Origin of the sequence: Klebsiella sp. HN106 (assembly GCF_051209435.1) — a bacterium.
Classification (GTDB): Bacteria; Pseudomonadota; Gammaproteobacteria; order Enterobacterales; family Enterobacteriaceae; genus Klebsiella; species Klebsiella oxytoca.
Window position 1 is genome coordinate 1 of the sequence record NZ_JBLURD010000002.1, and the last position, 57,671, is coordinate 57,671.

Consider the following 57,671-nt stretch of genomic DNA (forward strand, 5'->3'; position numbering starts at 1 on the left):
CACGGCCAATAAAATCCCATCCGAGCGACCGGATATGCCGGAACCAGGCATTCTGGAAGCCCGCATCGGTAACGATGATGACTCTGGCCGTCGGGTTCACCGCCCCGGCAAGGGCATCAAGGAAGGCCTTTTGTATCTGTCCATTCTGCTGCTTTTCTGACGGGACTATCCAGCTTAACAGCGGAAGCGAACGCCCATCGCAAAGCAGACTGGCGCGGAGCACATGATATTCCTGAGACGGATAGCCACTCCAGTCAACCACAATAACACACAGCGATAATTTCCGTGTCAGCATGGTGATAATGCCATTGAAAATCAGAGGAATATCCTGATGGAGTGATTTATTGCCCAGTAGACGATCAACTCGTTTGATTTTGTTTTTGACCTGAGCAGCACCGGGTAAATAACGTCCGATACTGGTCAGCGTCAGTGACGCGCCGTTGATTAAGGCAAGCGTGGCGTCAAGAAGGGCATTTTGTCGGTATTTGTGAAACGGAGCTAAAGCATCCCGGAAGAAATTCTGACATACTCGGCAGGCAGGCATAGAGGTGATCTCATTGAATTGATAGCACAATCAGTAGATCACAAAACTCTATGCCTGTCTTTTTTCACCCGCCCATTACTGGGGATCCCTCAGCGTCAAGCGGGGTTTTAGGTTTAGCGGGCTAATCCTAATCGCGGAATTTCTATCGCCGGACAGCGATCCATCACCACGTTTAGACCGGCATCTCGGGCGAGCACTGCCGCTTGTTCATTGATGACCCCTAGCTGTAGCCACAAAGTTTTAGCACCGATAGCCACCGCTTCCTGGGCAACGCCCCAGGCTGCTTCTGAGTTGCGGAAGACATCAACCATGTCCACTTTTTCCGGCACCTCGGCCAGCGTGGCATATCCTTTTTGCCCCAGCAGCGTAGTACCCGCAACCTTAGGAGAAACCGGAATGACATGATATCCCTGCTCCAGAAGGTACTTCATCACCCGATAGCTTGGGCGATCGGGTTTGTCGCTTGCCCCCACCAGGGCGATAGTCCGGGTCGAGGTCAGAATACCTGCGATATCGTTCTCTTTCATCATCATCCTCCTGCTATTTAGCCCAAGTGTATGCTAATCCGAATGAACCAGCATTAGTGCTAACCCGCAGATGCGTCAAATTTTTTCATCCCGATGCTTGCAGCAGCAGACACTTCCAGTAATCTGTCTGCAGGTCAAAATGTGGAATGAAATGATGGAACTAACAACACGTACACTGCCAGCACGTAAACATATTGCGCTGGTTGCTCACGATCACTGTAAAGATATGCTGATGAAATGGGTAGAGCGCCACCAGCAACTTCTGGCACAACATACGCTATCGGCAACAGGAACAACCGGTAATCTGGTATCACGCGCAACCGGGCTGGAGGTGCACGCTATGCTGAGCGGCCCAATGGGCGGCGACCAGCAGGTAGGAGCCCTGATATCAGAAGGTAAAATTGATGTTTTGATTTTTTTCTGGGACCCGCTGAATGCGGTGCCGCATGACCCTGATGTTAAAGCGTTACTCCGTCTGGCAACCGTGTGGAATATTCCCGTTGCAACGAATGTCTCGACCGCCGACTTTATCATCCAGTCTCCCCACTTTAGCGATCCGGTCGATATTTTGATTCCTGATTACCAGCGTTATCTCGCTGAGCGTCTGAAATAAACCACGCTGGCGGCCTCGCCGCCAGTCATTACGGCTTTCTCGCAACCGGCACGTCCAGCGCCTTCAACATATCAACAAACGGTGACGGCTGCTCTTTATTAAACAACAACCAGACCCGCAGACGCGCGCGCGTAAGTGCGACATACAGCAAACGTCTCTCTTCTGCATCGGCAAAATCCTCCGGTTGTGGTAGCAGTGCCTGCTCCATAATCGACTCACGCGCCGAAGCCGGAAACGCATCATCACCTTCCTGAAGACCAAGGATAATGACGTAATCTGCTTGCTGCCCTTTGCTGGCATGAATAGTCATGAAATCGAGCTGAAGATGGGGCCAGCGTGTTGCAGCCTTTTCCAGCGCCGCTGGCTTCAAATGATGGTAACGCGCTAACAGCAAGATCCGTTGTTCTCGCTTGACGTAACCGCTCATTTTATCGAGCAGATCGTCGAGTTTATCCTCCGCTAACAACGTCACCGCTTTTTTGTCGCCTGCAATCAGACTGTTGAGTGGTTTCGTCAACTGATGCGGGTTCTGTTGGATAAATCCGTTTGCGACCTCGCCTATCCGGCTATTAAATCGGTAGGTCGTATCCAGCGCGCAACAATCCCCTTCGCCAAAATAGTGATTAAAAGCCGTCGTCAAAGAGAGTTGAGCACCGCTAAAACGATAGATAGCCTGCCAGTCATCGCCAACGGCAAACAGCGTAGTCTGCGTATTTTGTCGACGTAACGCGGCGAGTAGTGACGCCCGCTGCGGAGAGATATCCTGAAATTCATCCACCAGAATATGCTTCCACGGACTGACAAAGCGGCCTTTATCGAGAATATTTATCGCCTGATGAATCAGACCGGAGAAGTCGACGGCATTTTCATCTTTTAACGCCGTTTTCCAGGCTTTTAGTAAAGGGGCCATCAGCTTGACGCGCTTAGTAAAAAGATCGCGTACCTCCTCAGGCGCCCCGGCGATCATCTCAGCCTGCGAGCCGCCATGCATGCGCATCAGGCTAACCCAGCGATCGAGGCGGCTGGCGATGCGGCGCTGCAGCTTTTTATCCTGCCAGAAATCCCCTTCAGGGATCGGCCAGCCCATTTCTTCCTCCAGCCACAGTCGCCAGCCTTTCGCCTGCGCTTTTTTCTCCTGACACTGCTGCTGCCAGCTTTCGAGCAGAAGTTTTTGCCGCGCAGCGCTGTCGTTTTCCAGCTTGCTAATCATCGGCGCTTTTTTACTGCCCTGCTGAATAATATGCAAAGCCAGAGCATGAAAAGTGCGCGCGGAGATCTCGTCGGTTCCGAGGCGTTCGCGAATGCGCTCATCCATCTCCTGCGCGGCCTGTCGACCAAAAGCCAGCAGCAAAATTTGCTCAGCTGCCGCTTCGCCCCGGGTCAATAGCCAACCTGCTCGCGCCACTAAAACAGAGGTTTTACCGCTTCCGGCCCCTGCCAGTACCAGCAATGAACGCTCGCCGTTCACCACGGCGCGCGCCTGAGCCGGATTCAGCGGCGATGATTCAACTGCAGCAAAAAATCCCCGATATTGTTCCAGCATTGATTCAGTAAATTTTTGGTTATGCTCAAGCCTGGCCTTTTCCGTATCCCCCAACCAACTCTGGCACTGCCGCCATAATTCACGGCAGTTTTCAAATCCCTCAAGGCGGCTTGTCGGCACGGGGAGGCCGCTAAGGGCATGGCGAATTTTCTGCTGAATATCGGACACCTGCTGACGCGTCAACCATTTACCCTCGGCGCTTGAACGCGCCACATCAGCCAACTGCTGGCGCAGCAGATCGGCGGAAATCTCGCTCATTTCCGCGCTCCACTGCTGCCAGAGAGCATTCAGATGATGGTAAAAACGCTGAGTTTCGGTCCATTCGGTACCATGCAATCGCACAACTTTCTCGCCCGGTAGGATAAATTCCAGCTCTCCCCACACTAGCCCACGCTTGCAATGAATAGATAATAACTGATTGAAAGGTATAAGATATTCATGGCTATCACCGGAAACCTTTACTCCGGCATTAAGAAGTTGCACCCTGTCATAAGGGTGTTGAGCCATGCGTTTGCCCAATGTTGTCGCTCTGAGTTCCATATAATGTCGAATTTCAATCAGGTTGGATGTTTTTAAGTTTAACCGCCAGCGACCGGGTGCTCCAGCGTAAAAAACGCTACAATGGCCGGACCTTATTATCTACAGAATTAAACCGAGGGTTTATGCGTACCGTTCTGAATATTTTAAACTTTATCCTTGGCGGATTCGCCACCACGCTCGGCTGGCTTCTGGCGACGCTGGTCAGCATAGTACTGATTTTTACGCTGCCTCTCACCCGCTCCTGCTGGGAGATAACAAAACTCTCTCTCCTTCCCTATGGTAATGAAGCCATTCATGTTGATGAACTCGACCCTCAGGGAAAGAATAGCCTGCTTAACGCGGGCGGAACGTTGTTGAATATTTTATGGTTTATTTTCTTCGGCTGGTGGTTGTGCCTGATGCATATCTTTTGTGGGATCGCCCAGTGTCTGACCATCATCGGCATTCCGGTAGGCATCGCCAATTTTAAAATCGCCGCGATTGCTTTGTGGCCGGTAGGCCGGCGAGTCGTTTCCGTTGAGACCGCTCGTGCTGCGCGTGAAGCCAACGCGCGTCGCCGCTTTCAGTAATTGAATGGAACAGAGAAATGCTCAGCCCCCTGCTACGCCGCTATACCTGGAACAGTGCCTGGTTATATTACATCAGGATATTCATCGCACTCTGCGGTACGACCGCATTTCCCTGGTGGCTCGGCGAAGTAAAACTCACCATCCCTTTAACGCTTGGCGTCGTGGCCGCGGCGCTGACTGACCTGGACGATCGTCTGGCAGGACGTCTGCGTAATCTGGCCATTACCCTTGTATGCTTCTTTATCGCTTCGGCCTCGGTGGAGCTTCTCTTCCCCTGGCCCTGGTTATTCGCGGCAGGATTAACCGTTTCCACTATCGGCTTTATTTTGCTTGGTGGTCTGGGACAGCGCTACGCCACCATCGCCTTTGGCGCGCTATTAATTGCCATCTACACCATGTTGGGGGTAACGCTTTACAGCCAATGGTATCTCCAGCCGCTGTTTTTGCTGGCTGGCGCGGTGTGGTACAACCTGCTCACCCTCGCCGGGCATCTGATTTTCCCTATCCGTCCCCTTCAGGACAATCTGGCACGTAGCTATGAGCAGCTCGCCCGCTATCTAGAGCTTAAATCCCGGCTATTCGATCCGGATATAGAAGATGAAAGCCAGGCCCCGCTCTATGACCTGGCAATAGCCAACGGCCAGCTGGTGACTACGCTGAACCAGACCAAAGTTTCCCTGCTGACTCGTCTGCGCGGAGATCGCGGCCAGCGCGGTACTCGCCGCACGTTACAGTACTATTTCGTGGCGCAGGATATCCATGAACGTGCGAGTTCATCGCATATTCAGTACCAAACGCTACGCGAACATTTTCGTTATAGCGATGTGATGTTCCGCTTTCAGCGTATGCTATCAATGCAGGCGCAGGCCTGCCAGAAACTGTCGCGTGCCATTCTGCTGCGCGAGCCCTACCTGCACGACACTCATTTTGAGCGCGCTTTTATGCATCTTGACGCAGCGCTCGATCGCGTTAAGGCCAGCGGCGCGCCAGCGGAACAGATTAAAGCGCTGGGTTTTTTGCTGAATAACTTACGGGCTATTGACGCCCAGCTGGCGACAATTGAATCGGTCCAGACCACCGAACAGTCCATTCACAGTACGGAAAACCTGTTAGCCGACGACCAGCCTAACGGATTTAGCGATATCTGGCTGCGCTTGCGCAGTAATATGTCTCCTGAGTCAGCCCTGTTTCGTCATGCGGTTCGAATGTCGATAGTCCTGTGCGCAGGTTATGCCTTTATCCAATTGACCGGGCTGAACCATGGCTACTGGATATTACTGACCAGCCTGTTTGTTTGTCAGCCAAACTATAACGCCACTCGCCATCGGCTGGCGTTAAGGATAATCGGGACCTTGATCGGTGTGGCCATCGGCCTGCCGGTACTGCTCCTCGTCCCGTCCGTTGAAGGCCAGCTGCTTTTGATTGTCCTGACCGGCGTGCTGTTCTTCGCTTTCCGTAATGTGCAGTACGCCCACGCGACAATGTTCATTACGCTCCTTGTCTTGCTCTGTTTTAACCTCCTGGGAGAAGGTTTCGAAGTTGCCCTACCGCGCATATTCGACACTCTGATTGGCTGCGCTATCGCCTGGGCCGCAGTGAGTTTTATTTGGCCGGACTGGAAATTCCGCAATCTCCCTCGAGTGCTCGAGCAAGCAATCAATGCCAACTGCCGATATTTAGATGCCATTCTTGAGCAATATCACCAGGGGCGCGACAACCGCCTGGCCTATCGTGTTGCACGCAGAGCCGCGCATAACCGGGATAGCGAACTGGCCTCTGTCGTATCGAACTTATCAACAGAACCCAAAGCGAGCTCACAAATGCGGGAAACTGCTTTTCGTTTGCTCTGCCTGAACCATACCTTTACCAGCTATATCTCTGCTCTGGGAGCCCACAGGGAAAAGCTGACAACGCCAGATATTCTGGCGCTGCTGGACGATGCCGTGTGTTATGTGGATGACGCACTGCACCATTCGCCAGCCGATGAACTACGGGTACAGCAGGCTTTAGCAAGCCTGCAGACCCGGATCCACCATCTTGACCCTCGCGCCGACAGCAAAGAGCCTTTAGTTCTGCAGCAAATTGGACTGCTGCTGGCGCTACTGCCAGAAATTTGTCGGCTACAGCGACAGGTTGAGATTCAACCTGAGTAGGCCTCCATCTCCTGTACCTGTACCGCCGCCCACTCCTCAAGCTCCTGACGCTGTTGCGTCGGGAGCGTGGCCGCATGCACGCCCGCAATAGCTCCCTCTAATGAATAAAGGACGTTTACCGTTAGCGCTTTATTCATTTTTCGTAGTCTGAGCCAGGCTTCTTTAGCGCCAATTTTTCGCAGCGTTAATTCATCTTTGATACCTGAATTAATCAACTGGAGCTCCATGTGAAAACTAATATTTGGAAGATTCTTTAATCTTCCGGAATGTCGCTGCCGATGTTTTTCATTACGAGCGGTCTGTAATGATAGCGCTGATAAATGAAAAAGCATTTTGCTGTCACGCCAAAGCCCTTCATCTATATGATAGTACTTAAGCGCAACCAGACGACCATTCTTCTGCATCTTCAACAGCGGGTTTTTATGCGCCACGCGATACTGCGCACTCTGCTCACAAACCCGAAGATAGATCTCCCCCTCAGCCATCATGGCAAACACGGTATTATCTATCGCCAGGCTATAGCCACCAAATAAGGGCCGACAGCTTATTTTTCCTAATGGAGACAAACATGCCCGAAACTGATGGATCCTAAGACATACGAGTTTCTTCATGATTATTCCTTTGTTAATCATGTAAATAAGACATAAATTTGCTAACGGATCCGCTAATAAGAAAATAAGGGAGTTCCCTTTATGCAGCAACATGAATTATCTCTTTATTTTACTCAGCTTGTTTTTTTGCGAGCAGCTTTCCGAAAATAGCCTTTTGATGAAGTAAAAAGCAGGAAAGGTAAAATGCTTAATTAATATTAATCAACCCGGAGAACATAAAGCATGGCGTCACCCGCGATTTGTAAATGGTTAACGTCATAATTTGTGGGAGGAATTTTTTAAAGAAGAAATGACCACAACGATGAATTCACATTCTGTACACCCCATCACTCAACGCTGTCAGCTTGTCTTCATTGCCAAAGATGTACAAATTTCATCCAGAAAACGAGAAAATAGAGTTGATCTTTCATCCTGTCGCATATACTGTATATGCATACAGTAACCCACAGGCGGGATAGACTATGTTTACATCAGCTCACGCAAATCGTTCACCACTGACTTCTACTTCAGTACGTCGTCGCTCTCATGACGCTGCCGAACAGCCAGCTAACGGGCTGATCAGTGAAATAGTCTATCGAGAAGATCAGCCCATGATGACGCAACTGCTACTGCTTCCTTTATTACAACAGCTTGGTCAGCAGTCGCGCTGGCAGCTCTGGCTGACACCACAGCAGAAGCTGAGTCGCGAATGGGTGCAGTCATCCGGTTTACCGCTATCCAAGGTGATGCAAATCAGTCAGCTCTCCCCTGCTAATACGCTCGAATCAATGGTTCGCTCACTGCGCACGGGAAACTATAGCGTGGTCATTGGCTGGCTGTCGGAAGAACTCACCGTTGAGGAACATGAACGACTGGTTGCCGCTGCAGAAGAAGGTCACGCGATGGGCTTTATCATGCGTCCGGTAAGAAATACCGCTCAGCCTGGCAGACAACATTCCGGGCTAAAAATTCACTCAAACCTGTATCATTAACTGAGTTTAGGATTAATCCTGGAATTTTTTTTGCCCGCGACTGAGATTGGCTTTCATCGCGGGCGTTTTTGTTAAAATGCTTGTCTGATGCGGGTTCGCGACTTTTTTTGCCTCGATTGAAGCCAACCCTATTTGTTAAACATAGTGTACACAACCCTTTTTTTTCATATGCCTGACGGAGTTCACACTTGTAAGTTTCTAACTAAGTTGTAGACTTTACATCGCCAGGGGTGATCGGCTTACGCTGCATGTATCAGCACAGTTAACAACAAGTCACGCCCCGGGTGAAGGATTTAACCGTGAGGTCTTCTGAACCTTCATGGCGAATTTTGGATGATAATGAGGCGCAAAAAATGAAAAAGACAGCTATCGCGATTGCAGTGGCACTGGCTGGCTTCGCTACCGTAGCGCAGGCCGCTCCGAAAGATAACACCTGGTATGCAGGTGGTAAGCTGGGCTGGTCCCAGTATCACGATACCGGTTTCTACGGTAACGGTTTCAAAGGTAACAATGGTCCAGTTCGTAACGATCAGCTGGGTGCTGGTGCGTTCGGTGGTTACCAGGTTAACCCGTACCTCGGTTTCGAAATGGGTTACGACTGGCTGGGCCGCATGGCTTATAAAGGCAGCGTAGACAACGGCGCTTTCAAAGCTCAGGGCGTTCAGCTGACTGCTAAACTGGGTTACCCAATCACTGACGATCTGGACATCTATACCCGTCTGGGCGGCATGGTTTGGCGCGCTGACTCCAAAGGTAACTACGCTTCTACCGGTGTTTCCCGTAGCGAACACGACACTGGCGTATCCCCGGTATTCGCGGGTGGCTTAGAGTGGGCTGTTACTCGTGACATCGCAACCCGTCTGGAATACCAGTGGGTTAACAATATCGGCGACGCAGGCACCGTTGGTACCCGTCCTGATAACGGCATGCTGAGCCTGGGTGTTTCCTACCGTTTCGGTCAGGAAGATGTTGCTCCGGTTGTAGCTCCGGCTCCGGCTCCGGCTCCGGAAGTGACTACCAAGCACTTCACCCTGAAGTCTGACGTTCTGTTCAACTTCAACAAATCTACTCTGAAACCAGAAGGTCAGCAGGCTCTGGATCAGCTGTACACCCAGCTGAGCAACATGGATCCGAAAGACGGTTCCGCAGTTGTTCTGGGCTACACCGACCGTATCGGTTCCGATGCCTACAACCAGCAGCTGTCTGAGAAACGTGCTCAGTCCGTTGTTGATTACCTGGTATCTAAAGGTATCCCGGCCAGCAAAATCTCCGCTCGCGGTATGGGTGAATCCAACCCGGTTACTGGCAACACCTGTGACAACGTGAAAGCACGCGCAGCTCTGATCGACTGCCTGGCGCCGGACCGTCGTGTAGAAATCGAAGTTAAAGGCTACAAAGACGTTGTAACTCAGCCGCAGGCTTAAGTTATCTCGTTAATAAAAAACCCCGCGATGCGGGGTTTTTTTTGCTTCAACTGCTGTCATCAAAGTCAAAGCTGCAGAACGTTGAGGCGCTTATACCCTCGCCCCAATTGCTATTCTTTACCTAGCAGAACCTGCAAATCATGCTTCAGGCTCGACATCTTGCTGGCATACTTCTCTTTATGCTCAGCATCCTCAATCAACTGCACAATGGTTTCCGACAGCGTTTTACCCCGTCTTTGAGCCAGACCGGCGAGGCGTTGCCAGACCATAAACTCCAGATCGATAGACTTTTTACGCGTATGCTGATGCTCCGCGTTAAAATGACGTTTGCGTCGCGCGCGGATCGTCTGCTTCATGCGGTTAACCAGCTCTGGGTTGATATGATGCTCAATCCAGGTATTCACCAGCACGGGTTCATTTTCAAGCGTCAGTAATAGATCGACCGCCGCTTGCGCAGCGCTGGCTTCAATGTAGCGGGTAATAAGCTCACCTTCCCGATGCTTTTTTACCAGATATGTCCATTTCCAGCCGCTTTCGAGATTTTCCAGTTGTTGATATTTCATTGCGATCTCAATGTGACCGTGTAACTCATTTCAGGATATCAGTTTTTTCTCGATGTGCTGAGAATAAATCATCTTTCGTGATGTTGGTAGATGGCCGATCGCCGTGACAATCGCAATCCCCCGTGTGCTCAGACGCCGCATAATGTATAATCGCGCGTTTTACATCTGACTAAAAAACAGCGACTTTGACCATTACGAAACTTACCCGAAACGACCTCGCTCCTGATACGGAAAGTTATCAGGCGCTGTTTGCACAAGCCGACTTAGCTCACGCAGAGGCATCCCTCTCAGGCGAACTGCAACCCCGTTTATTCTATGCCCTGGAGCAGCTTCTGGTCACTCCAGCCATTTCGCCATTTATGCTGGTTAAAATTCCGGAAGAGCCGGAGTACCTGCAATGGCTCGCTAACGAAACTCGTACTTTACATCAACCGCCGGAATCCCTCTGCGGAGTACGCTATCAGATTGATGGCGGAAAAATCTCGCTCTCGCCGGCGCAAACCGCTGAAGATAATTTCGCAAGCGTCGTGCCGGTCGAAGCGGCAGATTGGGTCGAAGCGGAGCAGCTATTTGGCTGCGTGCGCCAGTTTAACGGCGAGATCGCTTTACAACCGGGTCTTGTCCATCGGGCTAATGGCGGCGTACTGATCCTCTCCTTGCGGGCCTTACTGGCTCAGCCTCTGCTATGGATGCGGCTAAAAAATATGGTGGCTCGCCAGCGTTTTGACTGGCTGTCATTTGATGAGTCTCGCCCTCTTCCGGTGAGCATTCCCTCTATGCCTTTGAGCCTGAAAGTGATCCTGGTCGGCGAGCGGGAATCTCTTGCTGATTTTCAGGAGATGGAGCCCGAGCTTTCTGCTCAGGCTATCTACAGCGAATATGAAGATAACCTGCAAATCGCTGATGCAGAGACGCTTAAGCAGTGGTGTCAATGGGTCTGGCAAAATGCCCAGCGGCTCGAACTTCCGGGGCTGTCCGCTACCGCCTGGCCGCTGTTGATTCAGGAAGGCGCTCGCTATACCGGTGACCAGGAAACCTTGCCCCTGTGCATACTGTGGATCGCCCGCCAGCTTCGCGAAGCCACCGCCTTCTGTGAAGGTGACGAGATTAGCGCCGAAGAGATGCAAACCATGCTTGAGCGTCGTCTGTGGCGCGAAGGCTATCTTGCCGAACGCATCCAGGATGAAATCCTGCAGGAGCAAATCCTGATCGAGACGGAAGGCGAATGCGTAGGGCAGATCAACGCCCTCTCAGTCATCGAGTTTCCGGGCCATCCGCGCGCGTTTGGCGAGCCTTCTCGTATCAGCTGCGTTGTGCATATTGGCGACGGTGAATTTATTGATGTTGAGCGCAAGGCGGAACTGGGTGGCAATATTCATGCGAAAGGCATGATGATTATGCAGGCATTCCTGATGTCCGAGCTGGAGCTTGAACAACAGCTCCCCTTCACCGCATCTTTGACCTTCGAGCAGTCATACAGTGAAGTGGATGGCGACAGTGCATCCATGGCCGAACTGTGCGCGCTGATCAGTTCTCTGGCCAATGTGCCGATTAATCAAAGTATCGCCATTACCGGCTCAGTCGATCAGTTTGGTCGCGTACAGCCGGTAGGCGGGCTCAATGAGAAAATTGAAGGCTTCTTTGCTATTTGTCAGCAGCGTGGGCTAACCGGTAAACAAGGCGTCATTATTCCTTCCGCCAACGTTCGTCATCTGAGCCTTGCGCAGGAGCTGCAACAGGCGGTTGCGGATGAACAGTTCTTTATCTGGGCGGTCGATGACGTAACCGAAGCGCTGCCCATTCTGACCCAGTTACTCTGGGACGGCGAAGGACAAACTTTACGGCAAACCATACAGGAGCGGATTGCGCAGGCGACACAGCAAGAGAGTCGTCATCGCTTTCCGTGGCCGCTACGCTGGTTAGGCGGTTCAGGTTCGAACTGATCGGACTTGTTCAGCTTACACGTGTTAGCTATCCTGCGTCCCGAACTCAAAATAAGGCTTACTGAAAACATGGTAGATAAACGCGAATCCTATACAAAAGAAGACCTTCTTGCCTCCGGTCGTGGTGAACTATTTGGCGCGAAAGGCCCTCAACTGCCGGCGCCAAATATGCTGATGATGGACCGCGTCATCAAAATGACCGAAACCGGTGGTAACTATGACAAAGGTTATGTCGAGGCAGAACTCGATATTAACCCGGATCTGTGGTTCTTCGGTTGCCACTTCATTGGTGACCCGGTAATGCCGGGCTGTCTGGGTCTGGATGCCATGTGGCAGCTGGTGGGCTTCTACCTGGGCTGGTTAGGTGGCGAGGGTAAAGGTCGTGCGTTAGGCGTAGGTGAAGTCAAGCTCACCGGCCAGGTACTGCCAACGGCGAAGAAAGTAACCTACCGCATTCATTTCAAACGCGTGATAAATCGTCGTTTGATTATGGGCCTGGCGGATGGTGAAGTGCTGGTTGACGATCGTCTGATCTACACCGCAACCGATCTGAAAGTGGGCCTGTTCCAGGACACTTCCTCATTCTGATATAAGCAGTCACGCTTATAGACGGCGAAGCCCCCGCGCAGCGGAGGCTTCTTTTTAAAGAGACAGTCAGGCAATTTGTACCCTGTCCTCCATGGCCTCTCGCCAGCCTCCCAGCCAATAAGACCTCTGGTTTAAGGTCTGGTAAGGACACATTTCCTTCGACCTTCCGGTAATACCGGCCTGGTACCCACGCTGATGTGCCCGTTCCAGGCGATCTCGTTTTTGTCTCTTCATGCCTCGTTTCCCTCATTCTTTGATCTGGTGGAAAAGAAAACAATGGTCACTAAATACGCAACCACGGTTAACGAATACCGCGAATCGGGGATAGCGTCAATGCGCAAAATTCACGCCATTGTCATATTTGTGAGCTACATGAAACTTCATTTGTACAAAAACTGTGAACCAGCACAAGTAACAATCTGATGAGACAAATAAAAAAGCCGCTGCGATTTTCATTTTCGCTGCGGCTTTTTTTCTTATTAATTTTACTTATGGCAAGCGGTTAATCTCGCTGGCAATCACCGCCGCTTCCTGAGTCCAGGCCTGAGCTAGCGTTTTCACCATCGCATCGTAGCCATCTTCTTGTTGCTTGAGCTCGATATGGAATGGCCGCTTAATCAGCTGTCCCTGATGCTTCAGTAACCACTCACCGCTAACGATAACCCGACCATCGTAACGACCGTGAAAACCGCTGACGGATACGTTTAGGGTATCCTGCTCGCTACCCAGCGGTTGAGAAGCCACGACCCAGCCGGGAAGCTGATTGCTAAGGTTCGCCACCAGCGTCGTTCTTAGCTGCTGATCGAGCGGGCTCGCCCACAGATTGTTATTTGCAATCACATACTGAACATCGGTGGTCTGATAGACCACCCCGTTACCGGCAAGATAATCCGGAATACTGACCTGCTCGACCCAAAGCAAATTTTTGCTCTGGTGTGCGGCGCTTTGCGCGCCGCCCTGAGCCACGGGAAGCTGGTAGTAAGTTTTACTCTCACCGCCGCTGCTGCATGCCGTCAACGCGCATACCGCCGCCGCTATTAGCCATTTCTTCATTATTTCGCTCCCTTCGGCTGCGGATCTTTTTTATCCTTCGCCTCAAATACCAGCGCATTGCTCTTATCATTAAGCGTTTTCAGTACCGGCTGCAGTTCGCGCAGCACCTGGTCGAGACGCTGCATATCCGCAACCATCTTATTGTAAGCCGCGGAGCCAGGCTGGAAGCCCTGCATACTACGATTAAGTTCACGTAGCGTACTCTGCATATCACCCGGCAGCTGCTGCATAGACTGACTTGAGGTGATCTTATTCAGACTGTCGAGCGTCGCCTGTACGTGCTGCATGGTTTTTTCACTTTGCGCCAGCGTACTGGTTGCCTGCTCCAGCAGTGGATTAATTGGCAGATTATTAATCTTATCCAGCGCATCCATCAGGCGCTGCTGGATCTGCGCCAGACCACCGCTTACGGTCGGAATAATCGGATAACCGCCAAATTCCTGCATCTTGCCGCGCGCAGGGGCTTTCGGATAGAAGTCGAGATCGATATACAGCGCGCCGGTCACCAGATTGCCGGTTTTAAGCGAACCGCGCAGCCCGCGATTCATTAGATCATCGATATGCTTACGAATATCAGGATCGGCGCCTAACTGATTGATCAGGCGTTCCGGCTCAATTCGCACTTCTACCGGGATACGGTAATCGTCGTTTATGTTCTGCTTCAGGCCTGGGATAAAGAATGGTACCTTGCCTACGGTCCCAAGACGGATACCGCGGAATTCAACCGGCGCGCCGGGCTGCAGACCGCGAATAGAATCTTTAAAGAACATCACGTAGTCAATGTGTTGAGTGAACACAGAGTCCTGAATGCTGCGTTGATCGTCAAACAGATGATATTCGGTTTTATTCGCCACCGGTTCCCCTAGCGGGAGTCCTTCAGGGATATCAAAGCTGACGCCGCCGCCAAACAGCGTCGACAGCGATCCCATCTCAACGCGCATGCCGGCCGCGGTCAGATCCACCGCAATACCGCTATCCTTCCAGAAACGCACGTTATTAGTGACCAGCCGATCGTTAGGCGCGCTAATAAACAGCTGATAGGTGATATTGCGTTTTTGCGCATCGAAGGTGCTGGTTTCCACCGAACCTACACGATAGCCGCGGAAAAGCACCGGGTCGCCGGGTGACAGCTGACCTGCTTTGCTACTTTCCAATAGAATACGAATGCCTTTCGCATCGGGTGAGGCCAGCGGCGGTGAATCCAGCAGCGGATACTGCGCAGGGACAGAGCCTTTGGTCCCCGGCTGCAGTTCGATATAGGCGCCGGACAATAGCGTGCCGAGGCCGCTGATACCTTCACGACCAACCTGCGGCTTAACCACCCAAAAAACCGAATCCTGATGAAGCAGTTTTTCCATGCCAGAATTCAGTCGGGCTTTAACCTCCACGTGAGTCAGGTCGTCCGTCAGCGTTGCGCTTTCAATCACGCCGACGTCAACGCTGCGGCTTTTAATGCGGGTCTTTCCCCCTTCAATGCCTTCGGCGTTGGTTGTGATCAGGGTCACTTCCGGCCCCTGGTGGCTATAGTGATAAAAAAGAATCCAGGCGCCAATTAGCGCCGTCACTATCGGGAAGATCCACACCGGTGACCAGTTCTTCACCTTTTGCACCTTCGCTTCTCCGCTCTTATTTTCCATGCTGCAGTCTTTCCTCATGGCTTGAATCTGGCTCACGATCCCACAACAAACGCGGGTCAAAGGTCATGGCCGAAAACATTGTCATCACTACCACCAGCGCAAACATCACCGCCCCTATCGCCGGGTAGATATTCATTAACCCACCTATGCGCACCAGAGCGGAGAGGACTGCGATGACAAACACATCAATCATTGACCAGCGGCCAACAAACTCGACGACTTCATAAATCAGATGCATGCGCTCTGAGTCGCGATCTCCCCTGCCGCTGGCGTTCCAGCAGAGCCAGCCAATGGCGATCATTTTTAAGGTTGGCACCATAATACTGGCGATGAATATCACCATCGCCACTGGATAGGATCCTTCGCTCCACAGCAGGATCACCCCCGCCATAATGGTGGAAGGCATTTTATCGCCAAGCAGATCGGTAATCATGATCGGCAGAATATTGGCGGGCATATAAAGGATTAGCGAAGTCATTAACAGCGCCAGCGTCCACTGCAGGCTGTTTTTACGCCGGGCAGTCCCCTTTGTATGACAGCGCGGACAGACGGCCTCATCAATCGGCAACACCGCTGTACAGCATGAGCATGAACGCAGCCCCTGACGCAGTCCGGACACGCCAACTTTCAGCGGCTGCTTGATAGCCGGCATTGGCGCAATATCATCCCACAGCCAGCGGCGATCCACGCACTGGAACGTCCGCAGCTGTAATACGCAGAACATACACCACGGGACAAAGCTCAGGCCAACGCCAATATCGCCATAGGCCATCAGCTTAACGAAGCTGACCAGTACCCCGGCGAGAAAGATTTCCGCCATTCCCCAGGTTTTAAGATGAAACAGAATACGCGCCAGAAACGCTTTCAGCCCGGATGGCATGCGCACCCGGTTGACCAACAGGAGTATAGTGACCAGACAGAAAGCCGGCACCAGCTGGACGAAAAGCAAAAAGAACGTGCCGAGGCTGGCATAGTCCTCGGTGAAGAGGACGTTCGGGATTTCCAGCAATTCAATTTCGCTGCTAATCCCCCCGACCTTCATATAGATGAAGGGAAACAAATTGGCCAGCAGCAACATGAACAACGCGACCAGCGCATACGCGGTAGGACGCTGCCGTGGCGCGTCCCATGACGTTGTCAATGTCGTTCCGCAGCGCGGACATGCAGCTTTCTGGCGATGCTCCAGCTGCGGCAAAGCCACCAGCAGATCACATTGTCGGCACAAAATATGCCGCGCAGCATGATGATGATCGCACATGAAAACTCCTCAGCTTATGCGCCGTTTTTTAGCCCTTCAAGATATTCCCAGCGTTCGAAGGCGGCTTCCAGCGCCTGCTCCGCTTCACTCAGCTGCGCCAGTACCTGCTGCGTATGGTCATGCGACTGACCAAAGAAAGAAGGGTCGGCAACCTGCTCCTGCAAATTCTGCAGCTGGGCTTCCAGTTCTTCCAGCTTCTGCGGCAGCTGTTCCAGCTCGCGCTGCAGGTTATAGCTTAGTTTGCTGGCAGCACGTTTGACACTTTCTGCTTTCGGTTGAGCAACTTCAACACTCTTTTTGGAAACCGGCTGCTTACGCGCGAGGTACTGCGCTTGCTGACCGCGGGCGTCATGATAGCCGCCAACGTATTGGCCAATTTGCCCTGCGCCTTCAAAGATCCAACACTCTGTTACCGTATTATCGACAAACTGACGGTCGTGGCTAACCAGCATCACGGTTCCCTGATAGCCGTCGACAAGCTCTTCCAGCAGCTCCAGGGTTTCGACATCCAGATCGTTTGTCGGTTCGTCGAGAATCAACAGGTTACTGGGCTTAAGGAACAGACGCGCCAATAGCAGACGGTTGCGCTCGCCGCCCGATAGCGCACGCACCGGCGTCATCGCGCGTTTCGGATGGAACATAAAATCCTGCAGATAGCCCAGGACGTGGCGCGGCTTGCCGTTCACCATCACTTCCTGTTTACCTTCCGCGAGGTTGTCCATCACCGTTTTATCCGGATCAAGTTCCGCGCGGTGCTGGTCGAAGTAGGCCACTTCCAGCTTGGTGCCTACATGAATACGTCCGCTATCCGCCTGCAGCTGACCGAGCATCAGCTTCAGCAGCGTAGTTTTGCCGCAGCCGTTCGGGCCAATCAGCGCAATTTTGTCGCCGCGCTGGATTTGGGCGGTGAAGTCTTTAACCAGCACCTTGCCATCAACCTGGTAGTTGACGTTCTCCATTTCGAACACAATCTTGCCCGAACGCGCGGCCTCTTCCACCTGCATCTTCGCGCTGCCCATCACTTCACGACGCTCGCCGCGTTCGCGACGCATGGCCTTTAACGCCCGCACGCGCCCTTCGTTACGGGTGCGGCGCGCTTTGATCCCCTGTCGGATCCACACTTCTTCCTGCGCCAGCTTGCGATCGAACTCCGCGTTCTGTAGCTCTTCCACGCGCAGCGCTTCTTCTTTATCCAGCAGATACTGATCGTAGTTACCCGGATAGGTCACCAGCTTGCCGCGATCGAGATCGACAATACGCGTCGCCATATTGCGAATGAAGGAACGGTCATGCGAAATAAAGATGATGGTGCCTTTAAACATCTTCAGGAAACCTTCCAGCCAGTCGATGGTTTCAATATCGAGGTGGTTGGTCGGTTCATCGAGCAGCAGCACCCGCGGCCCGCTGACCAGCGCGCGACCGAGGGCCGCTTTACGCAGCCAGCCGCCGGAGAGCGATGATAGCTCGGCGTTAGGATCCAGATTCAACTGTTCCAGCACTTCATTAATACGACTGTCGAGCTGCCACAGCCCTAAATTGTCCAGCTGTTCCTGCAGACGCGCCAGCTCATTGAGATTCTTGTCGCTCGGATCGGTCATCACCAGCTGCGAAACATCGTGATAACCCTTAAGGTATGCTGCTTGCTCAGCAATCCCTTCCGCCACAAAGTCATACACGGTTCCGGTGACGTCACGCGGCGGATCCTGCTGCAAACGCGCCACAACCAGATCCAGCTCATAGATAATGCGCCCATCATCAAGACCTTGTTCTCGGTTGAGGATCTTCATCAGGGTCGATTTACCCGCGCCGTTGCGCCCCACCAGGCAGACACGTTCGTTATCTTCGATATGCAGTTCAGCATTATCCAGCAGCGGCGCATCGCTGAAAGAGAGCCAGGCGCCGTGCATACTAATTAAAGACATTCTTTATTCCTTTCAGGCTGCGGTAATCAGCCAGCAGTTGTGAATCTGACGGTTGCGGGCAAAGTCCTGAGACAGCGTTTTTTGCGTAATCTCCTGTGCCTTCAGGCCCAGCTGCGCCAGCCCGTCATGATCCATACGGAAACCGCGTTTGTTGTTTGAGAACATAATCGTGCCGCCTTTACGCAGCAGACGTTTTAAATCGGTCATCAGGCGCAAATGGTCGCGCTGAACGTCAAAGGCGTCATCCATACGCTTCGAGTTGGAGAAGGTGGGCGGATCGATAAAGATCAGGTCGAACTGTTCGGTCGTCTCCCGCAGCCAGCCCAGCACATCGGCCTGCATCAGGCGATGCGCGCGACCGGTTAAACCATTGAGGCGCAGGTTACGCTCAGCCCATTCGAGGTAGGTACGCGACATATCAACCGTGGTCGTGGATCGCGCGCCGCCAAGGCCGGCGTGAACGCTGGCGCTGCCGGTATAGGAGAACAGATTGAGGAAGTCTTTACCTTTACTCATCTGCCCCAGCATGCGGCGAGCGATACGGTGGTCGAGGAACAGCCCGGTATCCAGATAGTCGGTCAGATTAACCCACAGACGCGCGTTATACTCCTGCACCTCAATGAATTCACCTTTTTCGCCCATTTTCTGGTACTGATTTTTACCTTTCTGCCGCTCGCGGGTTTTCAACACCAGCTTATTCGGCGCAATCCCAAGCACGGCAATGGTGGCAGCAATAATATCGAACAGACGCTGACGGGCTTTATGCGCGTCAACGGTTTTCGGCGGCGCATACTCCTGCACCACAACCCAATCGGCGTAACGGTCAATAGCGACGTTGTATTCCGGGAGGTCGGCATCATACAGGCGATAGCATTCAATACCCTCCTGGCGCGCCCACTTCTCATATTTTTTCAGGTTTTTACGCAGGCGGTTGGCGAAATCTTCCGCCAGCATCGCGGTTTTGCCGCCTTCGTTTTCCGCAAGGTGGTAATTCTTCTGTACACAGTCGAGCGGGCCGTTTTTCGCTTTGAACTGCTTATCGGCGCGCAGCTGCAGGCAGCTCAGCAGATCCGGCGAGGCGCTAAACAGCGACAGGTTCCAGCCGCCAAACTGGTTTTTCATAATCCGCCCCAGCAGGCTATGCAGGGCAATCAGCGCCGGCTCGCTCTCCAGACGCTCGCCGTATGGAGGGTTGCTAATCACTGTCCCGTAAGGGCCCTTCGGCAACGGGTTGCTCAGCTGGGCGACATCTTTCACTTCGAAGGTAACCAGCTCGCCAATACCGGCACGGCGGGCGTTACGCTGCGCGCGTTCGATAACCCGGGCGTCAACGTCGGAACCGTAAAAGCGCGACTCATACGCCGCCAGCCCCTGACGGGCGCGGGTTTGCGCTTCGGACTTCACCTCTTTCCAGATAGCATCATCATGCTGCGCCCAGCCGCCGAAACCCCAATGGCCGCGGTGTAAACCCGGCGCCCGATCGGTCGCCAGCATCGCCGCTTCAATCAACAGCGTACCGGAACCGCACATGGGATCGAGCAGCGGCGTACCGGTAGCCCAGCCGGAACGCATCACTATCGCCGCGGCCAGGTTTTCTTTGATTGGCGCCATACCGGTACCGTCGCGGTAGCCGCGCAGGTGCAGGCCCTCGCCGCTGAGATCCAGAGATATATGAGCGGTCTCTTTATTCAACCAGACGTTAATGCGCAGATCGGGGTTTTCGCGATCGACGTTGGGACGCGGCAAATTCTTACGCGTAAAGCTGTCGACGATGGCATCTTTAACCTTCAGCGCCCCATACTGGCTGTTGCGGATCTCTTCGTTCAGCCCGCTAAAATGCACGGCAAAAGTGGCATCCTGGCTGAAAATCTCCGTCCATGGAATGGCCTGCACGCCAAGATACAGATCCAGGTCGCTGTATACGCTGCACTGCCCCAGCGGCAGCATAATCCGCGAAGCCAGTCGGCTCCACATCAGGCTTTGATACAACAGTCGCGTATCTCCCTGAAAATGGACCCCGCCCTGGACCAACTGGCAGTCCACCGCGCCCAGCCCTTCCAGTTCAGTTTTTAACAGCTCTTCCAGCCCACGAGCCGTACTGGCAAACAGAGAATTCATATCGTCACTTTTACTAAAAGAAAATTGGTGCGCATTATAGCCAATATGCGCCCCATGTCATAAAGTTAAAGGCTTATTTTTAAAGCCAGGGGCAGCGTATGGTAACCCTTTCGCGACTTTTTATTCATCCCGTCAAATCGATGCGGGGAATTGGCCTGAGCCACGCTTATGCAGACATCAGCGGGCTGGCCTTCGATCGTATATTTATGGTGACGGAAACCGATGGCACCTTTATCACCGCTCGTCAGTTCCCGCAAATGGTCAAGTTTACTCCCGCGCCGCTCCATGATGGTCTGCATCTGACCGCTCCGGACGGCAGTAGCGCGATCGTGCGCTTCAGCGATTTCTCCGTGCAGCAGGAGCCGACCGAAGTCTGGGGCAACCATTTTACCGCCCTGATTGCCCCGGCCGGGGTGAACCAGTGGCTAAGCGGTTTTTTCAACCGCAGCGTTCAGCTGCGCTGGCTGGGGCCAGAGCTTAGCCGTCGGGTAAAACGTCACGATGCCGTCCCCCTCTCCTTTGCCGACGGCTTTCCCTATCTGCTGGCCAATGAGGCCTCGCTGCGGGACCTGCAAAATCGCTGTCCGGCCAGCGTAAGCATAGAACAATTTCGCCCGAATCTGCTGGTGACCGGCGCGGCCGCCTGGGAGGAAGATACCTGGAAAGTGGTGCGTATTGGCGAGGTCGTTTTTGATGTCGCGAAACCCTGCAGCCGCTGCGTGTTGACAACCGTCAGCGCGGAACGTGGGCAAAAGCACCCTGGCGGTGAGCCATTAACCACCCTACAGGGATTCCGCACGGCGCTGGATAATGGCGATGTTGATTTTGGCCAGAATTTGATCGCGCGAAATAGCGGCACGATCCGCGTCGGCGATGAGTTAGAAGTGCTGGCCCGCGGCCCGGCGAAGGCCTACGGCGCCGGGGAAAGCGACAATTCGCTGGCGCCTGAGACTCAGCAGAACGCAACGGTGGAAATTGAGTGGCAGGGACTGAGCTTTACCGGTAATAATCAGCAGATCTTGCTGGAGCAGCTGGAACAGCAGGGAATTCGCATTCCTTACTCCTGCCGGGCAGGGATTTGCGGCAGCTGTCGCATCCGTCTGGAAGAAGGGGAAGTCAGCGCGCTGAAGAAAAATGCGGTCGCCGCCGATGGCACCATTTTGTGCTGCAGCTGCGTACCGAAAACCGCGGTAAGGCTGGCGCCTTAAACCGCCTGGCCCAGGCTGTAGCTGGCGACGGCGGTCGCTGGCTGCAGTCGGTCGTTCATAATTTTAATCACGTCCCCCAACTGCATCACTCGCCCCGCAAGCGTCAGTCCCGGCTGCGCTAGCAGGCACAGCGCAGCGTTTTCGCCGGGCTCAACCACCAGCAGATTAACCTGCTGACCGGTATCGCTCAGCCATGCGCTAGCGGCATCACCGGTACCGGGCTGCCAGCTCTGTTGATGAGTAGTGAAATGCCAGCTTTTCGGCATCTGCGGCTTAAGGAAACGAATGGCGACCAGCGCATTGAGCACTAATTCAGCGCGCTGTTCTTTGGATAATTCAAGGTCGCGGCATTTTTCTTCAAATGAAAAATAGAGTGCGGCGTCATCAACGCAAAATCCGGAAGGGGCGAAGGCATCTGGCGTCAGCATCCGGCGGGGAAAACGGGATCGGAATAACATACCATTAGCCAGATCGAGCATCATGCGGTCATGCTCTTCATCGTAATACCAGCGCCAGTTATCGTCAGGTTTAATCCGCATTTCTACCCCCGTCCTCTTTCACATCCATCTGCAATAAACAGCAAAACTGCTACAGAATATTTCAAAAATTAAGAAAAGACTAAAATGTCTAAATAAGCAACAATGAAGGAATATAAAACAACCAGGGCTATAAATAAAGCCCTGGTGGAGTATCAGAAGGGGAAAAGATTAGATATGGGTAACAATTTCTTTAATCAGCGGCGGACCTTTAAAAATAAATCCGGAATAAATCTGCACCAGAGTCGCACCGGCGGCTATCTTTTCACGAGCGGCAATCACTGAGTCAATACCGCCGACTCCGATAATTGGCAGACGACCATTTAATTCCTCAGATAGCATACGGATGATTTCGGTACTTTTCAGCTGCAGCGGACGCCCGCTAAGCCCACCGGTTTCATCGCAATGTTTCATTCCCTGCACCAGTGAACGATCCAAAGTGGTATTGGTGGCAATGACCCCATCAATATTATGTCGGACTAAACTGTCCGCAACCTGGATCAATTCCTCGACGGAAAGATCCGGAGCGATCTTTACTGCCAGTGGAACATATTTTTGATGTTTTTCCTGGAGTTCGCGCTGCTTATTTTTAATACCAGAGAGCAGATCGTCGAGAGCTTCTCCGTATTGTAACGTACGCAAGCCCGGGGTATTCGGCGAGGAGATATTAATGGCGATATATCCGGCGTAAGCGTAGATTTTTTCCATACAAATCAGGTAATCATCTTTGCCTTGCTCTACCGGGGTATCTTTATTCTTACCGATATTAATCCCCAGAATGCCGTCAAAATGCGCTTTTTTTACGTTCTCTACCAGGTTATCCACGCCATGGTTATTAAAGCCCATGCGGTTGATCAAACCTTCGGCATCAACCAGGCGGAAGATCCTTGGCTTATCGTTGCCCGGCTGCGGACGAGGCGTTACGGTACCAATTTCAATGGAACCAAAGCCCATTGCGCCAAGGGCATCGATGCATTCGCCGTTTTTGTCCAGCCCGGCGGCCAGGCCCAGCGGGTTCTTGAATGTGAGTCCCATGCAGGTCACCGGCTTAGCCGGCACCTTCTGGCGAACCAACATTTCCAGCGGGGTACCCGAAACACGGCGTAATTGTTGAAAAGTGACTTCATGAGCGCGCTCAGGATCGAGCTGAAAAAGGGCTTTACGAACGAAGGGGTAGTACATGAACTCTCCTGGATTCCCGGTGTGCAAACCGGGGGCGTATTATGTGCGATCCACCCCGGAAAGGGAATTGACCTACGACAAAAAATCTTATCTCCGACGCAAACGTTTACTTTTCCCCCTTCGTTATGCGCTTTCTGACAATCCAACGCCGGATAAATCATTTAGGGAAAGATAAGCGCTCTGTCACACTGCGGCTAAATGTTATCAATTATAGATAAATGAAAATATTTGGTTATAAGGAGAGAATATGCGAGTCATAACACTTGCGGGTAGCCCGCGTTACCCTTCCCGCTCCAGCGCACTCCTGGAATACGCCAGAGAGACCCTCTCCGCGGCGGATATCGAGGTTTGCCACTGGCACCTGCAGAATTTTGCCCCGGAAGACCTGCTCTATGCTCGCTTCGATAACCCCGCTCTTCACGCGCTTAATGAACAGCTTGCCGGCGCGGACGGGCTGATTATTGCCACGCCGGTCTATAAGGCTTCTTTTTCAGGCGCACTCAAGACGCTGCTTGATCTGCTGCCGGAACGCGCGCTGGAAGGCAAAATCGTTCTGCCGCTGGCTACCGGCGGGACCATCGCGCATATGCTGGCGGTGGATTACGCCTTAAAACCGGTACTCAATGCGCTGAAAGCTCAGGAGATCCTCCACGGCGTTTTTGCTGACGATAGCCAGGTCACGGATTATCAGCATAAACCGCAGTTTACGCCGAATCTGCAGGGTCGCCTCGACCTGGCGCTGGAAACTTTCTGGCAGGCGCTGCATCGCCCCAGCAGCCGCGCGCCGGCGCTGAAAACCTTACAGCGGGTTGAGCACGTTTAACGACCAGCGTATTACCCTTAACAGGGCAATACGCTAGCGAATAAGGAATACTCCATGGCGACGCTTTCGCAAAAATTTCTCATCCGCATAGCTCCCTGGCTTTTACCGGTGGGCAGCGTGATTATTTGGCAATTCGCCTCCTCCATCGGCTGGCTTTCCACCCGGATTTTACCGTCGCCGGAAGGCATTCTCAAAGCCTTCTGGACGCTCTCCGCCAGCGGCGAACTATGGCAGCATCTGGCCATTAGCTCGTGGCGGGCACTTATTGGTTTCAGTATTGGTGGCTCCATTGGTCTGGTTCTCGGGCTTATCAGCGGCCTCTCGCGCTGGGGAGAACGCCTGCTGGATACCTCTATTCAGATGCTACGTAACGTGCCGCACCTCGCCCTGATTCCACTGGTCATTTTATGGTTTGGCATTGATGAAAGCGCCAAAATTTTCCTCGTGGCGCTGGGGACGATGTTCCCGATTTATATCAACACCTGGCACGGCATCCGCAACATTGACCGAGGACTGGTAGAGATGGCTCGCAGCTATGGCTTATCGGGCTTTGCGCTGTTCCGTCACGTGATCCTGCCCGGCGCCCTGCCCTCAATTATGGTCGGTATCCGCTTTGCGCTCGGCCTGATGTGGTTAACGCTGATTGTTGCGGAAACCATTTCTGCTAACGCCGGTATTGGCTATCTGGCAATGAACGCTCGCGAATTTCTGCAGACCGATGTCGTAGTCGTCGCCATTATTCTTTACGCTATTCTCGGCAAACTGGCCGATTTCAGCGCACAGCTCCTTGAACGCGTCTGGCTGCGCTGGAATCCGGCTTATCACCTTCAGGAGGCCAGCGCATGACAACCGCGCGTCTTAATCCCGGAATTCCGCTGCTGTTAAACGGCGTAAGCAAGCGTTACGGCAGCAAGACGATTCTGAATGAACTCGATCTGCATATCCCCACCGGGCAATTCGTCGCGGTGGTCGGTCGCAGCGGCGGCGGTAAAAGTACGCTGCTGCGGCTGCTGGCTGGGCTGGAAAAGCCCAACGGCGGCCAGCTGCTGGCGGGCTCGACGCCGCTGGCACAAATCCAGGACGATACCCGGATGATGTTCCAGGATGCCCGCCTGCTGCCGTGGAAAACGGTGATCGACAACGTCGGACTGGGGCTGAAAGGCCAGTGGCGTGAGGCGGCGCTTAATGCCCTGGCGAGCGTTGGCCTTGAAGACCGCGCCGGTGAATGGCCTGCAGCGCTTTCCGGCGGGCAAAAGCAGCGCGTAGCGCTGGCGCGTGCGTTAATTCATCGTCCTGGATTATTGCTGCTTGATGAGCCGCTCGGCGCACTCGACGCGCTGACTCGTCTGGAAATGCAGGATCTGATCGTTTCTCTGTGGCAGGATCATGGCTTTACCGTCCTGCTGGTCACCCACGACGTCAGCGAGGCGGTGGCGATGGCCGATCGCGTATTGCTGATAGAAGAGGGAAAAATAGGTCTGGATCTGCTGGTGGACATCCCTCGTCCGCGGCGCACCGGCTCGGCGAAGCTGGCCGAACTGGAAGCGGAAGTGCTGCATCGGGTGATGCAGCGCGGCAAGAACGAATCCTCGCCACGCTTAGTGAGTCACGGTTAACGACTGCGACGTTCCCCCGCTCGCGCAGCGCGAGCGGGGCGACAGGTTTGGACTCGTGCTGGCGTTATGCCAGCGCTTTACTGATTTTCTCGAACAGATCCCCGGAAAGATTCTCCAGACCTTTCAGCTGCTCAAGCGCCCCGCGCATCAGCGCCTGACGCTTGTTATCATAGCGTTTCAGACGAATCAGCGGTTCAATCAGACGCGACGCAACCTGTGGATTACGGCTGTTCAGTTCAGTGAGCATTTCCACCAGGAACTGATAGCCGCTGCCGTCTTCGGCATGGAACGCCGCCGGGTTGCTGCCGGCAAAAGCGCCGATTAGAGAACGGACGCGGTTCGGGTTACTCATGCTGAACGAACGATGATTCAGCAGGCCGCGAACCGTCTGCAGGACGTTATCGGCCGGGCTAGTTGACTGCAGGATAAACCATTTATCCATCACCAGGCCGTCCTGATGCCATTTATCATCATACTCCTGCATCAATGCATCACGGCACGGCAGCTGGGCAGCGACTGCCGCCGCCAGCGCCGCCAGCGCGTCGGTCATGTTGTCCGCATGGTGATACTGCGCGCTAACCAGTTTATCCGCCAGCTCCGCGTCGCCAAACGCCAGATAGCGCAGGCAGGTGTTACGCAGAGAACGCTTGCCGATATCGGCATGCTCAACGCGGTAGCTGTCAAGCTTGTTGGCGTTGTAAATCACCAGGAACTCGTCTGCCAGCTCTTTCGCCAGCGTACGGGTCAGCGCTTCACGCACCGCGGCGATAGCTAGCGGATCGATAATCGCAAACAGCTCAGCAATTTCATTCGCCGAAGGCAGCGTCAGGATTTCCGCCGCCAGCGCCGGATCGATCTTCTCATCCAGCAGGATGGCGCGGAAAGCATCGGCTACGTGGATCGGCAGCGACAGCGGTTGCCCCTGCTGGTGGCGGTTAACGTTGAGTTTGATATAGGTTGCCAGCAGGCTCTGCGCCGCGTCCCAGCGGGAAAAATCATTACGCGCGTGGCGCATCAGGAAAGTCAGCTGCTGATCGCTCCATTTGTACTCCAGCTTCACCGGGGCAGAGAACTCGCATAGCAGCGCCGGTACCGGCTGGAAGTAGACATTATCGAAAACAAAAGTCTGCTCCGCCTGGGTCACGTTCAGCACATGATGCACCGGGTGACCGCCCTTCTGCAGCGGGATGACTTTGCCTTCGTTGTCGTAGAGTTCGATATCGAACGGAATATGCAACGGCAGCTTCTCAGCCTGCTCAGCGGTCGGCGGCGTGCGCTGGCTGATGGTCAGCGTGTACTGCTCCGTTTCTGGATTGTAGTCATCATGGACGGTAACGATCGGCGTCCCGGACTGACTATACCAGCGGCGGAAGTGGGATAGATCAACGTTCGAAGCGTCTTCCATCGCCTGGACAAAATCATCGCAGGTCGCGGCGCTGCCGTCATGGCGTTCAAAGTACAGCTGCATTCCTTTCTGGAAATTCTCTTCGCCCAGCAGCGTATGCAGCATGCGGATCACCTCAGCGCCCTTCTCATACACCGTCAGGGTGTAGAAGTTGTTCATCTCGATAACCTTATCCGGACGAATCGGATGCGCCATCGGGCTGGCATCTTCGGCGAACTGCAGACCGCGCATAGTACGCACGTTATTGATGCGGTTGACCGCACGTGAGCCGAGATCGGAACTGAACTCCTGATCGCGGAAAACGGTCAGGCCTTCTTTCAGGCTGAGCTGGAACCAGTCGCGACAGGTTACGCGGTTACCCGTCCAGTTATGGAAATATTCGTGGCCAATGACGCGCTCGATATCCAGATAGTCTTTATCGGTCGCGGTATCGGTGCGCGCCAGCACGTATTTAGAGTTAAAGACGTTAAGCCCTTTGTTCTCCATGGCGCCCATGTTGAAGAAGTCAACGGCGACAATCATATAGATATCAAGATCGTACTCGAGGCCAAAGCGGGTTTCGTCCCACTTCATTGAGTTTTGCAGCGAAGTCATCGCCCATGGAGCGCGATCGAGGTTGCCGCGGTCTACATACAGCTCCAGCGCAACCTCACGTCCCGAACGAGTTTTGAAAGTATCGCGCAGGACGTCGAAATCACCGGCCACCAGCGCAAACAGGTAGCACGGTTTGGGGAACGGATCCTGCCACTGAACCCAGTGGCGACCATTCTCCAGCTCCCCCTGGGCTACGCGGTTACCGTTGGAGAGCAGGAACGGGTATTTGGCCTTGTCGGCGATAATTTTGGTAGTGAAGCGCGCCAGCACGTCCGGACGGTCAAGGTACCAGGTAATATGGCGAAAACCTTCCGCTTCGCATTGGGTACACAGCGCTTCGCCGGACTGATACAGCCCTTCCAGCGCGGTATTGGCCGCCGGGCTGATTTCGTTGACGATAGTAAGGGTGAAATGTTCCGGCAATCCGCCGATCGCCAGCTGGTTATTTTCTTCCTTATAGTCGCTCCACGGCTGACCATTAACCAGCAGAGAAACCAACGTCAGGTCTTCGCCATCCAGACGCAATGGCACATCAGACGCAGCCGCGTGGCGGGAGACCTTACTCTCAGCCGTAACAACGGTTTTCGCGGCATCCAGGTCAAAGGTCAAATCGATATCGCTAATCAGATACTCCGGCGCACGATAGTCGTGGCGGTATTTGGCTTGGGGCTGTTGTGTCATAAAAAACCTTTAGCTTGTCCTGTAAAGTGTCGACTCAGTCTATTCCTGTTGCGCAAATCTCGCTATGCAGAATCTTCATCTTTTCAATGCTAAACATGAAAATTGCTACATTCTGATAACACCAGAGGCACGAAATGCGCTCGACCAGGCGCAAAGCTTGTGGTGTGATGCGTGTTCAATATATTAAACTAGGCCTCGCAAATGACCGTTAGCGTCGCCATCAGCCGTCGCCGCGGGACAGAGTCGGGTATTACAGGTATACTCCGCCTCCTTTTACCGCTTTGGTTTTGATGGAAACGCTCCAGTGAGAGGATGCTACTGCGCACCATGACCCAATTCACTTCTCCTGTACTGCATTCGCTGCTTGATACGGATGCCTACAAGCTGCATATGCAGCAGGCTGTCTTCCACCGCTACAATGATGTACAGGTTGCGGCGGAGTTCCGCTGCCGCGGGGACGATCTGCTCGGCATCTACGCCGATGCGATTCGCGAGCAGGTTGAGACGATGCGCGACCTGAGGCTGCAGGACGATGAATATCACTGGTTGTCGAGCCTGCCCTTCTTTGCGCCAGATTATCTCGACTGGCTACGCGGCTTCCGCTACGATCCGCGCCAGGTTACCGTCACTAATGACAACGGTAAGCTGAATATTCGCCTGTCCGGGCCATGGCTTGAAGTCATCATGTGGGAGGTTCCGCTGCTGGCGGTGATAAGCGAGCTGGTGCACCACTACCGCTCGCCGGAAATCACCGTGACGACAGCGCTGAATACCCTTGAACATAAGCTGTCCGACTTTAACCGTCTCACCGCTGATGTCGATATGTCCGGCTTCCGCCTGATGGATTTCGGTACTCGCCGCCGCTTCTCACGCGAGGTGCAGCAGGCCATTGTTCAGCGTCTGCAGCAGGAGCCGTGGTTCACCGGCACCAGCAACTATGATCTGGCGCGTCGGCTTAACCTGACGCCAATGGGAACCCAGGCGCACGAATGGTTCCAGGCGCACCAGCAGATCAGCCCGAACCTGGCCAGCAGCCAGCGTGCGGCCCTCGCGGCCTGGCTGGAAGAGTATCCCGATCGGTTAGGTATCGCACTGACTGACTGCATCACGATGGACGCTTTCCTGCGCGATTTCGGGCCGGAATTTGCAACCCGCTATCAGGGGCTGCGCCACGACTCCGGCGACCCGGTAGAATGGGGCGAGAAGGCTATTGCCCATTACAAGAAGCTGGGCATTGATCCGCTGAGCAAAGTGCTGGTATTTTCTGATAATCTCGACCTGGCGAAAGCGGTCGATCTTTATCGCCACTTCTCCTCACGGGTCAATCTGAGCTTCGGTATCGGCACACGTTTAACCTGCGATATTCCCCAGGTTAAGCCGCTGAATATTGTTATTAAGCTGGTGGAGTGCAACGGCAAGCCGGTAGCGAAACTTTCCGATAGCCCGGGTAAAACGATTTGCCACGATAAAGCCTTCGTGCGCGCCCTGCGTAAAGCCTTCGATCTGCCGCCGGTCAAAAAAGCCAGCTAACACTGTGCGAAAAAATGCGTCCGTAAAACCGGACGCATTTTTATTATCATCCCCCTTTCCGCTCAGAAAAGTGTTTCATATTCACCGCCCTGTTTTCATTGCGAAATGCCCTGCGCGGGATAAAGGCAATGCTCAAAACTCTCTTAATATCAGGCTCTCCCGTCGTAAAGGAGACAATCTCCTTATTTATTTCCTAAAACACCCCTTTCTTGCGCGAAATCTACTTGTCTGATGGAAGATGACAGGTAACATAGATATCCCCCTGTCGAAGGGGTATACAGATTTTTCTATTGGACTAACAAGAGAGACTATTATGAGCGTTGTGCCTGTAGCCGACGTACTCCAGGGCCGCGTTGCCGTTGACAGCGAAGTCACCGTGCGCGGATGGGTGCGTACCCGCCGAGATTCTAAAGCTGGCTTTTCTTTCCTCGCCGTCTATGACGGTTCCTGCTTTGATCCTGTACAGGCCGTTATTAGTAATTCTCTTCCCAATTACAATCAGGAAGTGCTGCGCCTGACCACCGGCTGTTCAGTCATCGTGACCGGTAAAGTCGTGGAATCCCAGGGTCAGGGCCAGAGCTTTGAGATTCAGGCCAGTCATGTTGAAGTAAGCGGCTGGGTAGACGATCCGGAAACTTATCCGATGGCGGCTAAACGCCATAGCATTGAATACCTGCGTGAAGTTGCCCACCTGCGCCCGCGCACCAACCTGATTGGCGCCGTGGCGCGCGTTCGCCATACCCTGGCGCAGGCGCTGCACCGCTTCTTTGACGAACAGGGTTTCTTCTGGGTTTCTACCCCGCTGATTACCGCTTCCGATACCGAAGGCGCGGGCGAGATGTTCCGCGTTTCCACGTTGGATCTGGAAAACCTGCCGCGCAACGATCAGGGCAAAGTCGATTTCGATAAGGACTTCTTTGGTAAAGAGTCATTCCTGACCGTTTCTGGCCAGCTGAACGGCGAAACCTACGCCTGCGCGCTATCCAAAATCTACACCTTCGGCCCAACCTTCCGTGCGGAAAACTCCAACACCACCCGCCACCTGGCAGAGTTCTGGATGCTGGAGCCGGAAGTCGCCTTTGCTAATCTGAACGATGTGGCAGGTCTGGCGGAAGCGATGCTGAAGTACGTTTTCAAAGCCGTTCTGGAAGAGCGGGCAGATGACATGCAGTTCTTTGCCGAACGCGTTGATAAAGATGCGATCGATCGTCTGCAACGTTTCGTTTCCGCGGATTTCGCTCAGGTGGATTATACTGACGCGGTCACCATTCTGGAAAATTGCGGTAAGCAGTTCGAAAACCCGGTGTACTGGGGCGTGGATCTCTCCTCCGAGCACGAACGCTATCTGGCGGAAGAGCATTTTAAAGCGCCGGTAGTCGTAAAAAACTACCCGAAAGAGATCAAGGCGTTCTATATGCGCCTTAACGAAGACGGGAAGACCGTCGCCGCAATGGACGTTCTGGCGCCGGGTATCGGTGAAATTATCGGCGGCTCCCAGCGTGAAGAACGCCTGGACGTACTTGACGCGCGCATGGCGGAAATGGGTCTTAATAAAGAAGACTACTGGTGGTACCGCGACCTGCGCCGTTACGGCACCGTGCCGCACTCCGGTTTTGGTCTGGGCTTCGAGCGTCTGATTGCCTACGTGACCGGCGTACAGAACGTTCGTGACGTGATTCCGTTCCCGCGCACTCCACGTAACGCCACATTCTGATTTTTTTGTTATCTAACGCAAAGGTCGGCGCAAGCCGGCCTTTTTTTATGTCAATTTACGTTAACGAGTTTCAGGAAATTTAAACATCAACCCGCGAAATTCATAAATATGTTACGCACTATTACGCTCTTACCTGAAGTTACAAACCGCACTTAATGTCCAAAAATCGTCAAACCTGCTGATTATATTGCTCACTATTTAATCAACCACCGCACATCTTGCAACGACAAAATCTGAATAAAAAAAAAGCAAAAAGCAGCTGTAAAATGCACAACCCCTCTGTTATCTAAATTAATCATAATTAATTCATATAGATATATAAAGAGAGCTGATTTTGTCAGCGAACAGGGACGGAATGTTGATAGAGTTCACAAAGTTCCCAAAAATACACATTTAGTTACATAGAATTTCCTTTTGTTACTCATATGAGATATTGGTAGCATTTTCAGGCTAGCGAAACGTTGTTCTGAATGGAAAGATGCCTCCAGACACCAAACTATCATCAATAGTTCCGTAAATTTTTATTGACGAAACGTATTGGCGGCAGTGGCAAGTGTTCATAAAAAAATATAAATGAGGGTAATAAATAATGATGAAGCGCAAAATTCTGGCAGCGGTAATTCCTGCCCTGCTGGTAGCCGGTGCAGCGAACGCTGCAGAAATCTATAACAAAAACGGCAACAAACTCGACTTTTACGGAAAAATGGTTGGCGAGCACGTCTGGACCACTAACGGTGACACCAGCAGCGACGACACCACCTACGCCCGTATCGGCCTGAAAGGCGAAACCCAGATCAACGATCAGCTGACCGGTTACGGCCAGTGGGAATACAACATGGATGCGTCCAACGTTGAAGGCTCCCAGACCACGAAAACCCGTCTGGCTTTCGCTGGCTTAAAAGCCGGTGAATACGGTTCATTCGACTACGGTCGTAACTACGGCGCCATCTACGACGTTGAAGCGGCGACCGATATGCTGGTTGAATGGGGCGGCGACGGCTGGACCAACACCGACAACTTCATGACCGCGCGTACCAACGGCGTTGCGACCTACCGTAACTCTGATTTCTTCGGTCTGGTTGATGGCCTGAGCTTTGCGCTGCAGTACCAGGGTAAAAACAAAGAACGCGCTGTGAAGAAACAAAACGGCGACGGCTTCAGCACCGCGGCTACCTACGCGTTTGACAACGGTGTAGCGCTGTCCGCTGGTTATGCTAACTCCAGCCGCAGCGGCGACCAGAAAGCAGACCGTCAGGGCGAAAAAGCTGAAGCATGGGCAACCTCCGCTAAGTATGATGCGAACAACATCTACGCTGCAGTCATGTACTCTCAGACCTACAACATGACTCCGGAAAACGAAGGCAACTATTTCGCTAACAAAACTCAGAACTTTGAAGCCGTTGTTCAGTATCAGTTCGACTTCGGCCTGCGTCCGTCCATCGGCTACGTACAGACTAAAGGTAAAGACCTGCGCTCCCGCGCTGGCTTCTCCGGCGGCGATGCTGACCTGGTTAAATACGTCGAAGTGGGTACCTGGTACTACTTCAACAAAAACATGAACGTCTACGCTGCGTATAAATTCAACCAGCTGGACGACAACGACTACACCCGTGCTGCGAAAGTCGCGACCGACGATCAGGCAGCGGTTGGTATCGTTTACCAGTTCTAATTTGCAGTACACCCCTTCGTGATATGCCTAAAAAGCAGGACTTCGGTCCTGCTTTTCTGCGTTCCTGAGAGGAAGATCGTAACTTTTAAAAACCTTCTCGCTTTTTGTCGCAAACGGTTGGCAATTAACATAACTCCCGTTAACCTGATAGCGGATTTCCCTTCAGTAATCACAATGGAACCTCGTCATGTTTGAGAACATTACCGCCGCCCCTGCCGACCCAATTCTGGGCCTGGCCGATCTGTTTCGTGCCGATGACCGCCCAACAAAAATTAATCTTGGAATTGGTGTTTATAAAGATGAAACGGGTAAAACACCGGTCCTGACTAGCGTGAAGAAAGCAGAACAGTATCTGCTGGAAAATGAAACCACCAAAAATTACCTGGGTATTGATGGTATTCCAGAGTTTGGTCGCTGCACTCAGGAGCTGCTGTTTGGGAAAGGCAGCGCGATTATCAATGATAAACGCGCTCGTACCGCCCAGACTCCCGGTGGTACAGGCGGCCTGCGCGTCGCCGCTGATTTTCTGGCGAAGAATACCGACGTTAAACGTATTTGGGTGAGCAACCCAAGCTGGCCGAACCATAAAAGCGTATTCAATTCAGCCGGACTCGACGTTCGCGAATATACCTACTACGATGCCGCAAACCACAAACTCGACTTCGATGGACTGCTGGCCAGCCTGAACGAAGCGCAGGCCGGTGACGTGGTTCTGTTCCACGGCTGCTGCCACAACCCAACCGGTATCGATCCAACGCTGGAACAGTGGCAACAGCTGGCGCAGCTCTCCGTAGAGAAAGGCTGGCTGCCGCTGTTTGACTTTGCCTACCAGGGCTTTGCCCGGGGCCTGGAAGAGGACGCTGAAGGCCTGCGCGCTTTCGCCGCGCTGCATAAAGAGCTGCTGGTAGCCAGCTCCTACTCGAAAAACTTCGGCCTGTATAACGAACGCGTAGGCGCCTGCACGCTGGTTGCCGCTGACCAGGAAACGGTAGACCGCGCCTTCAGCCAGATGAAGTCCGTTATCCGCGCAAACTACTCTAACCCGCCGGCTCACGGCGCCTCGGTAGTGGCGACCATTCTCAGCAATGACGCGCTGCGCGCCATCTGGGAACAAGAGTTAACCGACATGCGCCAACGCATCCAGCGCATGCGTCTGCTGTTCGTTAATACCCTGCAGGAAAAAGGCGCCAGCCGCGATTTCTCTTTCATCATTCAGCAAAACGGGATGTTCTCGTTTAGCGGCCTGACCAAAGAGCAGGTCCTGCGGTTACGCGAAGAGTTTGCGATTTACGCCGTGGCATCCGGGCGTATTAACGTCGCGGGCATGACGCCAGACAATATGGCGCCGCTGTGCGAAGCGATTGTTGCCGTACTGTAAGCCCGCTCTGTAGCAAAAGCAAAAGGCCGCATTCGCGGCCTTTTCATCTATTTTCTTCCGGCAAATTTACCAGACAGGCATCTCATCCTGCAGGAATGGGTTATGCAGACGCTCATACCCAAGCGTCGACATAGGGCCATGGCCAGGAATAAACGATACGTCATCGCCCAACGGCAAGAGTTTGCGTTTAATCGCATCGATCAGCTGGCTATGGTCGCCACGAGGGAAATCGCTACGCCCCACCCCACCTTTGAATATGACATCGCCAGAAATCAGCAGTCGGGAAGCGGCATCGAAGAAGACCACGTGCCCTGGAGTATGACCGGGACAGTGCAACACCTGCAGAGAGACGTTCCCCACGCTGACTACATCGCCTTCGTTCAACCAGCGATCCGGCTGAAGCGGCTGGCAATCTTCCAGACCAAACATCCGGCTCTGCGCCGGTAATCCTTCCAGCCAGAACTCATCTTCTTTTTCCGGCCCGATAATCGGCACGCCATAATGTTGCGCCAGCTCCGCCGCCGCACCAACGTGATCGAGATGGCCATGCGTCAGCAGAATTTGCATCAGGCTGACGCCTGCCGCGGTGACTTCCTGTTTGATTCGCTCAGCATCACCGCCGGGATCCACCAGCGCCGCCAGCCTGGTTTGTTCGCACCAGATTAAAGAACAGTTCTGCGCGAACGCAGTAACCGGAATAATACGATAGTTCATGAGGCTCCTTTCGTTACCAGTGCCGTACCGGCCCGGTATCAATATGCACAAAGTTGCTACGTGGGTAGTATCCTACACCACCTGAACGCATAGATAACGCGGCTTTGCGAACATTGCTTAACGAAATGCCTTCAATATGGAAATCCATGGCCTGGCCTTTGGTGTGGTAGCTGTGTTTCGCTACTCCCCGGCTGCGCGCGCGAAGCTCATTATTGGTATCAACAGAGCGATAACCGGAAATAAGCTGGACAGGCTTGTTCGTACCAAGTAATCCCTGCAGACGATAGAGTTGATCGAACAAACCGGGATCGATGGACTTAATCTTATTCGCGCGATAGTCGCGGAAAAAATGATTAAGTCTTGCTAATTCATCCTGAATATAGCCTCTGCCATCGAAAAACTCCGCCTTGAGTGATTCACCAGTATGCAGGTTGTTCAGCGTCAAAATACGCGGTCGTGGGGTCGAGAGGGTGGCAAATGCCGGCGCAGGCAGAATGGCAGCAGCACCGAGCGCGGCTCCACCTAACGCCAGCAGTTTGCGGCGATTAGCGTCAAATTTGTCCATGATAATCAGGTCTACAGGTAAATGAATCGTAATATACTTTTCCCGCAATCCGCCCGTTAGCCGCCAGCATACGCTCGTTCTCCGGCGGCTAATCGATATCAGCGACGAAGGCCTGGCTTGCTCACCACCATTACGCTTTTGCAGGATTATATGTATATGCACTTCTGGCGCACGAAAGGCACCTTACCGGGCATTATTGCCAACGTCAAGGCAGCCTCCCCCCAGTAAACTCGGGCCTTGCAGACTGCAAGACCCGTTTTCACACACAGATAGGACAACCGAATCCCTTGAACTACTTCATTTATCTGATTAATTGTTCAGCTTTAGGCAGGATTTGTGCGCTGGATCGCGCGGTGAGATCGTAATTGTAAATATCTGTTCGATATTGTGTACGTCCATCAGCCCCGACAAAGGCGGTCAAATAATAGAGATTAACCGGGATATTCTGACGAATATTCACATAGCGGGTATTTCCCTGCTTGAGGGCATCCGAAATACGCGCGTCGTTCCAGCCCGCGTCCTGCAACAGCATATTCGCCAGCTCTGAAGCTTTATTCACCCGCACACATCCAGAGCTCAGCGCTCGCCCATCCCGTTGGAACAGAGTGTGATTTGGCGTGTCGTGCAAATATATGGCATCTGAGCTTGGCATATTAAATTTATAGCGCCCCAGCGAATTACGCGCGCCGGGAGCCTGCTGGAAGCGGAACGGCAGATTCGATGCGGTTATCGTCTCCCAGTCCACCTGATAAGGATCGATGGCCTCTTTGCTGTTCCAGCCGCGCATCATCGTATAGCCGTGTTGTTCAAGATAGCCGGGGTTATTGCGCACCTTCGGCAGGATATCTTTGCGCGCCAGCGTCGGCGGCACGTTCCACGGCGGGTTGACCACCACATTGTTTAGGGCACTGCTCATCATCGGCGTTTTGCGGTCCGGGCGGCCAACGATAACTCGTGATGCCAGCACCTCGCTGCCATCCTGGTAATAAACCAGCGAAAAGGCTGGAATATTCACCATAATACCGGTCGCAAGATTACCCGGCAGCAGACGCAAACGCTGGATATTTAAGGCCAGCACGCCGGCGCGCTGCGCGGGAGAGACGTTGAGCCAGTCGCGGGTCGCCTGACCGATCACGCCATCAGCGCCCAGCCCCTGCCACGCCTGAAAGCGCTTAACGCCTTCAACCAACTGGCGATCGTAAACGCCGCGGCCGCTGTTTTTAGCCTTTTTCCCGGCGGATGGGCTCACCACGTCATCGCCCGGCAGGGCAATTTTCGCCGAGTCATCGAGCATACCGGTGCGCTGTAAAATCTCCCTGAGCGCACCGGCATCATTGCTCCACTCCCCGGGACGTAGCGAGGTCTTACCGGTGAGCTGCGGCCACGGACGCGAATCGGCAACCTGCGCCAGTAGCGCCTGATGCATTGCGGCATACTGCGGATGCTGCGGCGCCAGGCCCGCAATGAACTGCGGCAGCGAACCGCTATCCAGCGCCACCTGCCACTGATTAACCACCGATAGCGGCGGCGTCGACATGGCATACGGTTTGGTGCCATACAGCCAGCGGTTGCCCTGAGTGGGAATACCACTAATAAAATGCAGATAGCCCATCATGGCGTCAGACAAAACAACATCCCGCGCCAGACCGTTCACCGCCGGGTCGGTTAACAGCTCAACCCAGGTGGTGAACTGCGGCTGAAAACCGGCAATAGCGACTTCAGCCAGCTGCTGCTGAAACGCCTGCACCGCCTCACGGTTATCCCACATCGGCTTCATATCCCTGGCCGCATACAGCGAGACCAGCGGATTCATAAAGACGGGTTGATAACCGGACGGCAGCACCGCCTGAATATCGGCACGGCTTTTCGCCGCCGCATCGGCAGGAAGCGCCTGCTCGCCAGCCATTTTGGCAACCGCCGCAGACTGGTTTGCGCTTTGGCTGAGCGCGGAAGAGAGCTCGCTGATGGTGGCTGAGCTATCCGATGGTACAATTTCAGGCTCTTCGGCCTGGACATTGAACAGTGGAGCGAATGCAAAAGCCAGGCCCAGACTGAGCGCAGACAATTGACGACCATAACGTTTCTTAAGCAACATCCCTTGCCCCCTGTTAACACATTGCTGCCCGCTAAAATGGGGCTTACTTTCAGTATATGAAGACGAAAACGCTTTTGCCTTCCCAAATGTAAAGAAGTTAAAAGATTATACAATCCTAAAATACAGGTACGGATAACAAAAAGGGCGACATCATGTCGCCCTTTGGCTACTTATTGTACAAGCTTATGAAGCATTAGCCGTTCCCGGCAGCGTTTCAGGCAGCTGCGGCGCGAAGCCACGCAGACCTACTACATGCACATGCTCGTGATTGTTCACCACTTTACGCACCAGTTTGTAGGTGGTGCCTTTTTCCGGGCTGATATTTTCCGGCGCTGCGATAATTAGCTGCATCTCCAGTCGATCGCACAGTTCGAACAGCGTGGCGATAGAACGGGCATCCAGACGCGCGGCTTCATCGAGGAACAGCAGGCGGCACGGCGAAATATCCTTGCCGCGCAGGCGCATGGATTCATCTTCCCAGCTCTGCACCACCATAACCAGAATCGACATCCCGGTACCGATAGCCTCACCGGTCGATAGCGCACCGGATTCAGCGCGCAGCCAGCCGTCGGAACCGCGGTTAACTTCCACTTCCATCTCCAGATAGTTGCGGTAGTCCAGCAGCTCTTCACCAATGGTCTGCGGCGTACGCTGCCCCATATCAATTTGCGGATTCAGGCGCTGATACAGCTTCGCCAGCGCTTCCGAGAAGGTCAGACGATTGCTGTTGAACAAATCCTGATGCTGTTCATGCTGCTCGGACAGCACGTCCAGCAGCATCGAGTGGGTTTCCCGCACGTTGACGTTCAGCCGCACGCTGTTGACCTGGCCGAAGGAGACGCTCTGCAGCCCCTGGTTGAGCATGCGAATACGGTTCTGCTCGCGCTGGATTGTCTTGCGGATGATGTTGGCCACGCTGCGAGAGCTGATGGCCAGCTTCTGCTCGCGGTTGGTCAGCTCTTCCGTCAGTCGACTAAGTTCAATCTCCATCTGCTCAATCGCTTCCACCGGATCGTCGGTACGGATAATATCCTGGCGGATACGCTCGCGCAGATGCTGATAAACGGCGACAAAGAACTGGATTTTGCGTTCCGGGCGTTTCGGATCTTCCGAAATACGCAGCACATCGCGCAGGTGTTCGTTATCAGAGACCGCCAGACGCAGCGCCCCGAGCGCCTTATCCGACATTGAGCGCAGCTCATCAGCCGAAAGGTAGGCCAGTTCGCGGCGATGCAGACGACGCTCCACGCCGTTGTCTTTCACCAGGCGCATGACCGCGCACCAGCCGGCTTTGGCGCTGACCACCTGTTCGCGCATTTCGCAGTAATCACGCTCCAGCTTGCGCAGCCTGCGGGTCAGGTTATCCATTTCCGCTTCGCAGAAGGTCAAGGCTTTTTCAAGCTGGTTACGCCGCGCGCGGTTGTTGCTGAGCTGAGCATGAAGCTCATCGCGACGCAAACGGGCGCGCTCTTCGGCGCCGGCGTCGGCGCGTACGCCAATATCCTGCAGCTCTTTATGCAGATCGTTGAGCAGCTCTTTTTTGGTGTCGTAGGAGCTTTTCAGCGATGCCAGCACCTGGTTGTACTGATTGAGCTGCGCGGCGTGGGTACGCAGCGCTTCGCGGGTGCGGGCGCGCTCCGCTTCCGCCTGCTCCAGGCGCTGGCGCAGCTTCTCGTTCAGATCGCTATTACCGCTGAGCATCTCTGCGGAATCAGAGTAGCTAAAGTGGGCGCGACGCTGCACGACTTCGGTCAGCGCAAACGCCTGCTGACGCGCATCGCGCTGAGTCTGCTGCGAGTACGCGTAATCTTCTTTTAGCTGTTCAAACTGCTCCGGGTCGCTCTGCAGAACGGAAACGATCGGTTCCAGCTTAGCCAGCTGGTTACCATACTGCTGCACAAAGCGCGCGGCCTCCTGCGCTTCGTCGAGCCGCTCCTGGATTTCATCGACGCGATCGGCCAGCGAGTCGTCGGCCAGCAGATTCAGACGTGGCAACAAGCGGTTGAGCGCGGATACACCCTCTTTCGCCTGCTCATACTGCACCCGGTTCTGCTGGTTATCGCTCTCATGGGCGGTCAGCGCCCGCTCCAGCTCGCCGCGACGAGTATTCAGTTTACGGATTTCTTCTTCCGGGTCGTCCTCAAAGGCCACCGCCAGATGGTTACCGATAAAGCGGCTGAACGCCTGATGGAGGCGCTGGGTTTTCTGCACATCAAACGACAGGGTCGCAAAACGCTCGGAGAGGCTTTCACGCTCGGCGTGCAGCGTTTCAACGCGGCTTTCACGCGCGGCGCGGCCAAACAGCGGCAGCGTCGGGAAGCGTGAATAGCGCCACTGACGATCGGCAATCTTAACGACAACGGCTTTTTCCAGCTCATCGACGCTAAATACGCTGTCATCAAACGACTGCGGATCGCCCTCGATCAGGTAGAGATCTTCGGGGCAATCTTCAAGGCCTTCCAGCTGCTCGGCAATCAGCGACAGATCCGGTACCACAATAGCGTGGCGGGAAGGGCCGTACAGCGCCGAGTAATACGGCGCATCATCGAGGCTAACGTCATCATAGATTTCCGACAGCAGTACGCCGCCAAAGCGTTCCGCCAGCGCGTTCAGGCGCTGATCTTCTGAACCGCCCGGCTGGCTAAGGCGCTCGATTTCATCATCGATTGCGCGCTTGCGGGCGCCAACTTCGTCGCGCTCTACGATAGCTTCGCGTTCACGCTCCAGCAGTTGCTGGAGATATTCGGTAACTTCCTGGCTCGACTCAAACTGCTCGCCGCTCTGTTCGCACAGCTGATTGAGGCTGTTCTGCGCCGCCAGCCAGATGGGCGCACGGCGCATCAGCGTTTGCGTCCGCGTTTGCAGCTGTTCCAGCTCCTGACGCAGGGTCATTCGCCGTTCGCTGGCGGAGGAAACGCTGTCGGAAAGCGAGGCTATGCGGGCTTCCAGCTCCTGATGCAGGGCTTCCAGTTCGTCGATATCGTAACGTTTGCCCTGACGCTTACAGAATTCGTTCAGCTGGCGTTCAGCATCCTGCTGTTCACGCAGACGCTGTTCAAGTTCCGTCAGGCGACTGCGCAACCCGTGCGCCTGCTCTGCCTGGTGGCGTTGATTAACGCCTTCGCGCAGCAGCTCGCGCGCCACGTCCCAGGCTTCATTACGCGCCAGCGGACCGTTGATCTCCACCACCAGCTGGTATGCCTGTTCAAACTGGCTATGCGCAGTTTGCGCCACGCTCATTTTCTGTTCCAGCGACAGCATTTTCTCCGTCGCTTCCTGCTCTTTCGCCTGGAAAGTTTCCAGCCACTCGTCGGCGCTCTCCGGGGTTAAATCCGGCAGATGGCAAAGCGCTTTTGCTCTTTCCAGCGCCTGCAGCGCCTGGTTGTACTGAATCGCACGGGTCTGCTGCACGTCCAGCGCCTGCTGGTAGTCGGCAAGCTGGTTTTTCAGCTCATCCACTTCCAGCTCGGCGGCTTCGGCGCGGGCTTCGTTCTCTTCCTGCTGGTCAACCGCTTCCGCAACGACTTCATTTTGCTCTTCGAGGCGAATCTGCAGTTCATCAAGATCCGCCTCATAGCGCTCGATTTTTTCCTGCTGGCGCAGAGCGGTCTGCACCAGGTTCAGATGGTCGCTGGCGGCCTGATAATCAGCTTCCAGATCGCCTTCCGCACCGTTATGTTCCTGTAGCTCGCGGGCCATATCGACGTGCTTATACTGTTCAGCCGCGAGCTGAGCGCGGGAGCTGAACAGATCGCGGCGATACTCCAGCGCTTTGTCGAGATGAATGCGTCGCTCGTTCGCGTGGCGCATATAGTCGGCGGCAACGTAGTTGGTGGCTTCGCTGATCAGATGTTTGAACAGGTCGCGATCCGACTGCGTTACCCGAATCGCTTCCAGGGTCATGCGGTTTTCACGCAGCGCCGCTTCCATATCCTGGAATGCTTTACGCACGCCGCTGTTTTCCGGCAGCAGGTAGTCGCGCAGCGAGCGGGTAATGGTGCTTGAAATGCCGCCGTACAGCGACGCTTCGATCAGGCGATAGTACTTGCTACGGTCGGAAGCTGAACGCAGGCGGCGAGCCACCACGCCCAGATCGAACATCAGCGAGTGATACTCGGTAATAGAGTTAAACTGCTTGAACTGTACCCCTTCCATCGCTTCGAGCTTATCTTTCAGCTCGTTGAGCGTCACCACGCGCGCCTGGCGCTCGTTAAGGGTTTCGGTCAGCAGCTGAGTCGGCTGGATGGAGGTAGGCAACCCCTGAATCGCAAAAGGCTTGATATCAACTTTACGATCGCGACCGGCGACCTGCTGTAGGCGTACGCCAACCACCACTCGCTGGTGGCGAGAGTTAATGACGTCCAGCACCGAGTAACAGACGCCTGCGCGCAGCTTACCGTGAAGCCCTTTATCTCGCGAGCCGCTGGTGGCCCCGGCTTCCGTAGTATTACGGAAATGCAGCAGCGTCAGGTCGGGGATCAGCGCGGTGACGAAGGCCGCCATGGTCGTGGATTTACCGGCGCCGTTACCGCCGGAAAGCGTGGTCACTAATTCATCAAGATCAAAGGTGCGGGCAAAAAAGCCGTTCCAGTTAACCAGCGTCAGCGAGCGAAATTTACCGCGTTCAATCATTACTCTTCCTCCCCGCTATCCGGCTGATTCTCTTCATTCTCATCATTAAGCTGCAGACGATTTTCCAGCGCCATGGCTTCACCGTCACGGATCATACGCAGCTGCGCTTCGCGCGGGTCGTCACCGGCGCGCACGTCGGCGCCGAAGCGAAACACCGATTCGGTGATGCGGAATTTGCTGCTGTCGTGGCCCATAAACCACACCATGCCGAGGCGGCGCAGGCGGTTGAGCGAAGCGCGCATTTTTTCCTGCAGCTTCTGGCGGTCAAGGTCGGAGCCGGTCGAACGGTTATTGACCAGCTTCAGCAGCTTGGCTTCGTCCGCCAGGGTCAGCAGCTCGTCGTAAAGCTCCTGCTGGGTGAAGATGCCTTCATTCGCCAGGCGCTCCGGACTGAGGTAGAGATAGCAAAGAATTTTGCCCACCATCATATCCAGCTCGGAGAGCACCGAGCGCGGGATCAGCGTGGTCGAGCGCGGGCGTAGATAGAAAAACCCCTCCGGCGCGCGAATCAGCTCGACGTTGTAGCGAGCATAAAACTCTTCCAGGTAATCCTGAAAATCCATTAAAAATGCGTGATTATCCAGCTCGTCAAGGCCGATATGACGGCCCGCGCGCAGGGCGCTATCCAGCGCCGGAAATAACGGATTAGCCAACGCTTGCGCCAGTTTAACCGGCATCACTTGTTCAATATTTGTCGATGACATGCGCCTGTACCTTGGCTCCGTAATCATTAATCGGCTGCCATTTTGCCGGCAGTCCGGTGAAATCTGCTTGCGCTACGCCCAAACGTACCGCCTGGTCGACAACAATGCGCGCGACATCAAAGTGGCGAGCGCGCGGATACTGCGAAAGATATTCGCGTACCACCAGACCAAGATCCAGCGGCAGTCCCTTCTCTTTATAGACCGCCAGCTGACCTTCAATCAGCGCTGCCAGCTGTTCGCGAATTTCGTTAAACTCTTCGTACTCCAGATCCGCCGGAAGTTCTCCGGTAACCTCTTCATCATGCAGCGCCATCTCTTCATCGCGCATATCAAGCAGACGATCGGCATTCGCATGGGTGAGCGCCCAGGGAGCGTCGAAGTAAGTCTGGACCGACTGGCGTAAACGCTGCGCGAAGACGCGGTTTTTATCCATATCGATAGCGGTACGGATAAATTTATGCACGTGGCGATCGTAACCGATCCACAGGTCTATCGCCTGCTGACCCCAGCTGACGATGCGGTCCAGCTTGCTTTGCAGGTCGAACACCAGACGATCGATAAAATTCAGATCGTCGCGCGCCATGGTCGAGTCCTGAATACGCAGTAGGTTTGCCTGCAGCTTATCGCCCGCCGCATCCAGAGTATCCTGCAGCTCGCGCAGGGTGCCGGACGTTTCCGACAGCAGCAGCTCGCAGCTGGAGATCGCCGCCCGCCAGTCTTTATTCAGCAGCTGGGCAATATCATCTTTCACCAGCTGCTGCTGCTCATCCATGATCCGCTGGGTCAGATCGATACTGTCGAAAATTTCCGCAACCGAGTACTTCAGGGGAGCGAAAACGTTACGATGCCAGTGGAACTCATCGCCGCCCTCTTCTGCCGAGTCGGCGGCGCGCTTGAGTTCGCCGGCAACGATGGAGAGCTGCATCGACAGGCGCAGGGTGGAGAACTCGCGCTGACGAATATAGTAATCGGTGATCCCGATGCCCAGCGGCGTCAGGCGATAAATAGCGTTACCCTCGGTGATTTCGCTGGTAAAGCGGTTCAGCAGACGCTGGCGCACCATATCGTTAATGGCATTATTGGCGCGCTGGCTGATGGTTTCGCTGGTCTGCTCAAACGCATCACTGACGTGGCGGAACGCGTCCACCAGTTCTCCCTCGGTCATTTCCCCTTCCATCCGCTCGCCGTTCAGCGTGGCAATCGCCAGCAAAAAAGAGAGTCTGTCGACCGGCAGCGAAATAGAAAAATCATTTTTTCTGGCCCAGGCAACCAGTTCGGGGACTGTCTGGGAAAATTCACTCATAGTTTATCCTTGCATCTGCGGCTTAAGCGCGGTGACGTGAATATAACGGCCTAAGCTAATATACGGCTCCTGGCGACAGTAGCGCGTTTCCAGCTCCAGCAGCGCCGCAAATTTGTCGTGCTGTTGGTGTTTTTCACGCAGATAATCATGAAACACCCGCACGCCGGTCTTGCCGGTAATCTGCCAGCCAATCTCTTCCAGCCAGCCGTAAACCTGCTGCGGATCGCGCGGATAGTCCGGCGACAGCGTGCGTTTTTTCTTTTTCGGCATGCCGATTTGCACATAGTCCAGATTGCCGGCGACCATATTGTGCATCAACAGGCCGTTAGCATTGTAGAACATCAGCGATAACGCGCCGCCGGGGCGCAGCATCGACCACAGCGTACGCAACATCGCCTGTGGTTCGGCTACCCATTCCAGCACCGCATGAAACAGTATCAGATCGACCGGACTTTCCAAATGCTGCTCAATATCCTGAGCCGCGCATTGTACAAAATGCATGTTGTCGATCACACCTTTATCGGCAGCCGCCTGCCTGGCGCGAGCCACCATTTCACCAGAGAGATCGCATAACGTGACGTGATGGCCCATTTCCGCCACTTTGATCGCCGTTTGCCCTTCGCCGCCGCCCGCGTCAAGAACTCGCAATGGCCCAGGCCCCATCTGGTTCAGCAGCGGTTGTAGATCCTGCCAGAGGATCGCCTGCCGCAGCTGGCCTTTGGTGGTGCCGTATATATTGCGCGAAAACTTTTCAGCAATATCATCGAAATTACGATCCTGCACGGGTGACTCCACAAGCCAACACAAAGCCGCTATTTTGTCATACCCGCGCGGAGAATGAAGCGATCTGTTGTAAGATCCGGGTATATCTTTGGTTATATGGTTAAAAAAGGAACCATTGGGCATGCTTTTTACGCTGAAAAAGGTTTTAGGCGGCATGATGCTGCCGCTTCCCCTGCTGCTGTTGCTTATGGCGGTCGGCATCGCCTTGCTGTGGTTTAGCCGTTTCCAGCGCACCGGCAAGCTCTGCGTCAGCTTCGGCTGGCTGCTGTTGCTGCTATTAAGCCTGCAACCGGTGGCCGATAGTTTGCTCAAACCGATTGAAGATAAATACCCGACGTGGCGGGGAGAAGAGCGCGTACAGTACGTCGTCGTACTGGGCGGAGGATACACCTGGAATCCAGCCTGGGCGCCCAGTTCAAATCTCATTAATAACAGCCTGCCGCGGCTGACGGAGGGCATCCGCCTGTGGCAGGAAAATCCGGGAGCCAAAATGATCTTTACCGGCGGAAGAGCGAAGACCAACCCGGTAAGTTCTGCGGAAACCAGTGCCCGGGTAGCCGAGACCCTGGGCGTACCGCGCAGCGAAATTATCGTTCTCGATAAACCCAAAGATACCGAAGAGGAAGCCGCCGCGGTGAAAGAGGCGGTTGGCGATGCGCCTTTCCTGCTGGTCACTTCCGCTTCACATCTGCCGCGGGCGATGATTTTCTTTCGCCGCGCCGGGCTGGCGCCCTTGCCCGCCCCGGCCAACCAGCTGGCGATTGAGTCACCGCTCAACCCATGGGAGCGGGCAATCCCCTCGCCGGTCTGGCTAATGCATAGCGATCGGGTTGGTTACGAAACGTTAGGTCGCATCTGGCAGCGACTGAAAGGATCTTCAGGCGAGCCAGGGCAGGATTGATTTAGCCGCCAGATCAAACCGGACGCGGTCAAAGCGTCCGGTATTGACCAGATTATCCACTTCATCCCACAGCAGATACAGCCAGCGCCGCCAGAGAAACGCTTCCGCTACCGGCGCCCGGCGGAGATAGTGCCACAGCAGCTGCTCTTCCTGGCCGCTATCAACCAGACGGAATAGCTCATATTCACGCGGCGCCCAGAGCATCATGCCCGGACCTACCATCGCCAGCAGCTGATCGCTGCGCGGATCTTTAAGCATGCTGCGCAGCGTGAAGCTACCGTGGACCAGCACGCAGTTATCATTGAAATCCTTAAACAAATCCATAAGGCATTCGCGAGTGCGGAACAGAATGCGTTTGTCCTGCATCGTCAGGCCGGTATCCTGATAAAGGTTCAGCGTGCTCCATAGCACCTCTACACGCTGGCGGTACCAGTATGGCCAGAGATTTTCCTGAGTGCTGTCGACCATCCCGACGCAGCCGCCGCTATCCTGACGGTGCCAGGCCAGCAGCGCTTCAACAATCTGCTCCTGTAGCTGTTCCCAACGCTCCGGCGTACGGGCGGGGGCTTCTACCGAAACGCCGCGCAGTCGTTCGATCAGCAGTACATCTGGGCCCGGATGCTCTTCGTGCGTCATTACGCCGTAGACCACCGGCATACGGACAGTACCGCTTCGCGCGAGGGTTGATATCTTCCACGCCAGCTGACGCGCCACGCCCGGCGTCGTAAAGCTGCGCGCCAGCAGCGGCATTGGGTTTCCCTGCGCATCATATAGCGACCACAGCGCCGACGAGGGTTTCTCGCTGACGCACTCCACGCGGCTTAGTTTTTCACCCAGCAGGTGGCTCAGCTCGGTACGCAACTGTTCCATTTCTGATTACCCCTATGAACACTACTGGTTTCATAATGAGCGCCTGTGCCGGGGTTGTCATCGGGTAAGATCAAAATTGACGTAAAAAAGTATGGAAAAACGGCCTGAAGATATCCCCTCCTGGCGGAGGGGATGGAGGGAGATTAACGTAGCTCCGCGCGGACGCGTTCCAGATCTTCCGGCGTATCGACGCCTGTACCGGGAACCACTTCCGCCACCGCGACATGGATTTTCTCGCCGTACCACAGCACGCGTAGCTGCTCGAGCATCTCGATCTGTTCAAGCGGGCTTGGCGCCCAGCTAACATAGCGACGAATAAAACCGGCGCGATAGCCATAGATCCCGATATGACGCAGCAGCGAATCGCCGATAGCCTCGCGGGATTTAGCGAAACGATCGCGATCCCACGGGATGGTGGCGCGAGAAAAATAGAGGGCATAGCCAGCTGCGTCCATGACAACCTTGACCGCATTCGGATTAAACGCCTCTTCCGCATCGTGGATTGGCACCGCTAAGGTTGCCATACCGCTCGTGCTGGCAGCCAGATTCTCGGCTACCTGGCGCACGATGGCGGGCGGGATCATCGGCTCATCGCCCTGGATATTCACAATGATGGTGTCATCGCTGAAAGCGCATTTTTCAACCACCTCGGCCAGGCGCTCGGTGCCAGACTGATGATCTTCACGCGTCATGCAGACTTCACCGCCGGCGGCTTCAACCGCTCGGGCTACGTCTGCATGATCGGTGGCAACGATAATACGCTCGGCCCCGGATTCACGGGCGCGCTCAAGAACGTGGACAATCATCGGCTTGCCGTTGATATCCTGGAGCGGTTTGCCTGGCAGGCGAGTAGAAGCGAAGCGCGCGGGGATGATAACCACGAAACTCATGACTGGCTCTCTTCTACGGCAAGCGAACGGGCTTCGGTTTCCAGCAGTACGGGGATACCTTCACGCAGCGGAAAAGCCAGGCTATCGAGTTTGCAGATCAGTTCTTGCTTATCCTGGCTGTAATAGAGCTTACCGTTACAAACCGGACAGGCGATAATTTCAAGTAAACGGTGATCCATGATTCCTCCAGATGGACCGAATAGATTCTTCAGCAGCATATCATACGCTGGCTCAGGCGGCGTCAATTTCCCAACCCTGTTGCCGCCCGGCAAAAAGTTCTGCCGGCAGCTTCCCGCAGCTCACCCGTGTTGCCTCCTGCCAGAGGGCAAAATCATCAATGGCGCGTTTTAGCCCGCTCTCGAGTCCCGAGGTCACCTTGACCCCCTCCTCCAGCCACAGAGCGATAATTTCCAGAACGCCGGTTTTACGATGCATTTTGCTATCCATTCTGCCCACCAGCTTCCCCTGATGCAGCAGCGGTAATACGAAATAGCCATACTGACGTTTCGGCGCGGGCGTATAGCACTCCAGGCGATAGGTGAAGTTAAATAGCTGCTCAGCCCGCTTGCGATCCCACACCACCGGATCGAAAGGCGAGAGCACCGCGCTGTGGCTGGCGGCGAGCCTGCCGCCGGGTGAGGACTCCAGCAGCTTTAGCGCATCACGGTGAAGCCACATTTCCCCCAGGGTTTCAACGTTTACCGGTTTCACCAGCCCCTCATCCTGCCAGCTCGCCAGCAGTGGGGGTAGCGAGGGCCGACGTAGACGATAATAATCCGCCAGCCACTGCGCGCGGAAGATCCCGAGGCTGCGTGCGCTATTGCGTAACATAATGGCTTCGGCCTGCTCCTGAGAGAGGCCATCCCGCTCATCCTCCCAGTCCGGCATGACCCGCTGCGTGAGATCGTAAACGCGCTGAAAGTTGCGCCGCTCGATAACCATCAGCTCTCCAGCGGTAAATAAACCTTCAAGATGGCGCTTATGCGGTTTCCATTCCCACCATCCGCTGGCGCCCTTACGCGGATGTTCAAAGTCTGCCGAGCGAACCGGGCCATTTTCGGCAATATGGGCCAGCAGTTCCTGAATGGCCGGAGCGTGCTCGGTCATCCATGCGATATGGTATTTCCAGCCCATTTTATCCGGCGTCAGCATACGGTGACGCACCAGTGAAAAGTCGCTGCGCGGTAAGAAACAGGCCTCATGCGCCCAGTATTCCATCAGTTCACCGGCGCGAAGCGCCTCATCCAGCCAGCGCTGCGGATAGTGGCCAAGGCGGCTGAAAAGCACCAGATAAGGGCTGCGGGCAACAACGTTGATGGTATCGATTTGCAGCAGGGACATCTGCTTAATGGTTTGCGGAACATCCTCGGGTTTGGCGCGACGGCGGGGCTTTTTCAGCAGCCCCTGCGCGGCCAGGTGAAGATGGCGAGCTTCTTTAAGCGAGAGGGACAATACCGGCATGCAGCTTCTCCGTAAAAGGTTCCGGCGCAGGCGGTGATAAGCGAAATTAGCGCTGCGCCAGCGTCACTAAATCCGTGAGCAGGCGCTGTGCGCGCTGGTCAGTCATTATCGCGTCGACCGGTAGATACCACCAGTTTGCCTGCGCAAAGTCGCGGCACTTCACCGCATCTTTTTCGGTCATCAGCAGAGTTTGCTGCGGCGCCGCCAGCGCGGCGACATCGCTCTGCGACAGAGCCTGATGATCGGCCAGGGAGATGGTTTTCACCGGACGTACGCCGCAGCTCTCGAGGGTGGCGAAGAAACGCGGCGGATGGCCGATTCCTGCCATCGCCACCACGTTGTCCAACGCCGCCGCATCCCGGCGTTCACCGGTCAGCAGATTCACCGCCAGCCCGGGACGAAGCTGCATAGGTATCTCTCCCGGGCGGGCGAGACCGCCGTTAACGATAACCGCATCCACGCTGCGCAAACGCGAAGCGCGCTCGCGCATAGGACCCGCAGGCAACCACCAGCCATTACCAAAACGACGTACGCCGTCAATCACCACAATCTCTTTGTCACGCGCCAGCTTATAGTGCTGCAGACCATCATCCGTGACGATAAGCTGAAGATCGTTGGCAGCGAGCAGCGCCTGAACCGCATCGCTGCGTACCGGCGAGACGGCAACCGGCGCGCCGGTACGCTGATAAATCAGCACCGGCTCATCGCCCGCTTCCCCGGTATGCGTATCCACATTAAGCAGCAGCGGATAGCTCGCGGCTTTTCCGCCGTAGCCGCGTGACACCACGCCGACGCGAATACCGCGCTGCTGAAGCTGTTCCACCAGCCAGACAACAACCGGCGTTTTACCATTGCCGCCGGCGGTCAGATTGCCAACCACCACTACCGGCACCGGCGCTCGCCACACTTTTCGCCATCCCAGTTTATAGCTTAGCCGTATTAATCCGCTCACCAGGCCATAGAGCCAGGAGAGCGGAAGCAGTAGCCGCCATAAAGGCGATTCGCCGGACCAGATGCGCGCAATCATGCGCCGAACTGCATCTTATGCAGCTGAGCGTAAACGCCCTTATGTTCAAGCAGATCGGCATGGCTGCCGCGTTCAACGATCTGGCCATCTTCCACTACCACAATTTCGTCAGCCTGCTCAATCGTCGAGAGACGGTGAGCAATAACCAGCGAGGTGCGGTTTTTCTGCAGTTCGTCCAGCGCCGCCTGAATGGCGCGCTCTGATTCGGTATCCAGCGCCGAAGTTGCTTCATCAAGGATCAGAATCGGGCTGTTGCGCAGCAGGGCGCGAGCGATAGCGATGCGCTGGCGCTGGCCGCCGGAAAGCATAACGCCGTTTTCACCGATAATCGTATCCAGGCCATTGTCCATTTTATTGATAAAGTCCATGGCATAAGCCATGCGAGCCGCTTCTTCAATCTGCTCGCGGCTGTACTCTTCGGTTCGGGCATAGGCGATATTATTCGCCACGGTGTCGTTAAAGAGATGGACGTTTTGCGACACCAGCGCAACCTGATCGCGCAGAGAGCTCAGCGTGTATTCACGCAGGTCGTGGCCGTCCAGCAAGATCTGCCCCTCATCAACATCATAAAAACGCGTAATCAGGCTGGCGATGGTAGATTTACCTGACCCTGAGCGCCCTACCAGCGCCACGGTTTTCCCTTCCGGAATATTGAGGTCAATATTGCGCAACGCAGCGACTTCACGCCCCGGATATCTGAAGGTAACGTTTTTAAATTCGAGGTTGCCCTTCGCACGTTCGATAACCCGCGTGCCTTCATCTTTCTCCTGCTCGGAGTCAAGAATAGCGAAAAGCGTCTGACAAGCGGCCATCCCGCGCTGGAACTGTGCGTTGACGTTAGTCAGCGATTTTAGCGGACGCATCAGCGCGATCATTGAGGAGAAGACAACGGTAATTGTACCAGCCGTTAACGTCTCCATTACGCTCGGGAAGCTTGCCGCATAAAGTACGAAAGCCAGAGCCAGGGAGGCGATTAGCTGGATAATAGGGTCAGAAATTGAGGACGCGGAGACCATTTTCATCCCCTGCAGACGCATCTTGTTGCTGACTTTATCAAAGCGCTTGGTTTCGACGGCCTGACCGCCAAACATCAGCACTTCTTTATGCCCTTTCAGCATCTGCTCTGCACTGGTCGTCACCTGGCCCATGGTGTTCTGCATATTCTTGCTGATATTACGAAAACGCTTCGAGACCACGCGAATAGCAATAGACACGATCGGCGCCAGAACGATCAGAATCAATGACAGCTGCCAGCTGTAATAAAACATCATCGCAAACAGGCCAATAATCGACGCGCCTTCACGCACGACGGTAATCAACGCACTGGAGGAGGAAGAGGCCACCTGCTCCGAATCATAGGTAATACGTGATAGCAGCGTCCCGGTGGACTGCTTGTCAAAGAATGCAACCGGCATTCCCATCATGTGGCTGAATAAACGACGGCGCATCGTCATCACGACTTTGCCGGACACCCACGAGATGCAGTAGCTCGAAACGTAGCTGGTGATGCCGCGCAGAACCATCAATCCGATCACCACCAGCGGCATCCATATCAGCACCGAGCGATCCGTTTTACCAAAACCATCATCCAGTAACGGTTTAAGAAGCGATAGCATGAAGGTATCACTAGCCGCGTTAAGCACTAACGCTACCGCTGCAACGATTAGCCCGGGTTTAAACGGCGCTATAATCGGCCAGAGTCGGCGGAAGGTCTGCCACGTGGAAAGATCTTTATCGTTCTGCATTCAATAAACCAGCTTGTGTTGAAATAGCCGCATATTCTACCCGTTCTGAACGTTCCCGCCAAACCACTGATGATACCATCGCGGTAAAAATTGATCCCGTAAGCTATGGATTTGCCAGCCATCCGCGGAAAAAATAACCGTAATTTGCCCCTGATGCGGCGTGTCGAACCACTGATAATTCTGGTTTCGATAGCGCTGTTTCACCTTGGTTGACGGCATACGCCATGCGTTATAGCGGGAAGCAGAAGCTAGCGCAGCCTCCCCGCCAACGCTGCGCAACAGGGCGGTCCCGGACGACGTATTACTGCCGTGATGGGGAACCTGGATAAGTGTAGACGCAAGATGTTGCCAGTAGTGGCTAATCATCGCTTGCTCCGCTGGCGTTTCGATATCCCCGGTGAGCAGGATACTGTGCTTGCCGTCATCAACACGCACCACGCATGAGCGATTATTCCCCTGCTTTGTCGCGCCGGGCAGCGGCCAGAACGCACGAAAGGTTAAACCTCGCCACTGCCAGATCTCACCGCGCTGGCATGCTAAATGGCCCGCCCAGCCTAAAGGGCTTCGTATCCATATTTGAGGCCATGCTTTTAACACCGAGTTGAGTCCCCCGCGGTGATCGAGATGCTCGTGGCTGAGTACGACGCCTTCCAGATGCAAGTGATGCCAGCGTAGCCAGGGGATGATAATCTGCTCACCGCTGTCACCCTCAGGCCAGGCGAGTCCGGTATCGTAGAGAAGGGCCGCGCCCTGGCGTTCAATCACCATAGCCAGCCCCTGCCCGACATCCAGCATGGTGACTCGCCATTCGTTAGTAGCCGTACTCCGCCAGAATGGCCAGCTTAATAGCCCGAGACATGCTAAACAAAACGCCGGCAACGTGCGCCACGCATGAAAACGCCAGAGAATTAACGCCGGCCACGGCAGCAGGCTTATCCCAAGCCAGCGAGCATCCAGCTCGAGCCAGCCGGGCGGCAGCTGCCGCAGGAACCCGAATAGCGCCGCCAGGATACGGTCTGCTGATTGCCATATCACCATCTCAATGGTGAGCGGAGCACAGAGGTGTAAAAACATGGCGGTCAGAATCAGCGGAACAACGATAAAAGTCACCAGAGGCACGGCAATCAAATTCGCCAGCACCGACGTTAAGCTGATGCCGTGGAAGAGAGCAATCTGTAAAGGTGCAAGTAAAAACATCAAGCCGATCTGCAGATGACATAACGCGAGGCTTTGGCGCAGCAGCCAGCACCTTTTACCGCCAGGCATCGGGGCCAGCTGATACCAGAAGATAAGCGCCGCAACGGCAAACGCCGATAGCCAGAGGCTTTCTGACAACGCTGCCAGCGGATCGGCAAACAGTATTGCACCAATGCAGCAGAGCCATAGTTGCCATGGCGACCAGCGTTTCCCGGATAGCCGCAGCGCGCAGCCAACGATCAGGGCAACACAGGTGCGCAGCGCGGGCGGCTGCATTCCGGTTAGCCAGGCGTAAAAAATAGCGCTCGCCAGGCCAGTAAGCAGCGGCGCCCGCCAGCCCAGCCAGCGGCACGGAAGAAAGAACTGCAAACCCCTTAGCAGCAACCAGCCCAGAGTGGCTCCTAACGCGATATGTAACCCTGAGATCGCCATCAGGTGCGATGTACCGGTTTCCTGCATCAGGATCTTTATCTCGCGAGGGATCGCCAGACGTTCCCCCATGCCTAACCCCAGCATCACCGATTGCCAGGGCAGTTCCGCCAGGGTTTGATTGAGCGAGGCCAGATAACGCGCTCGTACACTACAGTTTCGCTCGCGAACTTCAGCGCTGATAAAGCGTCCGGTTAACGGACGATGCTGTGATAGCGCATAGCGCTGGCTGTCAAACCCGCCTTCGTTGAGCTGACCATGTACCGGACGCGCGCGTAGCGTCATGGCCCAAACCTGCCCTGCACAGGGCGGTTCAGGCAAATAATTACCGTAGAGGCTTACCCCTGGCGCGGGAAATAGCCGTCGCCCATCCAGACGGACAATTCTGCCCTGATGAGTTGTCTGCCCATCTGTTGCGGTCAGCACAACCTCAACCTGACGATTCCCGTTTGTTAACGTCTGTGTCGGCCATAGGGCCTGGCGAGCGCTGAGTACTCCCCAGACAAAAAACAGCGTTATCAATGCCGCGTATTGCGCAGCTCTACGGCGACATTGCGCAATAAGCAGCACCAGCAGCATCAGTCCCCAGGTAACCGAACGCCCGGGCAAATCGGGCAACCAGAGCAGCGGCAGAATGCCGATAATTACACAGCCAGCAAGTTGTGGTAAACGCATTAGCACCTCCCTGTCAGAGGGAGTGTTGCGCTAAATGCAGAAAGTGTCTTTGAGGACTGAAAAGAAGTGGATTGCGCGATCCAGAGAACTTTCTCTGTTAACGCAAAAGAACTGACGTTTTGCGAGGCAACTTCCAGTACAGCTTTAAAGGCATAAAAAAAGCACCCAAAGGTGCTTTTTTAACGTTTAAGTATGTTGTCGCCGCTCAGCGAAACTTACTCTTCGTAAATATTGGCGCGGTCGCGTAATTCTTTGCCCGGCTTAAAGTGGGGAACGTACTTACCTTCCAGTTCAACTTTATCGCCAGTTTTTGGGTTACGCCCGGTGCGGGGTGCTCGATAATGCAGAGAGAAGCTGCCGAAACCGCGGATTTCAATGCGCTCGCCTTGAGCAAGCGTTGAGGCCATATGCTCCAGCATTTCTTTAACAGCATCTTCCACTGCTTTCGCAGGAATGTGAGATTGCTGGCTGGCAAGTCTTTCTATCAATTCTGACTTGGTCATTATTCCTCCGGTTTCCTTCAAGGCAAAATTAGCTAACAGCTTAAACAAGGGCGGCCGTAGCCGCCCTTTGTGCTTGATTACAGGACGAATCCTGCAATCTGTCAAGTAAACTCGTCATAATTCAGGTTGTTGTAACCCGAAAGACTAAGATTACTCGCCTTTAGCTGCTTTGAAAGCTTCAGCCATTGCGTTGTTGGAGAAGTTTGCATCTTCCTGTTTGTTAACAGTTGCGATGGCATCTTTCTCATCAGCTTCGTCTTTCGCACGAACAGACAGGCTGATTGCACGGTTCTTACGATCAACGCCGGTGAATTTAGCTTCAACGTCGTCGCCTACGCTCAGAACCAGGGTGGCATCTTCAACGCGGTCACGGGAAGCTTCAGAAGCGCGCAGGTAACCTTCAACGCCGTCAGCCAGTTCTACGGTTGCGCCTTTAGCGTCAACTGCAGTCACTTTACCGTTTACGATTGCGCCTTTCTTGTTCAGTGCAACCCAGTTGTTGAACGGATCTTCTGCGAGCTGTTTAACGCCCAGAGAGATACGCTCGCGCTCTGCGTCAACCTGCAGAACAACTGCTGCGATTTCGTCGCCTTTTTTGTATTCACGAACTGCTTCTTCGCCTGCAACGTTCCAGGAGATGTCAGACAGGTGAACCAGGCCATCGATGCCGCCGTCCAGGCCGATGAAGATACCGAAGTCAGTGATAGACTTGATTTTACCTTCAACACGGTCGCCCTTGTTGTGGGTTTCCGCGAACTGCTGCCATGGGTTGTTTTTGCACTGCTTCAGGCCCAGGGAGATACGACGACGTTCTTCGTCGATATCCAGAACCATAACTTCCACTACATCGCCAACGTTAACAACTTTGGACGGGTGGATGTTTTTGTTGGTCCAATCCATTTCGGAAACGTGAACCAAGCCTTCAACGCCTTCTTCGATTTCAACGAAGCAGCCGTAGTCGGTCAGGTTGGTCACGCGACCGGTCAGTTTGGTACCTTCCGGATAACGTTTAGCGATAGCTACCCACGGATCTTCGCCCAGCTGTTTCAGGCCCAGAGATACACGAGTACGTTCGCGGTCGAACTTCAGCACTTTAACAGTGATTTCGTCGCCAACGTTTACGATTTCGCTCGGATGCTTAACGCGTTTCCATGCCATATCGGTAATGTGCAGCAGGCCGTCAACGCCGCCCAGATCAACGAATGCACCGTAGTCAGTGAGGTTCTTAACGATACCTTTAACTTCCATGCCTTCCTGCAGGTTTTCCAGCAGCTGATCGCGCTCTGCGCTGTTTTCGGATTCGATAACGGCACGACGAGAAACAACGACGTTGTTACGTTTCTGGTCCAGCTTGATGACTTTGAATTCAAGCTCTTTGCCTTCCAGGTGCAGCGTGTCGCGCACCGGACGAACGTCTACCAGGGAGCCCGGCAGGAACGCACGAATACCATTCAGCTCAACAGTGAAGCCACCTTTAACTTTGCCGTTGATAATACCGACTACAGTTTCAGCGTCTTCGTAAGCTTTTTCCAGCGTGATCCAAGCTTCGTGACGTTTAGCTTTCTCACGGGACAGCAGGGTTTCACCGAAGCCGTCTTCTACTGCATCCAGAGCAACGTCAACTTCGTCACCAACCTGGATTTCCAGCTCGCCCTGGGCGTTTTTGAACTGCTCTGCCGGAATGGCAGACTCAGATTTCAGACCGGCGTCAACCAGTACTACGTCTTTGTCGATAGCAACAACAACACCACGAACGATGGAACCCGGACGGGTTTCGATTGTTTTTAAGGATTCTTCAAATAGTTGAGCAAAAGATTCAGTCATGTTTAATCTTCAGGTTTCATATTTAACGTCCACCAGGCTCCATGCCGGATGGGGTTGTTTAACATACCCGCTAACAGTCCGTTGCTGCGGGGTACTGCTATAATTCGCAGGCTATTGTGCTTTATCGACGATAAGATTAAGCGGAAGCCAGTTTTTCGCGCGCATATTGTAGCGCTTTTTCAATCACTTGCTCAATGTTTAGTTCTGTGGAATCAAGAACTAAGGCATCGGCAGCCGGGATAAGCGGCGCCACTGTACGATTGCGATCGCGGTCGTCGCGCTCTTTTATCTCGGATAAAAGGCGATCAAAGTTAACACTAAAGCCCTTCTCCTGCAACTGAAGCATGCGGCGATGCGCACGTTCTTCCGCGGAAGCGTCAAGGAAAATTTTCACCGGCGCATCGGGGAATACCACGGTTCCCATATCGCGTCCGTCAGCG

47 protein-coding genes (1 of these 47 running past the window's edge) are annotated in these 57,671 nt (G+C 54.3%); 16 read left to right on the top strand and 31 right to left on the bottom strand.

Annotated elements, in window-relative coordinates:
- Together ACSIPU_RS06580 and ACSIPU_RS06585 are read right to left on the bottom strand one after the other, a co-directional pair.
- Positions 1-544: IS4 family transposase (locus ACSIPU_RS06580; protein ID WP_435321980.1), on the bottom strand; the 544-nt coding region annotated here is incomplete at its 3' end.
- Positions 545-657: 113 nt separating this feature from the next.
- Positions 658-1,071, bottom strand: coding sequence for a CoA-binding protein (locus ACSIPU_RS06585; RefSeq protein WP_004100789.1), 414 nt, complete (start codon positions 1,069-1,071; stop codon positions 658-660).
- 154 nt (positions 1,072-1,225) lie between these two features.
- Here ACSIPU_RS06585 and mgsA point away from each other — a divergent pair, with 154 nt between their 5' ends.
- Entirely contained in the window at positions 1,226-1,684 is a 459-nt protein-coding gene (gene mgsA / locus ACSIPU_RS06590; RefSeq protein ID WP_017146187.1) for a methylglyoxal synthase, read from the top strand.
- Positions 1,685-1,712: 28 nt separating this feature from the next.
- Here the strand turns inward: mgsA and helD are convergent, their stop codons facing one another.
- Entirely contained in the window at positions 1,713-3,767 is a 2,055-nt protein-coding gene (helD, locus tag ACSIPU_RS06595; protein WP_196558051.1) for a DNA helicase IV, read from the bottom strand.
- Between the two features lie 122 nt (positions 3,768-3,889).
- On the opposite strand from helD, the gene ACSIPU_RS06600 reads away from it, so the two are divergent.
- On the top strand, positions 3,890-4,336 hold the full coding sequence (locus ACSIPU_RS06600) for a YccF domain-containing protein (RefSeq protein ID WP_004100782.1): 447 nt from the start codon (positions 3,890-3,892) through the stop codon (positions 4,334-4,336).
- 17 nt (positions 4,337-4,353) lie between these two features.
- Positions 4,354-6,489: a YccS family putative transporter gene (yccS, locus tag ACSIPU_RS06605; RefSeq protein WP_196558052.1), complete on the top strand. Its 2,136-nt coding sequence runs from the start codon at positions 4,354-4,356 to the stop codon at positions 6,487-6,489.
- On the opposite strand, the gene ACSIPU_RS06610 is transcribed toward yccS, so the two are convergent.
- Entirely contained in the window at positions 6,477-7,100 is a 624-nt protein-coding gene (locus tag ACSIPU_RS06610; protein WP_004100775.1) for a TfoX/Sxy family DNA transformation protein, read from the bottom strand. The genes yccS and ACSIPU_RS06610 overlap by 13 nt on opposite strands.
- Positions 7,101-7,561: 461 nt before the next feature.
- Between ACSIPU_RS06610 and sulA the strand changes: the two genes are divergently transcribed.
- Both sulA and ompA read left to right on the top strand, forming a co-directional pair.
- Positions 7,562-8,071 (top strand): SOS-induced cell division inhibitor SulA, encoded by a 510-nt coding sequence (gene sulA / locus ACSIPU_RS06615; RefSeq protein WP_024273980.1) that lies wholly within the window; start codon positions 7,562-7,564, stop codon positions 8,069-8,071.
- 353 nt (positions 8,072-8,424) lie between these two features.
- Positions 8,425-9,495, top strand: coding sequence for a porin OmpA (gene ompA / locus ACSIPU_RS06620; RefSeq protein WP_004100770.1), 1,071 nt, complete (start codon positions 8,425-8,427; stop codon positions 9,493-9,495).
- Between the two features lie 110 nt (positions 9,496-9,605).
- Here ompA and matP read toward each other — a convergent pair whose 3' ends face one another.
- Complete coding sequence (gene matP / locus ACSIPU_RS06625) at positions 9,606-10,058, bottom strand: macrodomain Ter protein MatP (RefSeq protein ID WP_004100768.1); 453 nt, start codon at positions 10,056-10,058, stop codon at positions 9,606-9,608.
- A 185-nt stretch (positions 10,059-10,243) separates the two neighbouring features.
- Here matP and ACSIPU_RS06630 point away from each other — a divergent pair, with 185 nt between their 5' ends.
- Together ACSIPU_RS06630 and fabA are read left to right on the top strand one after the other, a co-directional pair.
- A complete protein-coding gene (locus ACSIPU_RS06630; protein ID WP_017146190.1) occupies positions 10,244-12,001 on the top strand; it encodes an AAA family ATPase in 1,758 nt (585 codons plus the stop codon).
- Positions 12,002-12,070: 69 nt separating this feature from the next.
- Positions 12,071-12,589, top strand: coding sequence for a bifunctional 3-hydroxydecanoyl-ACP dehydratase/trans-2-decenoyl-ACP isomerase (gene fabA / locus ACSIPU_RS06635; protein ID WP_004100765.1), 519 nt, complete (start codon positions 12,071-12,073; stop codon positions 12,587-12,589).
- Positions 12,590-12,655: 66 nt separating this feature from the next.
- Here fabA and rmf read toward each other — a convergent pair whose 3' ends face one another.
- From rmf to rlmKL, 6 genes are all read right to left on the bottom strand, one after another.
- Entirely contained in the window at positions 12,656-12,823 is a 168-nt protein-coding gene (rmf, locus tag ACSIPU_RS06640) for a ribosome modulation factor (protein WP_004100764.1), read from the bottom strand.
- A 255-nt stretch (positions 12,824-13,078) separates the two neighbouring features.
- Positions 13,079-13,642, bottom strand: a complete 564-nt coding sequence (pqiC, locus tag ACSIPU_RS06645) for a membrane integrity-associated transporter subunit PqiC (RefSeq protein WP_017146191.1) — start codon at positions 13,640-13,642, stop codon at positions 13,079-13,081.
- Positions 13,642-15,279 (bottom strand): intermembrane transport protein PqiB, encoded by a 1,638-nt coding sequence (gene pqiB, locus ACSIPU_RS06650; protein ID WP_004100756.1) that lies wholly within the window; start codon positions 15,277-15,279, stop codon positions 13,642-13,644. Before pqiB ends, pqiC begins: the two co-directional genes overlap by 1 nt.
- Entirely contained in the window at positions 15,269-16,537 is a 1,269-nt protein-coding gene (gene pqiA / locus ACSIPU_RS06655; protein WP_004100751.1) for a membrane integrity-associated transporter subunit PqiA, read from the bottom strand. The genes pqiB and pqiA overlap by 11 nt, the downstream gene beginning before the upstream one ends.
- Positions 16,538-16,551: 14 nt before the next feature.
- On the bottom strand, positions 16,552-18,459 hold the full coding sequence (locus tag ACSIPU_RS06660; RefSeq protein ID WP_004100750.1) for an ABC transporter ATP-binding protein: 1,908 nt from the start codon (positions 18,457-18,459) through the stop codon (positions 16,552-16,554).
- A 12-nt stretch (positions 18,460-18,471) separates the two neighbouring features.
- A complete protein-coding gene (gene rlmKL, locus ACSIPU_RS06665) occupies positions 18,472-20,577 on the bottom strand; it encodes a bifunctional 23S rRNA (guanine(2069)-N(7))-methyltransferase RlmK/23S rRNA (guanine(2445)-N(2))-methyltransferase RlmL (RefSeq protein WP_004100749.1) in 2,106 nt (701 codons plus the stop codon).
- A 98-nt stretch (positions 20,578-20,675) separates the two neighbouring features.
- Here rlmKL and ACSIPU_RS06670 point away from each other — a divergent pair, with 98 nt between their 5' ends.
- Positions 20,676-21,785, top strand: a complete 1,110-nt coding sequence (locus ACSIPU_RS06670) for a YcbX family protein (RefSeq protein WP_016808052.1) — start codon at positions 20,676-20,678, stop codon at positions 21,783-21,785.
- Here ACSIPU_RS06670 and zapC read toward each other — a convergent pair.
- Both zapC and pyrD read right to left on the bottom strand, forming a co-directional pair.
- The gene (zapC, locus tag ACSIPU_RS06675; protein ID WP_004100747.1) at positions 21,782-22,324 is read right to left on the bottom strand and encodes a cell division protein ZapC; all 543 of its coding nucleotides are present in this window, start codon (positions 22,322-22,324) and stop codon (positions 21,782-21,784) included. The two genes, ACSIPU_RS06670 and zapC, sit on opposite strands and share 4 nt — an antisense overlap.
- 168 nt (positions 22,325-22,492) lie before the next feature.
- The gene (gene pyrD / locus ACSIPU_RS06680; RefSeq protein WP_004100745.1) at positions 22,493-23,503 is read right to left on the bottom strand and encodes a quinone-dependent dihydroorotate dehydrogenase; all 1,011 of its coding nucleotides are present in this window, start codon (positions 23,501-23,503) and stop codon (positions 22,493-22,495) included.
- A 247-nt stretch (positions 23,504-23,750) separates the two neighbouring features.
- Here pyrD and ssuE point away from each other — a divergent pair, with 247 nt between their 5' ends.
- From ssuE to ssuB, 3 genes are read left to right on the top strand one after another with little or no spacing between them, the layout of a single operon-like run.
- Positions 23,751-24,326 (top strand): NADPH-dependent FMN reductase, encoded by a 576-nt coding sequence (gene ssuE / locus ACSIPU_RS06685; protein WP_004100743.1) that lies wholly within the window; start codon positions 23,751-23,753, stop codon positions 24,324-24,326.
- 54 nt (positions 24,327-24,380) lie between these two features.
- A complete protein-coding gene (ssuC, locus tag ACSIPU_RS06690; protein ID WP_023320653.1) occupies positions 24,381-25,172 on the top strand; it encodes an aliphatic sulfonate ABC transporter permease SsuC in 792 nt (263 codons plus the stop codon).
- Positions 25,169-25,942 (top strand): aliphatic sulfonates ABC transporter ATP-binding protein, encoded by a 774-nt coding sequence (gene ssuB / locus ACSIPU_RS06695; protein WP_004100741.1) that lies wholly within the window; start codon positions 25,169-25,171, stop codon positions 25,940-25,942. Before ssuC ends, ssuB begins: the two co-directional genes overlap by 4 nt.
- A gap of 64 nt (positions 25,943-26,006) precedes the next feature.
- Here ssuB and pepN read toward each other — a convergent pair whose 3' ends face one another.
- The gene (gene pepN / locus ACSIPU_RS06700; protein WP_004100740.1) at positions 26,007-28,622 is read right to left on the bottom strand and encodes an aminopeptidase N; all 2,616 of its coding nucleotides are present in this window, start codon (positions 28,620-28,622) and stop codon (positions 26,007-26,009) included.
- Between the two features lie 327 nt (positions 28,623-28,949).
- On the opposite strand from pepN, the gene pncB reads away from it, so the two are divergent.
- From pncB to ACSIPU_RS06720, 4 genes are all read left to right on the top strand, one after another.
- The gene (gene pncB / locus ACSIPU_RS06705) at positions 28,950-30,152 is read left to right on the top strand and encodes a nicotinate phosphoribosyltransferase (RefSeq protein WP_004100738.1); all 1,203 of its coding nucleotides are present in this window, start codon (positions 28,950-28,952) and stop codon (positions 30,150-30,152) included.
- Between the two features lie 313 nt (positions 30,153-30,465).
- Positions 30,466-31,866, top strand: a complete 1,401-nt coding sequence (gene asnS / locus ACSIPU_RS06710; RefSeq protein ID WP_004100736.1) for an asparagine--tRNA ligase — start codon at positions 30,466-30,468, stop codon at positions 31,864-31,866.
- 589 nt (positions 31,867-32,455) lie between these two features.
- A complete protein-coding gene (locus tag ACSIPU_RS06715; RefSeq protein WP_004100735.1) occupies positions 32,456-33,535 on the top strand; it encodes a porin in 1,080 nt (359 codons plus the stop codon).
- 187 nt (positions 33,536-33,722) lie between these two features.
- Entirely contained in the window at positions 33,723-34,913 is a 1,191-nt protein-coding gene (locus tag ACSIPU_RS06720) for an amino acid aminotransferase (RefSeq protein WP_004100734.1), read from the top strand.
- A 66-nt stretch (positions 34,914-34,979) separates the two neighbouring features.
- On the opposite strand, the gene ACSIPU_RS06725 is transcribed toward ACSIPU_RS06720, so the two are convergent.
- The 7 genes from ACSIPU_RS06725 to cmoM all read right to left on the bottom strand — a co-directional run bounded on the left by ACSIPU_RS06725 (position 34,980) and on the right by cmoM (position 45,709).
- The gene (locus ACSIPU_RS06725; protein ID WP_004100733.1) at positions 34,980-35,627 is read right to left on the bottom strand and encodes an MBL fold metallo-hydrolase; all 648 of its coding nucleotides are present in this window, start codon (positions 35,625-35,627) and stop codon (positions 34,980-34,982) included.
- 13 nt (positions 35,628-35,640) lie between these two features.
- Positions 35,641-36,192: a YcbK family protein gene (locus tag ACSIPU_RS06730; RefSeq protein WP_004100731.1), complete on the bottom strand. Its 552-nt coding sequence runs from the start codon at positions 36,190-36,192 to the stop codon at positions 35,641-35,643.
- Between the two features lie 301 nt (positions 36,193-36,493).
- Entirely contained in the window at positions 36,494-38,287 is a 1,794-nt protein-coding gene (ldtD, locus tag ACSIPU_RS06735; protein WP_004111890.1) for a L,D-transpeptidase, read from the bottom strand.
- Between the two features lie 183 nt (positions 38,288-38,470).
- Positions 38,471-42,919: a chromosome partition protein MukB gene (gene mukB, locus ACSIPU_RS06740; RefSeq protein WP_016808059.1), complete on the bottom strand. Its 4,449-nt coding sequence runs from the start codon at positions 42,917-42,919 to the stop codon at positions 38,471-38,473.
- The gene (mukE, locus tag ACSIPU_RS06745) at positions 42,919-43,623 is read right to left on the bottom strand and encodes a chromosome partition protein MukE (protein WP_004100725.1); all 705 of its coding nucleotides are present in this window, start codon (positions 43,621-43,623) and stop codon (positions 42,919-42,921) included. Before mukE ends, mukB begins: the two co-directional genes overlap by 1 nt.
- Positions 43,604-44,926 (bottom strand): chromosome partition protein MukF, encoded by a 1,323-nt coding sequence (mukF, locus tag ACSIPU_RS06750; protein WP_004111885.1) that lies wholly within the window; start codon positions 44,924-44,926, stop codon positions 43,604-43,606. Before mukF ends, mukE begins: the two co-directional genes overlap by 20 nt.
- A gap of 3 nt (positions 44,927-44,929) precedes the next feature.
- On the bottom strand, positions 44,930-45,709 hold the full coding sequence (gene cmoM / locus ACSIPU_RS06755) for a tRNA uridine 5-oxyacetic acid(34) methyltransferase CmoM (protein ID WP_004100721.1): 780 nt from the start codon (positions 45,707-45,709) through the stop codon (positions 44,930-44,932).
- A 121-nt stretch (positions 45,710-45,830) separates the two neighbouring features.
- Here cmoM and elyC point away from each other — a divergent pair, with 121 nt between their 5' ends.
- A complete protein-coding gene (gene elyC / locus ACSIPU_RS06760; RefSeq protein ID WP_125286321.1) occupies positions 45,831-46,610 on the top strand; it encodes an envelope biogenesis factor ElyC in 780 nt (259 codons plus the stop codon).
- Here the strand turns inward: elyC and ACSIPU_RS06765 are convergent.
- The 10 genes from ACSIPU_RS06765 to cmk form a co-directional block, all read right to left on the bottom strand.
- On the bottom strand, positions 46,587-47,480 hold the full coding sequence (locus ACSIPU_RS06765) for a YcbJ family phosphotransferase (RefSeq protein WP_004100717.1): 894 nt from the start codon (positions 47,478-47,480) through the stop codon (positions 46,587-46,589). The two genes, elyC and ACSIPU_RS06765, sit on opposite strands and share 24 nt — an antisense overlap.
- A gap of 143 nt (positions 47,481-47,623) precedes the next feature.
- On the bottom strand, positions 47,624-48,370 hold the full coding sequence (gene kdsB, locus ACSIPU_RS06770; RefSeq protein ID WP_004100715.1) for a 3-deoxy-manno-octulosonate cytidylyltransferase: 747 nt from the start codon (positions 48,368-48,370) through the stop codon (positions 47,624-47,626).
- Complete coding sequence (gene ycaR / locus ACSIPU_RS06775; protein ID WP_064373610.1) at positions 48,367-48,549, bottom strand: protein YcaR; 183 nt, start codon at positions 48,547-48,549, stop codon at positions 48,367-48,369. Before ycaR ends, kdsB begins: the two co-directional genes overlap by 4 nt.
- Positions 48,550-48,601: 52 nt before the next feature.
- Positions 48,602-49,831, bottom strand: coding sequence for a winged helix-turn-helix domain-containing protein (locus ACSIPU_RS06780; protein ID WP_142477939.1), 1,230 nt, complete (start codon positions 49,829-49,831; stop codon positions 48,602-48,604).
- A gap of 46 nt (positions 49,832-49,877) precedes the next feature.
- Positions 49,878-50,858 (bottom strand): tetraacyldisaccharide 4'-kinase, encoded by a 981-nt coding sequence (gene lpxK, locus ACSIPU_RS06785; protein WP_004100710.1) that lies wholly within the window; start codon positions 50,856-50,858, stop codon positions 49,878-49,880.
- Complete coding sequence (gene msbA / locus ACSIPU_RS06790; RefSeq protein WP_004100709.1) at positions 50,855-52,603, bottom strand: lipid A ABC transporter ATP-binding protein/permease MsbA; 1,749 nt, start codon at positions 52,601-52,603, stop codon at positions 50,855-50,857. The genes lpxK and msbA overlap by 4 nt, the downstream gene beginning before the upstream one ends.
- A gap of 36 nt (positions 52,604-52,639) precedes the next feature.
- Positions 52,640-54,904 carry a ComEC family protein gene (locus tag ACSIPU_RS06795; RefSeq protein ID WP_142471844.1) on the bottom strand — a complete coding sequence of 755 codons (2,265 nt, stop codon included), beginning with the start codon at positions 54,902-54,904 and terminating at the stop codon, positions 52,640-52,642.
- A 215-nt stretch (positions 54,905-55,119) separates the two neighbouring features.
- On the bottom strand, positions 55,120-55,407 hold the full coding sequence (gene ihfB / locus ACSIPU_RS06800; protein WP_004100704.1) for an integration host factor subunit beta: 288 nt from the start codon (positions 55,405-55,407) through the stop codon (positions 55,120-55,122).
- Positions 55,408-55,557: 150 nt separating this feature from the next.
- Positions 55,558-57,231, bottom strand: a complete 1,674-nt coding sequence (rpsA, locus tag ACSIPU_RS06805) for a 30S ribosomal protein S1 (RefSeq protein WP_004100702.1) — start codon at positions 57,229-57,231, stop codon at positions 55,558-55,560.
- 136 nt (positions 57,232-57,367) lie between these two features.
- A protein-coding gene (cmk, locus tag ACSIPU_RS06810; RefSeq protein WP_004100701.1) for a (d)CMP kinase crosses the window boundary here: on the bottom strand, positions 57,368-57,671 show its end. Its footprint extends 380 nt past the window's final position; 304 of the gene's 684 nt are visible here — the last part of the coding sequence; the start codon falls outside the window, past its right edge; its stop codon occupies positions 57,368-57,370.

Coding starts and splice junctions, on each gene's coding strand:
- rmf (WP_004100764.1), bottom strand. CDS start 12,823: ATGAAGAGACAAAAACGAGATCGCCTGGAACGGGCACATCAGCGTGGG.
- ACSIPU_RS06610 (WP_004100775.1), bottom strand. CDS start 7,100: ATGAAGAAACTCGTATGTCTTAGGATCCATCAGTTTCGGGCATGTTTG.
- mukF (WP_004111885.1), bottom strand. CDS start 44,926: ATGAGTGAATTTTCCCAGACAGTCCCCGAACTGGTTGCCTGGGCCAGA.
- ACSIPU_RS06730 (WP_004100731.1), bottom strand. CDS start 36,192: ATGGACAAATTTGACGCTAATCGCCGCAAACTGCTGGCGTTAGGTGGA.
- ACSIPU_RS06765 (WP_004100717.1), bottom strand. CDS start 47,480: ATGGAACAGTTGCGTACCGAGCTGAGCCACCTGCTGGGTGAAAAACTA.
- asnS (WP_004100736.1), top strand. CDS start 30,466: ATGAGCGTTGTGCCTGTAGCCGACGTACTCCAGGGCCGCGTTGCCGTT.
- ycaR (WP_064373610.1), bottom strand. CDS start 48,549: ATGGATCACCGTTTACTTGAAATTATCGCCTGTCCGGTTTGTAACGGT.
- ACSIPU_RS06725 (WP_004100733.1), bottom strand. CDS start 35,627: ATGAACTATCGTATTATTCCGGTTACTGCGTTCGCGCAGAACTGTTCT.
- pepN (WP_004100740.1), bottom strand. CDS start 28,622: ATGACACAACAGCCCCAAGCCAAATACCGCCACGACTATCGTGCGCCG.
- mgsA (WP_017146187.1), top strand. CDS start 1,226: ATGGAACTAACAACACGTACACTGCCAGCACGTAAACATATTGCGCTG.
- ompA (WP_004100770.1), top strand. CDS start 8,425: ATGAAAAAGACAGCTATCGCGATTGCAGTGGCACTGGCTGGCTTCGCT.
- mukB (WP_016808059.1), bottom strand. CDS start 42,919: ATGATTGAACGCGGTAAATTTCGCTCGCTGACGCTGGTTAACTGGAAC.
- matP (WP_004100768.1), bottom strand. CDS start 10,058: ATGAAATATCAACAACTGGAAAATCTCGAAAGCGGCTGGAAATGGACA.
- mukE (WP_004100725.1), bottom strand. CDS start 43,623: ATGTCATCGACAAATATTGAACAAGTGATGCCGGTTAAACTGGCGCAA.
- ACSIPU_RS06600 (WP_004100782.1), top strand. CDS start 3,890: ATGCGTACCGTTCTGAATATTTTAAACTTTATCCTTGGCGGATTCGCC.
- helD (WP_196558051.1), bottom strand. CDS start 3,767: ATGGAACTCAGAGCGACAACATTGGGCAAACGCATGGCTCAACACCCT.
- zapC (WP_004100747.1), bottom strand. CDS start 22,324: ATGCGGATTAAACCTGACGATAACTGGCGCTGGTATTACGATGAAGAG.
- ACSIPU_RS06715 (WP_004100735.1), top strand. CDS start 32,456: ATGATGAAGCGCAAAATTCTGGCAGCGGTAATTCCTGCCCTGCTGGTA.
- pqiA (WP_004100751.1), bottom strand. CDS start 16,537: ATGTGCGATCATCATCATGCTGCGCGGCATATTTTGTGCCGACAATGT.
- ihfB (WP_004100704.1), bottom strand. CDS start 55,407: ATGACCAAGTCAGAATTGATAGAAAGACTTGCCAGCCAGCAATCTCAC.
- fabA (WP_004100765.1), top strand. CDS start 12,071: ATGGTAGATAAACGCGAATCCTATACAAAAGAAGACCTTCTTGCCTCC.
- ACSIPU_RS06585 (WP_004100789.1), bottom strand. CDS start 1,071: ATGAAAGAGAACGATATCGCAGGTATTCTGACCTCGACCCGGACTATC.
- ACSIPU_RS06780 (WP_142477939.1), bottom strand. CDS start 49,831: ATGCCGGTATTGTCCCTCTCGCTTAAAGAAGCTCGCCATCTTCACCTG.
- ACSIPU_RS06670 (WP_016808052.1), top strand. CDS start 20,676: ATGGTAACCCTTTCGCGACTTTTTATTCATCCCGTCAAATCGATGCGG.
- sulA (WP_024273980.1), top strand. CDS start 7,562: ATGTTTACATCAGCTCACGCAAATCGTTCACCACTGACTTCTACTTCA.
- pqiB (WP_004100756.1), bottom strand. CDS start 15,279: ATGGAAAATAAGAGCGGAGAAGCGAAGGTGCAAAAGGTGAAGAACTGG.
- pqiC (WP_017146191.1), bottom strand. CDS start 13,642: ATGAAGAAATGGCTAATAGCGGCGGCGGTATGCGCGTTGACGGCATGC.
- ssuE (WP_004100743.1), top strand. CDS start 23,751: ATGCGAGTCATAACACTTGCGGGTAGCCCGCGTTACCCTTCCCGCTCC.
- lpxK (WP_004100710.1), bottom strand. CDS start 50,858: ATGATTGCGCGCATCTGGTCCGGCGAATCGCCTTTATGGCGGCTACTG.
- msbA (WP_004100709.1), bottom strand. CDS start 52,603: ATGCAGAACGATAAAGATCTTTCCACGTGGCAGACCTTCCGCCGACTC.
- rpsA (WP_004100702.1), bottom strand. CDS start 57,231: ATGACTGAATCTTTTGCTCAACTATTTGAAGAATCCTTAAAAACAATC.
- elyC (WP_125286321.1), top strand. CDS start 45,831: ATGCTTTTTACGCTGAAAAAGGTTTTAGGCGGCATGATGCTGCCGCTT.
- kdsB (WP_004100715.1), bottom strand. CDS start 48,370: ATGAGTTTCGTGGTTATCATCCCCGCGCGCTTCGCTTCTACTCGCCTG.
- pyrD (WP_004100745.1), bottom strand. CDS start 23,503: ATGTACTACCCCTTCGTTCGTAAAGCCCTTTTTCAGCTCGATCCTGAG.
- ACSIPU_RS06720 (WP_004100734.1), top strand. CDS start 33,723: ATGTTTGAGAACATTACCGCCGCCCCTGCCGACCCAATTCTGGGCCTG.
- pncB (WP_004100738.1), top strand. CDS start 28,950: ATGACCCAATTCACTTCTCCTGTACTGCATTCGCTGCTTGATACGGAT.
- ssuB (WP_004100741.1), top strand. CDS start 25,169: ATGACAACCGCGCGTCTTAATCCCGGAATTCCGCTGCTGTTAAACGGC.
- ACSIPU_RS06795 (WP_142471844.1), bottom strand. CDS start 54,904: ATGCGTTTACCACAACTTGCTGGCTGTGTAATTATCGGCATTCTGCCG.
- yccS (WP_196558052.1), top strand. CDS start 4,354: ATGCTCAGCCCCCTGCTACGCCGCTATACCTGGAACAGTGCCTGGTTA.
- ACSIPU_RS06660 (WP_004100750.1), bottom strand. CDS start 18,459: ATGTCTTTAATTAGTATGCACGGCGCCTGGCTCTCTTTCAGCGATGCG.
- ldtD (WP_004111890.1), bottom strand. CDS start 38,287: ATGTTGCTTAAGAAACGTTATGGTCGTCAATTGTCTGCGCTCAGTCTG.
- rlmKL (WP_004100749.1), bottom strand. CDS start 20,577: ATGAATTCTCTGTTTGCCAGTACGGCTCGTGGGCTGGAAGAGCTGTTA.
- ssuC (WP_023320653.1), top strand. CDS start 24,381: ATGGCGACGCTTTCGCAAAAATTTCTCATCCGCATAGCTCCCTGGCTT.